43 protein-coding genes are annotated in these 51,084 nt (G+C 74.0%); 19 read left to right on the top strand and 24 right to left on the bottom strand.

The genetic code is table 11. The features are described from left to right. Nucleotides 1–325: 325 nt before the first annotated feature. From QOZ88_RS21355 to dnaA, 10 genes are all read right to left on the bottom strand, one after another. Entirely contained in the window at nucleotides 326–1,015 is a 690-nt protein-coding gene (locus QOZ88_RS21355) for a DUF3566 domain-containing protein (protein WP_306001705.1), read from the bottom strand. A gap of 131 nt (nucleotides 1,016–1,146) precedes the next feature. Continuing rightward, complete coding sequence (gyrA, locus tag QOZ88_RS21350) at nucleotides 1,147–3,615, bottom strand: DNA gyrase subunit A (protein WP_306001704.1); 2,469 nt, start codon at nucleotides 3,613–3,615, stop codon at nucleotides 1,147–1,149. 103 nt (nucleotides 3,616–3,718) lie between these two features. Next, nucleotides 3,719–5,749, bottom strand: a complete 2,031-nt coding sequence (gene gyrB, locus QOZ88_RS21345; RefSeq protein WP_306001703.1) for a DNA topoisomerase (ATP-hydrolyzing) subunit B — start codon at nucleotides 5,747–5,749, stop codon at nucleotides 3,719–3,721. Between the two features lie 408 nt (nucleotides 5,750–6,157). Further along, nucleotides 6,158–7,945 carry an ABC transporter ATP-binding protein gene (locus QOZ88_RS21340; protein WP_306001702.1) on the bottom strand — a complete coding sequence of 596 codons (1,788 nt, stop codon included), beginning with the start codon at nucleotides 7,943–7,945 and terminating at the stop codon, nucleotides 6,158–6,160. A 14-nt stretch (nucleotides 7,946–7,959) separates the two neighbouring features. Then, nucleotides 7,960–9,018: a hypothetical protein gene (locus tag QOZ88_RS21335; RefSeq protein ID WP_306001701.1), complete on the bottom strand. Its 1,059-nt coding sequence runs from the start codon at nucleotides 9,016–9,018 to the stop codon at nucleotides 7,960–7,962. Between the two features lie 43 nt (nucleotides 9,019–9,061). Further along, nucleotides 9,062–9,562 (bottom strand): DUF721 domain-containing protein, encoded by a 501-nt coding sequence (locus QOZ88_RS21330; protein ID WP_091930877.1) that lies wholly within the window; start codon nucleotides 9,560–9,562, stop codon nucleotides 9,062–9,064. Beyond that, nucleotides 9,559–10,737, bottom strand: coding sequence for a DNA replication/repair protein RecF (recF, locus tag QOZ88_RS21325; RefSeq protein WP_306001700.1), 1,179 nt, complete (start codon nucleotides 10,735–10,737; stop codon nucleotides 9,559–9,561). Before recF ends, QOZ88_RS21330 begins: the two co-directional genes overlap by 4 nt. Before the next feature lie 139 nt (nucleotides 10,738–10,876). Next, nucleotides 10,877–11,848: a phosphogluconate dehydrogenase (NAD(+)-dependent, decarboxylating) gene (gnd, locus tag QOZ88_RS21320; protein WP_306001699.1), complete on the bottom strand. Its 972-nt coding sequence runs from the start codon at nucleotides 11,846–11,848 to the stop codon at nucleotides 10,877–10,879. A 103-nt stretch (nucleotides 11,849–11,951) separates the two neighbouring features. Beyond that, nucleotides 11,952–13,112 (bottom strand): DNA polymerase III subunit beta, encoded by a 1,161-nt coding sequence (gene dnaN / locus QOZ88_RS21315; protein ID WP_306001698.1) that lies wholly within the window; start codon nucleotides 13,110–13,112, stop codon nucleotides 11,952–11,954. Nucleotides 13,113–14,169: 1,057 nt separating this feature from the next. Next, nucleotides 14,170–15,942: a chromosomal replication initiator protein DnaA gene (gene dnaA, locus QOZ88_RS21310; protein ID WP_306001697.1), complete on the bottom strand. Its 1,773-nt coding sequence runs from the start codon at nucleotides 15,940–15,942 to the stop codon at nucleotides 14,170–14,172. A gap of 686 nt (nucleotides 15,943–16,628) precedes the next feature. Between dnaA and rpmH the strand changes: the two genes are divergently transcribed. The 8 genes from rpmH to QOZ88_RS21270 all read left to right on the top strand — a co-directional run bounded on the left by rpmH (nucleotide 16,629) and on the right by QOZ88_RS21270 (nucleotide 22,291). Next, nucleotides 16,629–16,766 carry a 50S ribosomal protein L34 gene (rpmH, locus tag QOZ88_RS21305; RefSeq protein ID WP_091930872.1) on the top strand — a complete coding sequence of 46 codons (138 nt, stop codon included), beginning with the start codon at nucleotides 16,629–16,631 and terminating at the stop codon, nucleotides 16,764–16,766. Between the two features lies 1 nt (nucleotide 16,767). Further along, on the top strand, nucleotides 16,768–17,148 hold the full coding sequence (gene rnpA, locus QOZ88_RS21300) for a ribonuclease P protein component (protein ID WP_306001696.1): 381 nt from the start codon (nucleotides 16,768–16,770) through the stop codon (nucleotides 17,146–17,148). Beyond that, entirely contained in the window at nucleotides 17,145–17,531 is a 387-nt protein-coding gene (gene yidD, locus QOZ88_RS21295) for a membrane protein insertion efficiency factor YidD (protein WP_306001695.1), read from the top strand. Before rnpA ends, yidD begins: the two co-directional genes overlap by 4 nt. Then, complete coding sequence (yidC, locus tag QOZ88_RS21290; RefSeq protein ID WP_306001694.1) at nucleotides 17,524–18,684, top strand: membrane protein insertase YidC; 1,161 nt, start codon at nucleotides 17,524–17,526, stop codon at nucleotides 18,682–18,684. The genes yidD and yidC overlap by 8 nt, the downstream gene beginning before the upstream one ends. Nucleotides 18,685–18,772: 88 nt before the next feature. After that, complete coding sequence (locus tag QOZ88_RS21285; RefSeq protein ID WP_319946903.1) at nucleotides 18,773–19,366, top strand: Jag family protein; 594 nt, start codon at nucleotides 18,773–18,775, stop codon at nucleotides 19,364–19,366. Beyond that, a complete protein-coding gene (gene rsmG, locus QOZ88_RS21280) occupies nucleotides 19,363–20,049 on the top strand; it encodes a 16S rRNA (guanine(527)-N(7))-methyltransferase RsmG (protein WP_306001693.1) in 687 nt (228 codons plus the stop codon). Before QOZ88_RS21285 ends, rsmG begins: the two co-directional genes overlap by 4 nt. A 96-nt stretch (nucleotides 20,050–20,145) precedes the next feature. Then, nucleotides 20,146–21,201 (top strand): ParA family protein, encoded by a 1,056-nt coding sequence (locus QOZ88_RS21275; protein WP_091930867.1) that lies wholly within the window; start codon nucleotides 20,146–20,148, stop codon nucleotides 21,199–21,201. Nucleotides 21,202–21,226: 25 nt separating this feature from the next. Further along, entirely contained in the window at nucleotides 21,227–22,291 is a 1,065-nt protein-coding gene (locus QOZ88_RS21270; protein WP_306001692.1) for a ParB/RepB/Spo0J family partition protein, read from the top strand. Nucleotides 22,292–22,483: 192 nt separating this feature from the next. Here QOZ88_RS21270 and QOZ88_RS21265 read toward each other — a convergent pair whose 3' ends face one another. From QOZ88_RS21265 to QOZ88_RS21225, 9 genes are all read right to left on the bottom strand, one after another. Next, on the bottom strand, nucleotides 22,484–23,491 hold the full coding sequence (locus tag QOZ88_RS21265; protein ID WP_306001691.1) for a D-alanine--D-alanine ligase family protein: 1,008 nt from the start codon (nucleotides 23,489–23,491) through the stop codon (nucleotides 22,484–22,486). Next, entirely contained in the window at nucleotides 23,488–24,906 is a 1,419-nt protein-coding gene (locus tag QOZ88_RS21260) for an aminotransferase-like domain-containing protein (protein WP_306001690.1), read from the bottom strand. Before QOZ88_RS21260 ends, QOZ88_RS21265 begins: the two co-directional genes overlap by 4 nt. Nucleotides 24,907–25,005: 99 nt before the next feature. Continuing rightward, complete coding sequence (locus QOZ88_RS21255; protein WP_306001689.1) at nucleotides 25,006–26,157, bottom strand: N-acetylmuramoyl-L-alanine amidase; 1,152 nt, start codon at nucleotides 26,155–26,157, stop codon at nucleotides 25,006–25,008. A gap of 165 nt (nucleotides 26,158–26,322) precedes the next feature. Next, a complete protein-coding gene (gene trxA, locus QOZ88_RS21250; protein ID WP_091930864.1) occupies nucleotides 26,323–26,649 on the bottom strand; it encodes a thioredoxin in 327 nt (108 codons plus the stop codon). A 112-nt stretch (nucleotides 26,650–26,761) separates the two neighbouring features. Beyond that, complete coding sequence (gene trxB / locus QOZ88_RS21245; protein ID WP_454971321.1) at nucleotides 26,762–27,775, bottom strand: thioredoxin-disulfide reductase; 1,014 nt, start codon at nucleotides 27,773–27,775, stop codon at nucleotides 26,762–26,764. 171 nt (nucleotides 27,776–27,946) lie between these two features. Next, complete coding sequence (locus QOZ88_RS21240) at nucleotides 27,947–29,614, bottom strand: hypothetical protein (RefSeq protein ID WP_306001688.1); 1,668 nt, start codon at nucleotides 29,612–29,614, stop codon at nucleotides 27,947–27,949. A gap of 80 nt (nucleotides 29,615–29,694) precedes the next feature. Continuing rightward, nucleotides 29,695–31,752, bottom strand: coding sequence for a murein biosynthesis integral membrane protein MurJ (murJ, locus tag QOZ88_RS21235; RefSeq protein ID WP_306001687.1), 2,058 nt, complete (start codon nucleotides 31,750–31,752; stop codon nucleotides 29,695–29,697). Then, a complete protein-coding gene (locus tag QOZ88_RS21230; protein WP_306001686.1) occupies nucleotides 31,749–34,148 on the bottom strand; it encodes a DUF6049 family protein in 2,400 nt (799 codons plus the stop codon). Before QOZ88_RS21230 ends, murJ begins: the two co-directional genes overlap by 4 nt. After that, a complete protein-coding gene (locus tag QOZ88_RS21225; RefSeq protein ID WP_306001685.1) occupies nucleotides 34,145–34,621 on the bottom strand; it encodes an NUDIX hydrolase in 477 nt (158 codons plus the stop codon). Before QOZ88_RS21225 ends, QOZ88_RS21230 begins: the two co-directional genes overlap by 4 nt. 224 nt (nucleotides 34,622–34,845) lie before the next feature. On the opposite strand from QOZ88_RS21225, the gene QOZ88_RS21220 reads away from it, so the two are divergent. Next, on the top strand, nucleotides 34,846–36,333 hold the full coding sequence (locus QOZ88_RS21220; protein WP_306001684.1) for a CCA tRNA nucleotidyltransferase: 1,488 nt from the start codon (nucleotides 34,846–34,848) through the stop codon (nucleotides 36,331–36,333). Between the two features lie 49 nt (nucleotides 36,334–36,382). After that, entirely contained in the window at nucleotides 36,383–37,348 is a 966-nt protein-coding gene (locus QOZ88_RS21215) for a matrixin family metalloprotease (protein WP_306001683.1), read from the top strand. Between the two features lie 13 nt (nucleotides 37,349–37,361). On the opposite strand, the gene QOZ88_RS21210 is transcribed toward QOZ88_RS21215, so the two are convergent. Then, complete coding sequence (locus QOZ88_RS21210) at nucleotides 37,362–38,633, bottom strand: MFS transporter (protein WP_306001682.1); 1,272 nt, start codon at nucleotides 38,631–38,633, stop codon at nucleotides 37,362–37,364. Between the two features lie 100 nt (nucleotides 38,634–38,733). Here QOZ88_RS21210 and QOZ88_RS21205 point away from each other — a divergent pair, with 100 nt between their 5' ends. Continuing rightward, complete coding sequence (locus tag QOZ88_RS21205) at nucleotides 38,734–39,387, top strand: YqgE/AlgH family protein (RefSeq protein WP_306001681.1); 654 nt, start codon at nucleotides 38,734–38,736, stop codon at nucleotides 39,385–39,387. A 126-nt stretch (nucleotides 39,388–39,513) separates the two neighbouring features. Here the strand turns inward: QOZ88_RS21205 and QOZ88_RS21200 are convergent, their stop codons facing one another. The 3 genes from QOZ88_RS21200 to QOZ88_RS21190 all read right to left on the bottom strand — a co-directional run bounded on the left by QOZ88_RS21200 (nucleotide 39,514) and on the right by QOZ88_RS21190 (nucleotide 42,202). Next, nucleotides 39,514–40,269 carry a hypothetical protein gene (locus tag QOZ88_RS21200; protein WP_306001680.1) on the bottom strand — a complete coding sequence of 252 codons (756 nt, stop codon included), beginning with the start codon at nucleotides 40,267–40,269 and terminating at the stop codon, nucleotides 39,514–39,516. A 121-nt stretch (nucleotides 40,270–40,390) separates the two neighbouring features. Next, nucleotides 40,391–41,470, bottom strand: a complete 1,080-nt coding sequence (locus QOZ88_RS21195; RefSeq protein WP_306001679.1) for an inositol-3-phosphate synthase — start codon at nucleotides 41,468–41,470, stop codon at nucleotides 40,391–40,393. Nucleotides 41,471–41,581: 111 nt separating this feature from the next. After that, entirely contained in the window at nucleotides 41,582–42,202 is a 621-nt protein-coding gene (locus tag QOZ88_RS21190; protein ID WP_306001678.1) for a PadR family transcriptional regulator, read from the bottom strand. A 157-nt stretch (nucleotides 42,203–42,359) separates the two neighbouring features. Here QOZ88_RS21190 and QOZ88_RS21185 point away from each other — a divergent pair, with 157 nt between their 5' ends. The 3 genes from QOZ88_RS21185 (at nucleotide 42,360) to QOZ88_RS21175 (ending at nucleotide 46,953) form a co-directional block, all read left to right on the top strand. Further along, on the top strand, nucleotides 42,360–42,776 hold the full coding sequence (locus QOZ88_RS21185) for a DUF5318 family protein (RefSeq protein ID WP_306001677.1): 417 nt from the start codon (nucleotides 42,360–42,362) through the stop codon (nucleotides 42,774–42,776). A 142-nt stretch (nucleotides 42,777–42,918) separates the two neighbouring features. Beyond that, nucleotides 42,919–45,429 carry a transglycosylase domain-containing protein gene (locus tag QOZ88_RS21180; RefSeq protein ID WP_306001676.1) on the top strand — a complete coding sequence of 837 codons (2,511 nt, stop codon included), beginning with the start codon at nucleotides 42,919–42,921 and terminating at the stop codon, nucleotides 45,427–45,429. 21 nt (nucleotides 45,430–45,450) lie between these two features. After that, nucleotides 45,451–46,953, top strand: coding sequence for a glycosyltransferase family 87 protein (locus QOZ88_RS21175; protein ID WP_306001675.1), 1,503 nt, complete (start codon nucleotides 45,451–45,453; stop codon nucleotides 46,951–46,953). Here QOZ88_RS21175 and QOZ88_RS21170 read toward each other — a convergent pair. Beyond that, entirely contained in the window at nucleotides 46,933–47,745 is an 813-nt protein-coding gene (locus QOZ88_RS21170; protein ID WP_306001674.1) for a deoxyribonuclease IV, read from the bottom strand. The genes QOZ88_RS21175 and QOZ88_RS21170 overlap by 21 nt on opposite strands. Before the next feature lie 124 nt (nucleotides 47,746–47,869). Here QOZ88_RS21170 and QOZ88_RS21165 point away from each other — a divergent pair, with 124 nt between their 5' ends. The 5 genes from QOZ88_RS21165 (at nucleotide 47,870) to rplI (ending at nucleotide 50,666) form a co-directional block, all read left to right on the top strand. Continuing rightward, nucleotides 47,870–48,892, top strand: a complete 1,023-nt coding sequence (locus QOZ88_RS21165) for a hypothetical protein (RefSeq protein WP_306001673.1) — start codon at nucleotides 47,870–47,872, stop codon at nucleotides 48,890–48,892. A gap of 202 nt (nucleotides 48,893–49,094) precedes the next feature. Beyond that, nucleotides 49,095–49,382, top strand: a complete 288-nt coding sequence (gene rpsF, locus QOZ88_RS21160; RefSeq protein WP_091930951.1) for a 30S ribosomal protein S6 — start codon at nucleotides 49,095–49,097, stop codon at nucleotides 49,380–49,382. A gap of 2 nt (nucleotides 49,383–49,384) precedes the next feature. Further along, nucleotides 49,385–49,873: a single-stranded DNA-binding protein gene (locus tag QOZ88_RS21155; RefSeq protein ID WP_306001672.1), complete on the top strand. Its 489-nt coding sequence runs from the start codon at nucleotides 49,385–49,387 to the stop codon at nucleotides 49,871–49,873. A gap of 98 nt (nucleotides 49,874–49,971) precedes the next feature. After that, complete coding sequence (gene rpsR, locus QOZ88_RS21150) at nucleotides 49,972–50,208, top strand: 30S ribosomal protein S18 (RefSeq protein WP_014378671.1); 237 nt, start codon at nucleotides 49,972–49,974, stop codon at nucleotides 50,206–50,208. A gap of 11 nt (nucleotides 50,209–50,219) precedes the next feature. After that, nucleotides 50,220–50,666 (top strand): 50S ribosomal protein L9, encoded by a 447-nt coding sequence (rplI, locus tag QOZ88_RS21145; protein WP_306001671.1) that lies wholly within the window; start codon nucleotides 50,220–50,222, stop codon nucleotides 50,664–50,666. Nucleotides 50,667–51,084 lie beyond the last annotated feature (418 nt).

Below are 51,084 nucleotides of genomic sequence, written 5' to 3'. Positions count from 1 at the left end.
CGAAAGGACGACGGCCACGGTCCGCCCACCTGGGGACGGCACGTGGCCGCGGTGTCGTCCCGAGTGGGGCCCGGAGGGTCCCGCGAAAGGACGACGGCCACGGTCCGCCCACCTGGGGACGGCACGTGGCCGCGGTGTCGTCCCGAGTGGGGCCCGGAGGGTCCCGCGAAAGGACGACGGCCACGGTCCGCCCACCCGGGGACGGCACGTGGCCGCGGTGTCGTCCCGAGTGGGGCCCGGAGGGTCCCGCGAAAGGACGACGGCCACGCTCCGCCCACCCGGGGACGGCACGTGGCCGCGGTGCGATCCGGAGGATCGCAGTGATTCAGTCCCGTTCGGAGAGCGTGACCTCGAGCCCACCGACCAGGTCGGAGCAGAGGTTGTAGATGAACGTGCCGACGGTGCACAGCGCGGTGAGCAGGACGACGTTGATCGCCCCGATGACCGCCGCGCCCCAGAACACCACGCCGAGGGTCACGACGTCGCCCGTGGACTCCGCGCCCGACGCGCTGCCGATCTGCCCGAACAGGTCGTTCACGGCCTCGAAGACGCCCAGCCCGCCGAGGACCATGTACAGCAGGCCGACCGCCACCATCCAGATGAAGAAGAGGGCGATCGACAGCATCAGCGAGATCTTCAGCGCCGACCAGGTGTCGATGTGGCGCACCTGCAGGCGGGCGCGGCGCGGGCCGCGGCCGGCCTTGCCCCGGCCGGTCCGTGCGCTGCCCACGCCGACGCCCACCGGGCCGGCGCCACCCTCGGGGCCACCCGCGGGCGCGTCACCGTCGTCCGAGGGCGCCTGCTGGGGCGCGTCCTGGGACGCCGCCCCCTGCTGGGCCGGCGTGGCGCCGGTTGCCGGGTTCAGCGGCTGGGGGACGACGGGCGCCGTGCCCGTGCCGGGGGCCTGGGCCCGCTGGCTCCCGGTCGCGGGGATGGACTGCGTCGGGGCCGGCTTGCCGTCCGTGGGGGTGCTCTCCGCCGCGCTGCCGTCCCCTGCCCGGGAGTCGGTGCGCACCGAACCGTGCGTCCGGTGGGACAGGCCAGCCCCCCGGCCCCCCGCGGCGCCGCCGCTCCTTCAGTTCCGGGCTCCGCGGCGGCTTCGGGCCGCCGCGGAGCCGCAGTCGCTTGCGTGACTAACTACTCACCCTAGGCCGGAGGCTCGTCGTTGTCCGTCGTACGCGCGATCGCCACGATCGACACGTCCTCCGGCAAGTTCATGAGCTTGACGCCCATGGTGGCCCGGTCCTTGTTGTGCCGCACCCCGTTGACCGGCGTCCGGATGACGCCGCCACCGGAGGTGATGGCGTAGAGCTCGTCGCCGAGGGTCACCGCGAGCGCCCCGACGAGCGCCCCCTTGCGCGCCTTCGGGTCGGCCGTCAGCACGCCCTTGCCGCCGCGGCCCTGGTTCGGGTAGTTCTCGATGCCGGTGCGCTTGGCGAACCCGCGCTCGGTGGCGACGAGGACGTCGACCCCCTCCTGCGCGACGATCATCGACAGCAGGCGGTCGTCCTCGGACAGCGAGATGCCGCGGACGCCCTCGGTCGCGCGGCCCATCGGCCGCAGGGCGGCGTCGTCGGCCTTGAAGCGGATCGACATCGCCTTGCGCGTCACCAGCAGGAGGTCCTGCTCCGGGTCGATCAGCGAGGCGCCGACCAGCTCGTCGCCGTCGCGCAGGTTGATCGCGATGACGCCGCCCTGGCGAGGCGAGTCGAAGTCGGTCAGCCGGGTCTTCTTGACCTGCCCCTTGGCGGTGGCCAGCACCAGGTACGGGGCGACCGTGTAGTCCTTGATCTGCATGACCTGGGCGATCTTCTCGTCGCCCTGGAACGCCAGGATGTTGGCCACGTGCGCGCCGCGGGCCGTGCGGTTGGCCTCCGGCAGCTCGTAGGCCTTGGCCCGGTACACCCGGCCCTTGTTCGTGAAGAACAGGATCCAGTCGTGGGTGGAGCCGACGAAGAAGTGGTCGACGATGTCGTCCTGCTTGAGCTGGGCCCCCATCACGCCCTTGCCGCCGCGGCGCTGCGACCGGTAGAGGTCGCTCTTGGTCCGCTTGGCGTACCCGGTGCGGGTGATGGTGACGACGACCTCCTCCTCCGCGATGAGGTCCTCCATCGAGACGTCGCCCTCGTTGGGGACGAACTTCGTGCGGCGGTCGTCGCCGTACTTCTCGACGATCTCGGCGAGCTCGTCCTTGACGATCTGCCGCTGACGCTCCGGCGAGGCGAGGATGGCCTGCAGGTCGGCGATGCGGGCCTCGATCTCGGCGAGCTCGTCCATGATCCGCTGGCGCTCGAGGGCGGCCAGCCGGCGCAGCTGCAGGTCCAGGATCGCGACGGCCTGGATCTCGTCGATGTCGAGGAGCTCCATCAGGCCCCCGCGCGCCTCCTCGGCCGAGGGGCTGCGCCGGATGAGGGCGATGACCTCGTCGAGGTGGTCCAGGGCCTTGGCGTAGCCGCGCAGGATGTGCGCGCGCTCCTCCGCCTTGCGCAGCCGGTACCGGGTGCGCCGCTGGATGACCTCGATCTGGTGCAGCACCCAGTTGCGGACCAGCTCGTCCAACCGGAGCGTGCGCGGCACGCCGTCGACGATGGAGAGCATGTTGCAGCCGAACGACGTCTGCAGCTGGGTGTGCTTGTAGAGGTTGTTCAGCACGACCTTGGCGACGGCGTCGCGGCGCAGCGTGATGACCAGCCGGCGGCCGACGCGGTCGCTGGACTCGTCGGCGATCTCGCTGATGCCCTGGAGCCGGCCGTCCTTGACCAGGTCGGCGATGTTCTCGGCGAGGTTGTCGGGGTTGACCTGGTAGGGCAGCTCGGTGACGACGAGCTGCACGCGGCCCCGGGCGTCCTCCTCGACGGTGACGACGGCGCGCATGCGCACCGAGCCGCGGCCGGTGCGGTAGGCATCCTCGATGCCCTCTCGGCCGACGATCAGGCCGTGGGTCGGGAAGTCGGGGCCCTTGATCCGCTCCATGCAGGCGGTGAGGGCCTCCTCGGCCTCCGCTTCGGGGTGGTCGAGCATCCAGAAGACGGCCGCGGCCACCTCGCGCAGGTTGTGCGGCGGCATGTTGGTGGCCATGCCGACCGCGATCCCGGCGGAGCCGTTGATCAGCAGGTTCGGGACGCGCGCCGGCAGGACGACGGGCTCCTGGGTGCGGCCGTCGTAGTTGCCCTGGAAGTCGACGGTCTCCTCGTCGATGCCGGCCAGCATCTCCATGGCCAGCGGCGTGAGGCGGCACTCGGTGTACCGCATCGCGGCCGCCGGGTCGTTGCCCGGCGAGCCGAAGTTGCCCTGCCCGTCGATCAGCGGGTAGCGCATGGACCACGGCTGGGCGAGGCGGACGAGGGCGTCGTAGATCGCCGAGTCACCGTGGGGGTGGTAGTTACCCATGACCTCGGCGACCGGGCGGGCGCACTTCACGTAGCCGCGGTCCGGGCGGAAGCCCTGGTCGTACATGGCGAACAGCACGCGGCGGTGCACCGGCTTGAGGCCGTCGCGGACCTCGGGCAGGGCGCGGCCGACGATCACGCTCATCGCGTAGTCGATGTAGCTGCGCTGCATCTCCTGCTGGAGGTCGACCGCTTCGACGCGGTCGCGGGGTGGGGTCTCCGTCACGGTTCAGGTCTCCACAGGTCGGTGCACAGAGGTGGACAAAAGGCCAAGTCGACCGCTAAGGCCCCGTCCCGCCCCTCGGAGTGGGCCGGGACGGGGCCGGGGTTCAGACGTCGAGGAAGCGGACGTCGCGAGCGTTGCGGGTGATGAAGCTGCGCCGGGCCTCGACGTCCTCGCCCATGAGGATGCTGAAGACCTCGTCCGCGGCGGCGGCGTCCTCCAGCGTCACCTGGCGGAGGATTCGGGTCTCGGGGTTCATCGTGGTCTCCCACAGCTCGCTGGCGTTCATCTCCCCGAGCCCCTTGAACCGCTGGATCATCTCGTCCTTGATCTTGCGGCCGCTCTCGACGCCGGCCTTGACGACGGCGTCGCGCTCCTTGTCGCTGTAGGCGTACTCGTCGCCGACCTTGCCGCCCCACTTGATCTTGTACAGCGGAGGCTTGGCCAGGTAGACGTACTGCCCCTCGACCAGCGGGCGCATGAAGCGGAACAGCAGCGTGAGCAGGAGCGTGCTGATGTGCTGGCCGTCCACGTCGGCGTCCGCCATCAGCACGATCTTGTGGTAGCGGAGCTTGGTGATGTCGAACTCGTCGTGGATGCCGGTGCCGAAAGCGGTGATCATCGACTGGACCTCGGTGTTCTTGAGGACCCGGTCGATGCGCGCCTTCTCGACGTTGATGATCTTGCCGCGGATCGGCAGGATCGCCTGGTACATCGAGTCGCGGCCGGACTTCGCCGAACCACCGGCCGAGTCACCTTCGACGATGTAGACCTCCGAGTTGCGCGGGTCCGTCGAGCGGCAGTCGGCCAGCTTGCCGGGCAGGCCGCTGACCGAGAGCAGGCTCTTGCGGGCCAGCTTGCGGGCGTCCTGCGCCGCGCGCCGGGCGCGGGCCGCCGAGGCGGCCTTGGTGATGATCGTCTTGGCCTCGGTCGGGTTGGACTCGAACCAGTGCCCGATCTGCTCGTTGCAGATCTTCTGCACGAAGCCCTTGACCTCGGTGTTGCCGAGCTTGGTCTTGGTCTGCCCCTCGAACTGCGGGTCGCCCAGCTTCACCGAGACGATCGCCGCGAGGCCCTCGCGGATGTCGTCGCCGGTGAGCTTCTCGTCCTTCTCCTTGAGCAGCTTCTTCTCGACGGCGTACCGGTTGACGATCGAGGTGAGCGCCGCGCGGAAGCCCTCCTCGTGGGTGCCGCCCTCGTGGGTGTTGATGACGTTGGCGAAGGTGTGCACCGACTCGGAGTAGGCGTCGGACCACTGCATCGCGATGTCCACCGACATGGCCATGTCGTTCTTGCCGGTGCCCTCGGCGGAGAAGCCGATGACCGACTTGTGGATCGGCGTCCGCCGCTTGTTGATGTGGCCGACGTAGTCGACGAGGCCGCCGTCGTACCGGTAGGTGACCTCGGTGGGCTCGAACGCCTCGTCCTCGGCCTCGGTCGGCGTGGCCGCCTCGGCCAGCGACTCCTCGCCCACCCCCGTCTCGGCCTTGGCGTGGCCCGGGCGCTCGTCGCGCAGCACGATGGTCAGCCCGGCGTTCAGGAAGGCCATCTCCTGGAGCCGGCGGTTGATCGTGTCGAACGAGTAGGTCGTGGTCTCGAAGATGCCGCCGTCGGCCCAGAAGGTGATCTGGCTACCGCGCTTGTCGGTCGGACCGATTTCCTCCAGCGGACCCGGCTTGGCCTCGGTGTACTCCTGGTGCCACTCCTTGCCGCGGGTCCAGACGCGGACGTCGAGCCTGGTCGAGAGCGCGTTGACGACGGTGACGCCGACGCCGTGCAGACCGCCGGACACGCCGTAGCTCTTGCCGTCGAACTTCCCGCCCGCGTGCAGGACGGTCATGATCACCTCGACCGTCGGCCGCTTCTCGACGGGGTGCATGTCCACCGGGATGCCACGGCCGTTGTCCTCGACCCGGACGCCGCCGTCGGCCAGCAGGGTGACCTTCACGGTGTCGCAGTAGCCGGCCAGCGCCTCGTCGACGGCGTTGTCCACGACCTCCCACACCATGTGGTGCAGACCGCGCTCACCGGTCGAGCCGATGTACATACCGGGGCGCTTGCGCACCGCCTCGAGACCCTCGAGGACGGTGATGGAGCTGCCGGAGTAGGTGTTGTCGACCTGGGGTGCTGCGACCACGTGGGGCCTTCCTCTCGAGCAACCGGCGCGCCGGGCCCCGAGCACGCGCGGGGGGCCGGGACGGCGCAGGAGGGCGCTCAGCCGGTTGCTGACGGTTTTCGTCTCCCACGATAGCGCGAGGTACGACAGGAACCGTGCCGTGCACGCCCTGACGTCGTGTCTGCGCCGCTCGCAGGATGACCGCCACCATCCTGCTTGCCCTCCGCCCCGACACGCCGCCAGGGACGGCGCTGGCCGGTTCGAGGTCGCGCGCTCGTCGTCGGCACCGCCGGAGTTCCACGTGGAACACGGTCGCGGCGGCGCGGGACGGCGCTGCGCCCGCCGTCCTCCCGCGCCGTACGGCGTCCTCCCTCAGCGCCCACCGCGAGGGAGGACGCGCGAGGATCAGGTCACCTGATCCCGGCGGGATCACACCAGCAGCTGGGCCGCCGCGAGCTCCCGGTAGAGCGGGCTGTTGCCGACCAGCTCGTCGTGGGTGCCGCGCGCGACCACCCGCCCCTCGTCGAGCACCACGATCTGGTCGCTGTCGAGCACCGTGGACAGCCGGTGGGCGACGACCAGCAGCGCCCGACCCGCCGACGCCGCCGCCAGGGTGGTGCGCAGCAGCCCCTCGTTGCGCGCGTCCAGGCTGGCCGTCGGCTCGTCGAGCAGCAGGAGCTCGGGGCGGGCGAGCAGCGAGCGCGCGATGGCCAGCCGCTGCCGCTCACCTCCGGACAGCAGCACGCCCTCGTCGCCGACCAGCACGTCGAGCCCGCGCGGCGAGCGCCGGACGACGTCGGTGAGTCCGACGTCGGCGAGCACCGCCCAGAGCTCGGGGTCGGTGGCGTCCGGCCGGGTGAGCAGTAGGTTGTCCCGCACGCTGCCGGCGAGGACGGGGGCCTCCTGCTCGACGTAGCCGAGCCGGGCGCGCAGAGCCGCCCGGGGCAGGTCCCGGACGTCGGTGCCCGCCCACCGGATCGCGCCCCCGGAGTGCGGGTAGAAGCCCTCGATCAGCGCCAGCACCGTGGACTTCCCCGCCCCCGAAGGGCCGACGAGCGCGACCCGGCTGCCGGCGGCGACCTGCAGGGACACCCCGTGCAGCACCGGTGTCCCATCCGGATAGGCGAACGAGACGTCGTCCAGCTCGAGCAGCGGCGCGCCGGCCGCCGGCCCGGCCGGCCGCGACCCGGCCCGCTGCGGGCGCTCGTCGTCCTCCGGGGGCAGGGCGAGCACCTCCTGGATGCGGGTGAGGGCCCCCAGCCCGGTCTGCAGCTGGGTCCACGCGCCGATCGCCTGCCCCAGCGGCATGACCAGCAGGAACAGGTAGAGGATGAACGCCACCAGGGACGCCACGGTGATGGAGCCGCTCGTCACGCGGTAGCCACCGACGCCGAGGACGGCCAGGAAGGCGCCCTGCACGGCGATCGACCCGGCCGGCGAGACCAGCGCCTCCAGCCGGGCCACCTGGACCCCGGCCGCGTACGCCCGCCAGGCGCTCGCGCCGACGGCCGCGACCTCCCGCGCCGTGGCACCGCTGGCCCGGATGGTGCGCACCGCCGACAGCGCCCGCTCGACCGCCGCGGTCATCGCGCCGACCTCCTCCTGGGCGCGCTGGGAGAGCCGGCGCACGCCGCGGGAGGCCAGGACGGCGGTGACCGCACCGATGGCGACGGCCAGCACCGTCACGAGCAGCAGCCAGACATCGACCACGGCCATCGCCACCAGCGCGCCGACCCCGACCACCACCGAACCGGCGACGTCGACGACGCCGGAGGTGACCGTGGCGCGCAGCAGGGTGGTGTCCGAGCCGACGCGGGACATCAGGTCGCCGGTGCGCCGGCGGTCGTACTCGGCCACCGGCAGCCGCAGCAGCCGGTCCACCAGGGCGAAGCGGGTGGTGAGCACGAACCCCTCGGCCGTGCGCTGCAGGACGAACTGCTGCAGCGCCGAGAGCGCCGAGGCGGCCAGCAGGACGACCACGAGCAGCCCGACCGCGGGGAGCAGCGGCTCACCGGCCCCCACCACGTCGATGACCCGAGCCACGAGGGCCGGCTGGGCGAGCGCGGCGGCCGCCCCCACCAGGGACAGACCCGCGGCCAGCAGCAGCCGGCGGCGGTGCGGCCGCAGCAGCGGCAGCAGGTCGCGCAGCCGGGCGGCCGGGGGCGGCGCGGTGCCCCCGGCCGGCCCGGCGGAGTCCGTGGGGGTGGGTGCGGTCACGGGTACCGGCGCCGTCAGTACCCGGCGGTGAGCGCAGCGGTGATCGCGGTCAGCAGGCGCGCGTGGTGCTCGAGCAGCTGCGGCCGGTGCCCGTCGGGCCGGATCGCCGCCACGTGGTCACCCGCCCCACCACCCCCGCGGACGGCGGCCGACCAGAACTCGTCGCCGTCGTCGCTGCCGAGCAGCACGCCGTGCACGGCGGGGTCCTGCGCGAGGCGGCGCAGCCGCGGGTCGTCCTCCGCGGCCAGCAGCAGCCAGCGGGCGTCGAAGGTCTGGTCGCCGCTGGGCATGGGGACCAGACCGCCGGTCCGGTGCCGCCAGAAGCGCGCCGGGCTCAGCCGGAAGCCGGGCACGGTGCCCAGCATGGGGACGGCGGTGACCGCGTACTCCGGGACCAGGTAACGCCCCGATGCGTAGACGATGTCGAACGCGACCAGTTCCAGCGAGCCGGCCCGCCCGCGCAGGACGTTCCCGGCGCGGTGGTCCTTGGTGGCCCGCACCGGGGCGCTGGCGATCAGGTCGGCGAGGCCGGCGTCCTGCGGGGCGGTGCCGTCGGAGACGGTCCACCCCTGCTGCAGCGCCCAGCCCTGGGCCCCGACGAGGTCGCCCTCGTAGCGGAACACCTGCTCGACGGCGCCCGGCTTGCGCCGGCGACGGCCGAACAGCCCGCGCTGCGCCGGCTGCTCGGAGGGCGGGAAGCCCTGGGGCGGGGACTGCTCCTGCGGGTGCTGCGGCGGCGGGTACTGCTGCCCAGGCGGCACCGGCTGCGAGGGCGGGGCCTGCTCCGACGGCGGGACCTGGGGCGGCGGGACCTGGGGCGGCGGGACCTGGGGCGGCGGTGGCACGTCCGCGCGGGGGGCCGGCCGGTCGGGCTCCGCGGCGGGCAGGTCCCACCCAGGCGGCTGCCACGGCTGGTTCGCCGGCGGCTCGTCGCGCGGCGTCTTCCGGCGGTCGGCGAAGTTGGGGCGGTCCTCCTCGTCGCCACCACCGCCGCCGAGGTGCGGCGGTTCACGCCAGCCGCGGCCGTCGCCGTCGTCGAAGCCGTCCCGGTCACCGTCGCGGGGGGTGCTCATCCCTGCATCGTCCTCCCCGGCGCCGGCCCGCCGGGCGGGCGCCTCATCCGTAGGTGTCGCGCGGCCCCCGGCCGCGCACCGAACGCGGACCCTTCTTCCAGCTGGGAGCCGTCGGTCCGACAACGCGCAACCGCGTCACGACGTCCCCGCCGACCTGCGCGCGCAGCTTGCCCAGGATGGAGGGCGCCAGCAGCCGCAGCTGGGTGGCCCACGCCGTGGACTCGGCCACGACCAGCAGCTCCCCCTCGGTGAGGGTCTGCGGCCGGCAGTGCGACGCGATGTCCGGGCCTACGATCGCGTCCCACCGGCCGAACACCGACCCGACCTTCGTGCGGGCCGACCAGTCCTGCTGGTCGACGAGCGCGTCGACCAGGTTGCCGAGCGGCTGCGGGTCGTCGGCGCCCGGTCGCGGCCCGGTCCAGGTGCGGCGCGGGCCGGCGATCCGGCGCCGGGTCGGCCGCGGCCGGGACGCCGACGCGGCACGGGCCGCCTCGAGCGCGGCACGCGCGATGTCGCTGGGCCGTGCCGGCCGGTCGTCGCTCACGGATCGCCTCCCTCACCCACCGGGACCGCATCCTTCACCACGAACGCCATGCCGCGCCCCACCTCGACGCGGGTCCCCCGCAGCTCCACGGGCACGTCGTCGACCACGGCGGCGGTGATCAGCGTCTGCTCGGCCGACCGGGCGACGGCGGCCAGCGCCGCGCGCCGCTCGGCGTCCAGGGTGGCGAAGACGTCGTCCAGCACCAGGATCGGATCCTCCCCCTCGCTGCGCAGCAGCGCGAAGGTGGCCAGCTTCAGCGCCAGGGCCAGCGACCAGGACTCGCCGTGGCTGGCGAAACCCTTCGCGGGGGCCGGCCCGAGGTGGATCACCAGGTCGTCGCGGTGCGGGCCGACCAGCGTCATGCCGCGGTCGAGCTCGTCGCCCCGGCGCTCGGCGATGCGGGCGCGCATCGCCTCGGCCAGCTCCTCCACCGAGGGCAGCGCGGCGCCGGCGGGCAGGGCCGCGCCGTCACCGGCCAGCGGCACCGTCGAGCTGTACCCGAGCCCGGCCGCGACGGCGCCCTCCCCGGCGACGCCGGCGTAGGAGTCGGCGACGTGCGGGACCAGGTCGGCGACCAGCCGCAGGCGCGCGGCGAGGACCTGCGCACCGAGGTCGGTGAGGTGGCCGTCCCAGACGTCGAGGGTCTCCACCGCCTTGCCGCGCGCCAGCCGGGCGGTCTTGAGCAGGGCGTTGCGCTGCTTGAGCACCCGGTCGTAGTCGCTGCGCACCCCCGCCAGCCGGGGCGTGCGGGTGGCCAGCAGCTCGTCGAGGAACCGCCGCCGCTCGGTCGGGTCACCCCGGACGAGGGAGAGGTCCTCCGGCGCGAAGAGCACCGTGCGCACCAGCCCGAGCAGCTCGCGCGGCCGGGGCAGCGCCGCCCGGTTCACCCGCACCCGGTTGGCCTTGCCGGGGTTGATCTCGATCTCGACCAGCAGCTCCCGGTCTCCGCGGCGCAGCGCGGCCCGGACCACGGCTTGGCCCGATCCGTGGCGGACCAGCGGCGCGTCACCGGACACCCGGTGGCTGCCCATGGTGGCCAGGTAGCCGACCGCCTCGACGAGGTTGGTCTTGCCCTCCCCGTTGCGGCCGACGAACACCGTTGGCCCCGGGCCCAGGGCCAGGTCGACCCGTTCCCAGCTGCGGAAGTCGCCCACCTGCAGGTGCCTCAGGTACACCTCAGCACCCGAGGTGGGTGACCGGGGCGGCGGCCGTCCAGTGGCCCGCGCCGAGCCGCTGCCGGCCTACCGGCAGGGGCTCCGCCGCGAGCCTGCGAGCGGTGCGGGGCAGGGAGCTCCTTCCCGGGGGTCCTTCCGTTCACGCGGGCCGCTCGGCCTCCTGCGCCTGGACGGCGCGGACCGCGTGCCCGCCGAACTGGTTGCGCAGCGCGGCGACGGCCTTCATGGTCGGCGAGTCCTCCTGGCGGGAGGAGAACCGGGCGAACAGCGAGGCCGCGATCGTCGGCATGGGGACGGCGTTCTCGATCGCCTGCTCCACGGTCCAGCGGCCCTCGCCGGAGTCCTCCGCATAGCCGGAGATGCGCTCCAGCGCCGGGTCCTCCTGCAGCGCACGGACCAGCAGGTCCAGCAGCCAGGAGCGGATGACGGTGCCCTGCGTCCAGGAGGCGATCACGCCGGGGACGTCCTCGATCAGGTCGACCGCGGCGAGCAGTTCGTAGCCCTCCCCGTAGGCCTGCATCAGCGCGTACTCGATGCCGTTGTGGACCATCTTGCTGAAGTGGCCGGCGCCGACCGGGCCCGCGTGCACGTAGCCCGCGCCCGGGATCTCCTGCCCGGACTCGTCCACCGGGGCCGGCGGCTTCAGGGCGTCGAAGATCGGCTGCGCCTTGGCGACGTCCTCCTTCGTGCCCCCGACCATGAGCGCGTAGCCGTTCTCCAGGCCCCACACGCCGCCGGAGACGCCGCAGTCGATGTAGCCGATGCCCTTCTCGCGACACATGACGTCGTGCACCTGGTCGTCGGTGTACTTGGAGTTGCCGCCGTCGATGATCACGTCACCGGGGGCGAGGAGGCCGGCGAGCTCCTTGACGGTGGCCTTCGTCGGCTCGCCCGAGGGCACCATCACCCAGACGACGCGGGGCTCGGCGAGCGCCTCGACGAGTGCCGGCAGGCTCTCGACGTCCCGTTTCCCCGGAGCCCGGTCGTAGCCCACGATCTCGTGACCGGCGCGGCGCAGCCGCTCGGCCATGTTGCCGCCCATCTTGCCCAGCCCGATCAGACCCAGCTGCACGACTCGCCCCTCTTCGACCTCGACTGCGTTGACTGCCATCGTGCTCGCCCGGCACAACCTTGACACCTCGGGCCGCTCGCCGCGGCCCGGTCCAGGGGCTCGCCGCGAGCGTGCGAGCGGTGAGGAGGACCGGGCTCTCGCTTCACCCCGGCAGCCGCACCGGCATGATCAGGTACCGGTAGCTGCCGGCGCGCCCGGCCGGCACCGGCGGCGCGTCGCCGTCGGCCGGCGGCTCGTCGACGCCGGAGAGCACGGCGGGCTTGAGCGGGCTGGTGAAGTCCATGCGCGCCCGCTCGGTGTGCACGGCGGCCAGGCCGTCGAGGAGGAACGTCGGGTTGAACCCGATGGTGAGCGGCTCGCCGTCGAAGTCGACGTCGCAGCGCTCCTCCGCCTGCCCCTCGTCGTCGCTGCCACCCGCCCGCAGGGTCACCTGGCCCGGGCTGAACTCGCAGCGCAGCGGCGTCCCCCGCTCGGCGACCAGCGCCACGCGCTTGGCGGCGTCGGTGAACAGGCCGACCGGGAGCGTGGCGTTGGCGAACGACTCCGACGGCATGATCGCGCGGTACTTCACGAACTCGGCGTCCAGCAGCCGGGTGGTGGTCTGCCGGTCCTTGCCGGAGAGGCCGAGGATGCCCTCGCCGGAGCTGCCCGAGGACAGCGAGAGGGTGATCTCCGGCCCGCTGGTCAGCGTCTTCGCGGCCTCGGCCAGCGTGCGGGCGGGCACCAGCACCGCGGCCGACAGGCCCGAGGTCTGCGGGCGCCAGGCGAACTCCCTCACGGCCAGGCGGTAGCGGTCGGTGGCGGCCAGGGTGATCTGGTCGTCGTCGATCTCCAGCCGGACACCGGTGAGCATCGGCAGCGTGTCGTCCCGCCCGGCGGCTATGGCGACCTGGGCCACGGCCTCGCTGAAGACCTCGCTGTCGACGATGCCGGCCGCCGAGGGCATCGCCGGCAGGGACGGGTAGTCCTCGACCGGCAGCGTGGGCAGGCTGAACCGCGCGTTGCTGCAGGTGATCGCCAGGCGCGGCCCCTCGGCGGTGATCTCGACCGGGTGTGGCGGCAGCGCGCGGGTGATCTCGGCCAGCAGCCGGCCCGGGACCAGCACCCGTCCGCTCTCGCTGGTCTGCACGTCGACCTCGGAGCGCGCGGAGACCTCGTAGTCGAAGCCGGAGACCGACAGCTGGTTCCCGTCGGCCTCGAGCAGGATGCCCGCCAGCACCGGTACCGACGGCCGCGGCGGCAGGCTGCGCGCCGTCCAGGCGACGGCGTCGGCGAGCACCTCACGTGCCACCCGGAACTTCATCTCTCGACCCACCCATGCTCGGTCCGCGTCCGTGGGACCACCGGGGAGGTGGCCGCCACGGGCGCGGAGCTCGTCGTCCGTCCTGCCGCGGGGCAGAGGCTCCGCTGCGGTGCTCATCGTGCCTGTTGCAGCCCCTGGTGGGGAAACCCCGGTCCCTCGATGGGCTGCTGTTCTCCATGAGGCCTCGGTGATCGGCATCCGGGAGCCGGGAACCCTGCCCAACGGAGCGTCCCCACCCAGACTGTGGTTCGAGAATATTCCGGGATAACTCCTTCATCCTCGTCATCACTGGTGTGGAACCTGGGGATCGAGGCCCTTCGCGCAGGTCAGCGCCCGGATCGGGGTGTTGGCCGATTGTGGGCGGTCGGCGTCTCCCTGTTGTCGACACGTGGACAGATCGACGGTTGTGCACGGACACCGCCGGCGGTCCACCTGCTGTCCCCTGCGTCTCCCCGGCCCGTCCCCAGGTGGTGTGCACCGGGCGCGGGCGGTCGGCGGCGCCCCGTGCGGGCCGGATCACCTCGCACGGGCATACCTGCAGGTCAGCCGAGCGCGACCGGGATCCGGGGGGCTCGTCGGCCGGGAGCTGGGGGGTGCCGTGTCGACGGGTCGCGGAACGGTGCCGACCGGACTTTCCCCCAGCTGTGCACATCCCTGGGGACAACTTCTCGACGAGTCGACGCCGGTCGCCGTCCCCACGCCGGTCATCGTGCGCAGAACCAGCGATTCCTCCGTCCCCAGGGATCCACACAGGTGTGGACAACGACTTGTCGACCGCGTCGGGACGGTGGCCGGCAGGCGTCCGGACGGTGACCGTCGCGGGTGCGCACCGTCACCGCGGGCAGCCGTGGACGGGGCGCTGCGAGGGGTGGGCGACGGGCCACCGCAGCCGCCGCACGCACCGGTCCCGGCAGTGGTGATCAGGTGAGCTGATCGTTCCGGGTCCTGGCTCACGACCGGTGGTGAGCCAGGACCCGGAGAGGTGAGCCACGACGGCGGATGCGCTCGACCAGGGCCCGCGCCGAGCGTGCGAAGGGTGGGGAGGAAGGGGGTCCTCTTATTGCCGGGCGCGGCTCTTGATGCGGGCGGTGAGCTCGGTGACCTGCGTGTACGTCGCCCGCCGCTCGCTCATCAGGTTGGTGATCTTCTTGACCGCGTGCATGACCGTGGTGTGGTCCTTGCCGCCGAACGAGGCCCCGATGCGCGGCAGCGACAGCTCGGTCAGCTCACGGCAGAGGTACATCGCAATCTGCCGGGCGTTGACCAGCGTGCGGCTGCGGTTGGTGCCCTGCAGCTCCTCCATCGTCACGGAGAAGTACTCGGCGGTGGCGGCCATGATGATCGCCGCGGTGATCTGCGGCCCCTGCTCGTCGCTGATCAGGTCCTTGAGCACGAGCTCGGCCAGGGGCAGGTCGACCTGCTGCTTGTTGAGCGACGCAAACGCGGTCACCCGGATGAGCGCGCCCTCGAGCTCGCGAATGTTGGTCTGCACCTTCGAGGCGATGAACTCGAGCACCTGGTCGGGCACCTGCAGCCGCTCGCCCCACGCCTTCTTGCGCAGGATCGCGATGCGGGTCTCCAGGTCGGGTGCCTGGACGTCGGTGATCAGCCCCCACTCGAAGCGGGTGCGCAGCCGGTCCTCGAGCGTCGTCAGCTTCTTCGGCGGCCGGTCGGAGGTGATCACGATCTGCTTGCTGGCGTTGTGCAGCGTGTTGAAGGTGTGGAAGAACTCCTCCTGCGTCCGCTCGGCGCGCTCCAGGAACTGGATGTCGTCGATGAGCAGGAAGTCGATGTCGCGGTACCGGCGGCGGAAGTCCTCGGCCCGGCCGGAGTGCACCAGGTTGATGAACTCGTTGGTGAACTCCTCGGTGCTCACGTAGCGCACCTTGACGTTGGGGAACATCCGCGCGGCGTAGTGCCCGATCGCGTGCAGGAGGTGGGTCTTCCCCAGCCCGGACTCGCCGTAGATGAACAGCGGGTTGTAGGCCCGCGCCGGCGCCTCGGCGACCGCGACCGCCGCGGCGTGGGCGAACCGGTTGCTGTTGCCGATGACGAAACTGTCGAAGACGTACTTGGGGTTGAGCCCCGGGTCCAGGCCGGCGGGGCGGCCCGCCTCCGGCCGGCGGCTGCGCGTCCCGGCCGCGGGTCCGGCGCCGGAACGGCGTTGCTCCCCCGCCGACCCGTCGACGTCGAACGGGAGCACGTCGGCGCTCGGTGCCGTCCCGACACCACCCCAGTCCTGGCTCCCGGCCGGCGCCGACGCGTTGCTGCCCCACGTGGTGGTGCTCCAGTCCTCCGGCGCCCCGCGGTCGGCCGGGGGGCGCGGCGGGCCGTCGGCGGGGTGGAGCTCGCGGACCTCGGGGAAGTCGTGGCCGGCCGGTCGCTCGGCCGCCGCGGGCCGGTCCCAGGGTGCGGGGGTGCCCACGACGTCGGTGCGGACGCCGAACGCGCTGCGCCCGTCGTCGGTGCGGTCCCGGGTGGCCTGGTCCTCCTCGGCCCGCTGCGCCTCGACCGCCGACCAGGGCCGGCGGGTCGGCTCGTCGTCCCGGGGGTCGGGCGGCGGCGCCGCCGGCGCGTCCTCGAGCTGGACGGCGACGCGGATGTCGCGGCCGAACTGCTCGGACAGCGCCTCGGCGAGCACCCGGCGCATGCGCGACTCGAGCACCGTCTGGGTGAACTCGTTCGGCGCCGCCAGCACGGCGGTGTCCTCGACCAGGCCCAGCGGCCGGGTCAGGTTGAGCATCGCGTTCTGCTGCGGGGAGAGGCTGGTCGCCAGTCGCTCCCGGATCTGGTCCCAGACCGTCGCCAGGTCCAGCGTGGCATCGGCCATGCCGTCTCGTCCTCCCAGTGCTGTCGACCCCGCGGCCGCTCCCGGTGCGTCCTGCACGGTCGCGCCGCGCCCTCCGCGGGCCGTCCACCGGTGGATGCCCCGGTTGTGGACACACGAACGCGTGCGGTCCACATCGGTTTCCACAGGCTGTGCACGGCCGGCAGAGGTGCTGCGCCGGCTCCGCACGGGACGCTGGCCGGTGCAGCATCTTCGCTGGTCACGGCCTTGTTCGGGCGGCTGGAGGAGTGGCTCGGCGGTCGGTCGACCGACGGGGTCGGCCCGCGCGCCGTGACCCTGACGTCCGACGCGGAGCGACGGCGACGCTAACAGCCCCGTCCACAGCCCGGCAACGCCGCCGCGGTCCGCACCGGGTGGCGCAGGGGTCGCTCCGCGCGTCGGAGGACGTCGTGCCCGCCCGGCGTGCCGCCGTGGTCCGCCCGTCGTGGTGGGCGCACCATGGGCGGTCGGTCACCGGCACCCGTTCGTCCTCGGTTATGCTGGCCGGAGTCTGCGGACGGGTGTGCCCGTCCTCCCGCTGCGCCAGTCCGCGCGGTCGGGCCCGGGTCCGTCGGTCCGCAGTGCCAGCTTCCGGGGTCCCGGGGACGGTCGTCGTGCCGTTCCGGTACCCCGCGCGCTCCCGTCCACCGACGGGGCGCACCGCCGATGCCGTGTAGTGGGAGTACCTCGTGAGCAAGCGCACCTTCCAGCCGAACAACCGCCGCCGGTCCAAGACCCACGGCTTCCGGCTGCGGATGCGGACCCGCGCGGGCCGGGCGATCCTCGCCACCCGTCGGCGCAAGGGCCGCGAGAAGCTCTCCGCCTGACGTGCTGCCTGCGCAGGCACGCCTGCGCCGGCGCCCGGAGTTCACCGCGGTGGTCCGATCCGGCCGGCGCGCCGGGCGGCCGACCATGGTGCTGCACTACCTCCCCGAACGGCCCGAGCAGCCGGCCGGCGACGCATCGTCGCCGGTGGCTGCGCGGGCCGGTTTCGTGGTGGGCAAGAGCGTGGGCAACTCGGTGGTCCGCCACCGGGTGACCCGCCGGCTGCGTGCCGTGGTCCGCACCGAGCTCGACCGGCTCCCGGCGAGCGCGGACCTCGTCGTCCGCGCCCGTCCCGAGGCCGCCGCGGCCGACTCGGCCGCGCTGCACCGCGACCTGGCCGCCGGCCTGGACCGGCTGCTCGGCGACCGGGGGGCGCGGCGGTGAACGCCCCGAACGGGTCGGCCCCGCGCCGCTCCGCCGCCGCGCGGCTGCTGCTGTGCGCCGTCGGCTTCTACTCCCGGGCGATCAGCCCGGCGTTCCCCCCGCGGTGCCGGTTCCACCCGACCTGCAGCGCCTACGCGGCCGAGGCGGTCGGCCGGCACGGCGCGGCCCGCGGCAGCCGGTTGGCGCTGGTTCGGCTGGCCAAGTGCGCGCCGTGGCACCCGGGCGGTGTGGACCCCGTCCCGCCGGCCCGTGGAACCGGGACGGGCGCCCGCTCGTCCAGCTCAGCGGCACGTCCTCAGGTCGCGCCGTCCGATGACCCCGGCCGCGAGGCCACCCCGCCGGCCGCGTGCCGGACCCCGCAGGAGGAGTCCTCCGTTGCTTGACTGGCTGTACACCGCCATCTCCTGGGTCATGGCCCGGTGGCACTCGCTGTGGAACCTCGTCTTCGGTGACCCCGCGCCCGAGACGGCCCTCGGTGGGCTGAGCTGGGTCCTGGCGATCGTCTTCCTGGTCGTGACGATCCGGCTGATCCTCTTCCCGCTGTTCGTCAAGCAGGTCAAGTCGCAGCGGGCGATGCAGGAGCTCCAGCCGGAGATCGCCAAGCTCCGCAAGCAGTACGGCAGCGACCGCCAGGGGATGGCCGTGGCGATGCAGCAGCTCCAGAAGGAGCGCGGCGTCAACCCGCTGGCCGGCTGCCTGCCGATCCTGCCGCAGATCCCGGTCTTCCTGTCGCTGTTCCACGTCCTGCGGCGCCTGGCTCCCGAGAAGCAGGGGCTGTACTCGTGGACGGACCAGCTCACCGACGAGGCCGCACGGGCGCAGCTGTTCGGGGCACCGATCTCCGCGTCGTTCAACATGAGCGGCGCCAAGGAGCAGGCGATCCTCGGGATCGCCGGCGTCAACTACACGAACATCCGCATCGTCGCGTTCGCGCTGATCATCGTCATGTGCTTCACGACGTACTTCACGCAGAAGCAGATCATGTCGCGCTCGGGCCCGGTCGAGGGCCAGGCCGCCATGGTGCAGAAGCTGATGCTCTACGGCGTCCCGATCAGCCTCTTCGTCTCGGGCTTCATCTTCCCGATCGGTGTCCTCATCTACTGGATGACGAACAACCTGTGGACGATGGGCCAGCAGTTCTTCATCCTCCGTAAGATGCCGCCGCCCGGCTCGGACGCCGCCAAGGCGAAGGCCGCCGCGGACAAGCCGGCGGTCGACCCCAGGACGCTGGCCCCGAAGCCCGGCGCCAAGCCGGTGCGGCCCAAGCAGGGGCGCCCGTCGGGCACCACCGTCGCCCCGGCCAGCACCGTGGACGGCGACGGTTCCACGACGGACGGTTCCTCGACGGACGGCTCCACGGCGGACGGTTCCGCGGCGGACGGTTCCGCGGGGAACGGCTCCACGGCGGGCGGCTCGACGGGCAACGGATCCACCGGGTCCACCGGGTCGCGCAACGCCGGCTCCGGCTCCGGCCGCAGCTCCCGGCCCGGGGCGGGCCAAGGGCCGGCCAACCGCGGGAAGCGGAAGCGTCGCTGACCTCCGCCGTACCGCTCCCCCGCCGGCCCGTCCGGCACACAGACCTCCGGGACGACCCGGCCGCCGCACCGAACTGGGAGGAACACCCGTGAGTGCTCCGCAGCAGCCCGTGACAGACAACCCGCCGGCTTTGCCCGACGCGGACGCCGCCAGCGACGACGCCGTCGTGGAGCCCGTCGACGTCGAGACTGATGAGGCAGGTGCGGCCAGAGGGACCGGCGACGACCTGCTGGTCCGCGAGGGTGACGTGGCCGGGGACTACCTGGAACGCCTCCTCGACATCCTGGACGTGGACGGCGACATCGACCTCGACGTGGAGGGCGACCGGGCGTCGGTCGCCATCGTCGGGGGCCGGCTGGGCGACCTCATCGGGCCGGACGGCGCGACGCTGGAGGCGCTGCAGGAGCTCACCCGCCTCGCCGTCGCCCAATCGACCGGCGTGCGCAGCCGGCTCATGCTCGACGTCGGCGGGTACCGGGCCAAGCGCCGGGCCGACCTCACCTCCCTGGCCGCGGAGACCGCGCGCCGGGTCTCCGCCAGCGGGCAGCCCGAGCGGCTGAGCCCGATGAACCCGTTCGAGCGCAAGGTCGTGCACGACGTCATCGCCTCGGTCGCGGACGTGCACAGCGAGTCGGAGGGCGAGGAGCCCCGCCGCCGCGTCGTGGTCCTGCCCGACAGGTGAGCGACGGAGGTCCCTCGGCCGGCGCCGCGGGCGTGCCGGAGGTACCCGCCGCGCCGGCGCAGGCAGCCGAGGTCTTCGGCGCCGCCCTGCCCGCGGCGCAGCGGTACGTGGCCCGGCTCGCCTCCGACGGCGTGACCCGCGGTCTCATCGGCCCGCGCGAGGTCCCCCGGCTGTGGGAGCGGCACGTGCTCAACAGCGCCGCGGTGGCCGAGGCGGTGCCCCGGGACGCCCGGGTGGTCGACGTCGGCAGCGGCGCCGGGCTGCCCGGCATCCCCCTCGGCCTGGCACGGCCGGACATCGCGCTCACGCTCGTCGAGCCGATGGCCCGGCGGGTGGAGTTCCTCGAGGAGGCGGTCGCCGACCTGGCCGAGCCGCCGTCGACGTGGCGGGTGGTGCGGGGTCGGGCCGAGGACCGGTCGGTGGTCGCCGCCGTCGGAGGCGTCGACGTCGTCACCGCCCGGGCGGTGGCACCCCTCCCCCGGCTCGTCGGCTGGTGCCGTGGGCTCCTGCGGCCGGGAGCCCAACTGGTGGCCCTCGTCGGGTCGCGGGCGCTGGCCGAGCTGCCGGCGCTCCGCCCGGAACTGCACGCCGCCGGGATGCGTGACATCGAGGCGCGTGCCGTCGGTGCATCTCTGGGAGACGCTGCCACTACCGTGGTGGTCATGACGCGGGGAGACCGGTGACAGTGCCGGGACGTCGATCCGCGTTCTGTTCCACGTGGAACAGGCGCCGCTACCCGATCCGTTCCACGTGAAACGCCGGCAGAGGAAGGACCAGCGATGACCGACCCGGGCGAGCGGCTGCGCAGCAGTCTCGCCGCTGACCAGTCGTCGACGGCGTCGTCCTCGGGTGGGCTCGCGGACTTCGACAGCCCCATCGCCATGGAGGCCCTGCGCGCGACACGCGTGCTGCACGCCGCCGAGCAGGAGCCCTTCCCTGCTCCCGGGCGCATCCGGGTCATCACCATCGCGAACCAGAAGGGCGGGGTCGGGAAGACCACGTCCACCGTGAATCTCGGGGTGGCCCTCGCCCTGTACGGCCTGCGCACCCTCGTCATCGACCTCGACCCCCAGGGCAACGCGAGCACCGCCCTCGGCGTCGAGCACACCGTGGGCACGCCCTCGATCTACGACGCGCTCGTCGGTGACAGCACGCTCTCCGAGGTGGTGCACCCGACGACGGCCAGCCCCAACCTGCTCTGCGTGCCGGCGACCATCGACCTGGCCGGCGCCGAGATCGAGCTGGTCTCCGTCGTCGCCCGCGAGCACCGGCTGCGGCGGGCGATCGAGGCCTACGTCGCGGCGCTGCCGCGGGAGCGCCGGCCGCACTACGTGCTCATCGACTGCCCGCCCTCGCTGGGACTGCTGACGCTCAACGCGCTGGTGGCCGGCGACGAGGTGCTGATCCCGATCCAGTGCGAGTACTACGCGCTGGAGGGGCTGGGGCAGCTGCTCAACAACATCGACCTGGTCCGCCAGCACCTCAACCCGGGGATCGCCGTGCGGACGATCCTGCTCACCATGTACGACGGGCGCACCAAGCTCGCCGACCAGGTCGCCGACGAGGTGCGCAACCACTTCGGCGAGCTCGTCCTCCAGGCGGTCATCCCCCGCAACGTCCGGGTCTCCGAGGCTCCGGGCTACGGGCAGTCGGTCCTGACCTACGACCCGGGTTCGCGCGGCTCGACCAGCTACGTCGAGGCCGCCCGGGAGCTGGCGCAGCGCGGGGTCGCGCTGGAACCGCTCGACGTGGCGGCGGGCAGCAACGGGGCCACCCCGGTCGGCGCGCTCGCCTTCGGGGAGACGTCGGTGCCGTTCCGCCAGGACTCCCAGTGACCACCCCTGCCAGCGAGGAGCAGCAATGACGAAGCGAGGCGGCCTGGGACGCGGGCTGGCGGCGCTCATCCCGACGGGTCCGGCACCCACGCCGTCCCCGGTCGCCCCGGCTGCGCCAGCGCCGAGCCGGGAGCGGGACGAGCAGACCGGAGAGCAGCCACCGGCGACGCCCGCCGCCGGCGAGCGTGCCGAGGCGGCGCCGACATCCGCCCCGGTCAGCCTGGTGCCCTTCCCCGCGCCGTCGCCGGCCGCGGAGGCGGACACGGTGGGTGTGCCGGGGGCGCAGCTCCGCGAGGTCTCGGTCGAGGACGTCGTGCCGAACCCGAAGCAGCCCCGGCAGGTCTTCGACGACGAGGCCCTGGACGAGCTGACGCACAGCATCAAGGAGTTCGGGCTCCTCCAGCCGATCGTCGTCCGGGAGTCCGAGGGCGGGCGCTACGAGCTCATCATGGGCGAGCGGCGCCTGCGTGCGGCGCGGGCCGCCGGGCTCGGCACCGTGCCCGCGATCGTGCGCGACACGACCGACGACGCGATGCTCCGAGACGCCCTGCTGGAGAACATCCACCGGGTCCAGCTGAACCCGCTGGAGGAGGCCGCCGCCTACCAGCAGCTGCTCGAGGAGTTCGGGGCCACGCACGAGGAGCTCGCCCAGCGGATCGGGCGCAGCCGCTCCCAGGTCACCAACACCATCCGGCTGATGAAGCTGCCGGTGAAGGTGCAGACCCGCGTCGCCGCCGGCGTCATCTCCGCGGGGCACGCTCGCGCGCTGCTCGGCCTGCAGGACCCGGTGGCCCAGGACACGCTGGCCACCCGCATCGTCGCCGAGGGACTGTCGGTGCGGGCCACCGAGGAGGCCGTCGCCCTGGCGGTCGCCGAGGAGCCGGCGGCGAAGCGGCGCACCCGGCGGATCTCCGCGCCCGGCGTCGAGGAGCTCGGCTCCCGGCTGTCGGACATGTTCGAGACCAAGGTGAAGATCCAGATCGGCCGGTCGAAGGGGAAGATCGTCGTCGAGTTCGGCTCGGTGGACGATCTGCAGCGCATCATCGGCGTCATGGCCCCGGACATCACCGGACGCCGTCCGGACGCCTGATCCGACACCGAGCAACTACAGAGGCGGGCGTGCGGGAATGAGGGAACGGCGGGGAGGTGTTCGGGGCCCCCTGAGGGCGCCCGCATGATCCCAACCCCCGAAAATACCGCGCCCGCCTTCCGTCACTGACGGAAGGCGGCCTCTGTGTGCGGGCCACGATCAGGTCGCTGCCCGGCGTGCGGGGGGTCTGCGTCAGCGGCGGCTCTCGGCCCGGCGGGCGAGCAGCCGGCCGAGCACCGTGCCGAGGTCGTACCCGGCCGCTTCCACCGCCATGGGGAACATCGAGGTCTCGGTGAGGCCCGGCGAGACGTTCACCTCGAGGAAGTGGACCTCGCCGGCGGGGGTGATGATCGCATCGGTGCGCGAGAGGTCGGCCAACCCCAGCACCTCGTGCACCCGGACGGCGACGTCGGCGGCGCGGGCGGCGACGTCGTCGGGGATGCGGGCGGGTGCGTGGTACTCGGTGAGCCCCGGCGAGTAGCGGGAGCTGTAGTCGAAGACGCCGGACTCCGGCTCGATCTCGACGGCCGGCAGCGCGACCGGCCCCTCGCCGAGGTCGACGACGGCGAGGGCGACCTCGACCCCCTCGACGTAGCGCTCCACCATCACGGTGTCGCCGTAGGCGAAGCAGCTCACCATCGCGGCCGGGAGGTCCTCGACCCGGCTGATCTTCTGGACGCCGAGCGCCGATCCGCCCGAGGCCGGCTTGACCATCAGCGGCAGACCCAGGCGGGCGACCATCAGGTCCAGCACCGCACCGGCACCCAGTTCGCGGAACGTGCTGTGCGGGAGGGCGACCCAGTCCGGCGTCGTCAGGCCCGCGGTGCGGACGACGGACTTGGCGGCCGGCTTGTCCCAGGCCAGCCGGCACGCCGCCGCCGGCGAGCCGACGTAGGGCACGCCGGCCAGGTCGAGGACCGCACGCAGCGCGCCGTCCTCACCGGTGGCGCCGTGCAGGGCGATGAACACCGCGTCGGCCGGCGCCGCGGCGAGGCCGGGCAGCAGTTCGGCGTCGGCGTCGCGCAGTTCGGCGTCCAGGCCCGCGCGGGTGAGCTCCTCGACCACCTGGGTGCCCGAGGACAGGCTGACCTCCCGCTCGAAGGTCAGCCCGCCGGCGAGGACGACGGCGCGCAGCGGGTGCTGCTCCTGCGCTGCGGCGGGCTCTGCGGTGGGCTCTGCGGTGGGCGCGGTCTCGCTCATCGGCCGTCCTCGTACGTGTCGCTGTTCGCCGGACCGACCATCGACTCGGCGTCGTGGCCGGAGCCCGGGCGGATCGCCCGGAAGGTGCCGGTGTCGACCTTGTCGAAGGTGGAGTGCAGATCCAGTTCCGCCTCCACGACGCGGGAGAGCCGGCGCACGCCTTCCCGGATCTGGTCGGGTTCGGGGTAGCAGTACGACAGGCGCATGTACTCCTGGCCGCTGCCGTCGGCGTAGAAGCCGATGCCCGGGACGTAGGCGACGTGCGCGCCCACGGCGCGCGGCTGCATCAGCTTGGCGTCCAGCCCGGCGGGCAGCTTCAGCCACACGTAGAAGCCGCCGTCGGGGCGGGTCCAGGTGGTGCCCGCGGGCATCAGGGCCGCCAGGGACTCCAGCGTGGCGTCGCGGCGCTCCCGGTACAGCTCGGTGAACAGCTTGATCTGCTCGCGCCAGGGCTGGGTGTCCAGGTACCGGGCGACGGCGTACTGGGTCAGCGACGGCGGGCACAGCACCTGCGCCTCGGTGGCCAGGACGAGCTTCTCGCGAACCGCCAGCGGGGCGAGCACCCACCCCACGCGCAGGCCCGGGGAGAAGGTCTTGGAGAACGAGCCCAGGTAGATGACCCGCTGGGAGTCGCGGGCACGCAGGGCGCGCATCGGCTCGCGGTCGAAGCCGAGCAGGCCGTAGGGGTTGTCCTCGATGATGAGCAGGTCCCAGCGCTCGGCGATCGCCATGATCGCCTCGCGGCGGGGCTCGGACAGGGTGACGCCGGCCGGGTTGTGGAAGTTGGGCACGGTGTAGAGGAACTTCACGCGGTCACCGGCGGCCCGGCAGGCGACGAGCGCCTCCTCCAGGGCCTCGGGGATCAGCCCGTCGTCGTCCATGGCGACATGCCGGACCCGTGCCTCGGCGGACTGGAAGACGCCGAGCGCACCGACGTAGGACGGCGCCTCGGCCAGGATCACGTCACCGGGGTCGACGAAGACGCGGGTGACCAGGTCCAGGCCCTGCTGCGAGCCGACCGTCACCACGACCTCGCTCGGCGAGGCGTCGGTGATGCCCTCCAGCGCCATGACGTCGCAGATCCGTTCGCGGAGCCGCGGGTCGCCCTGGCCGGAGCCGTACTGCAGCGTCTGCGCGCCCATGCCGGAGACCAGGTCGCCGATCATCGAGCCGACGGCGTCCAGCGGGAGGGCGGTCACGGCGGGCATGCCACCGGCCAGCGAGACGACCTCGGGCCGGCTGACGACGGAGAACAGCGCGCGGATCTCCGAGGTCTTCATCCCGTGGGTGCGTGCTGCGTAGCGGTCGGCCAGCGGGTCGAGCCGCGGATGCCGCGGCGCGGGGTGGGGGTGCGCACCCTGGTGCGCCCCCTGCTGTCCGGAACCGGCGGGCGAGCCGGGCGGGGTGGTGGCCACCCCAGGAGTGTAGGCGCGGGTGGGTCGTCGTCCGGTGGGACCACCGGTGCCAGGTGGACCGTTCGGACGCGGCCGGTCGCCGGGGGCGTCCGCGGCCCGCTACGCCTTCTCGGGCAGCACGAAGGTGCCGGTCGCCGGGTCGGCCTCGGCCGGCAGGTAGAGCCGCTGCACGGCGGCCAGGACACCGTGCGCGATGGCGCTGCGGACCCGGGCGTCCAGCAGCAGCAGCCGGTCCACCGGGTGGGAGAGGTAGCCGCAGTCCAGCCGGACGGCCGGCATCCGGCTCATGCGCAGCAGCTCCCACGTCTTGGGGTGCGAGCCGAGGTCCAGCAGCCCGGTGCGGGCGACGATCTCGCGGCGCACCAGGTTCGCGAACTGCTCCCCCACCGTGGAGGAGGCGCCGGAGCCGGTGCCGTAGTAGTAGCTGGCGACCCCCCGGGCGTGCTCGGAGCCGTGGGCGTCCATGTGCAGGGAGAGGAAGAGGTCGCCCCGGGCGTCGTTGGCGAAGGCGGTGCGCTCGGCGAGCGCCGGCCCCTGCCCGCGGCCCCGGGTGAGGTACACGGTGGCGCCTGCGGCCGCCAGCCGCCCCTCGATGCGGGAGGCCAGGTCGAACACCAGGTCCGCCTCGGTGGTCTCGCCCACCGTGAAGCCGGTGTCCGGGCCGCCGTGGCCGGCGTCGACGACGATGCGCCGCCCGATCAGGTGGGGGCCGCTCTCGACGAACGACGCGCTCTGCCGGAGGAGCTGGGGCCGGCCGCCGGTGACCTTGCGGCCCAGCTGGCGCAGCGCCCGCAGCGTCGCCGGGCCGCAGGTGCCGTCGGAGGTCAGCCCGTAGTCGCGCTGGAACGCCCGCAGCCCGAGCTCCGTCTCCGGGCCGAGGATGCCGTCGGCCCGCCCGGCGTCGTAGCCGAGCTCGAGGAGGCGCTCCTGGAGGCTGGTGACGTCGTCACCGCGCATCGGCCGTTCGGGGTCGTAGCGGAGCAGCCGGTCCCCCAGGGACCAGCGGGCCTCGCTGAGCGCCCGGTAGGTCTCCTCCCCCACCCGGCCGTCGACGGAGAGACCGCGGACCTGCTGGAAGTGGCGGACGGCGAGCTCGGTGCCGGCGTCGTACTCCGCCGACTCCAGTGCCGGGTCGGGACCGTCGGGGAATGCGGGGAGGAGGCCGAGGCTGCGGAGGGCGGCGTGCACGTCGGCCACGGCCGGCCCGCGGTCCCCCCGCGCCAAGGGCTGCATGCGGCTGTCGGTTCCCATCGTGCCGCCGATTGTCGTCCCTCCCGTCGTCGTCGGCGCGCCCGGGGCGAGCATCGCGACCCCCGGGAACGGCGAAGGCCCACCCGTCCGGTGGAGGGGTGGGCCTTCGCCGCACGGAGCGTGACCGCGCCGCGCTGGGCGGCGGCGTGGCTCAGGTGCCGTGACTCAGAGGTAGTCGGCCAGGTCGTTCAGGATGGCGCCCTTGGGCTTGGCGCCGATGATGCTCTTCACCGGCTTGCCACCCTGGAAGACCGTCATGGTGGGGATCGACATGACCTGGTAGTCGCGGGCAATCTGGGGGTTCTCGTCGATGTTCAGCTTGGCGATGGTGAGCTTGTCGCCGTGCTCGGCGGCGATCTCCTCCAGCACCGGGGCGACCATCTTGCACGGCCCACACCACTCCGCCCAGAAGTCGACGAGCACGGGCTTGTCGCTGCCCAGCACGTCGGTGGCGAAGCTGGAATCGGTGACGGTCACGGTGTTGCCTGCCATGGTCGTTCTCCCTCTCGGTCGACTGGCTCGTTGCTGGCGCTGACGAGGTTGCCTGCCGGGACAACCGGTCGCGGGAACCGGTTATGCCCGGGTGGGCGAGCCCGATCCGGGCTCAGCGCTCGTCGAAGGTCTCGGCGAGCCACCGCTCGGCGTCGATCGCGGCGGCGGCACCCGTGCCGGCCGACGTGATCGCCTGGCGGTAGATGTGGTCGACGACGTCGCCGCAGGCGAAGACCCCGTCGATCGTGGTCCGGGTGGTCGGGTGGTCGACCTGGATGTAGCCCTCGTCGTCCAGCTTCAGCTGGCCGGCGAACAGCTCGCTGCGCGGGTCGTGGCCGATGGCGACGAACATTCCGCTCACGGGCACGGTCTCGGTGGCCCCGGTGGTGGTGTCGGTCAGCTCGACGGCGGAGACGGTGGTGTCGCCGAGGACGTCGGTGACCTGCTTGCCGAGGGCCCAGCGGATCTTCTCGTTGTCCTGCGCCCGCTTCTGCATGATCTTCGAGGCGCGCAGCTCCTCGCGGCGGTGCACGACGGTGACGCTCTTGGCGAAGCGGGTGAGGAAGGTGGCCTCCTCCATCGCCGAGTCGCCGCCGCCGACGACGACGATGTCCTGGTCGCGGAAGAAGAACCCGTCGCAGGTGGCGCAGGCGGAGACCCCGCGGCCGAGCAGCCGCTGCTCGTTGTCCAGGCCCAGGTAGCGGTACTTGGAGCCGGTGGCCACGATGACCGCGTGCGCTCGGTGGACCTGGTCGCCGACCTTGACGATCTTCGGCTCGGCCGTCAGGTCGACCTCGGTCACGTCCGACGGCACCAGCTCGGCGCCGAAGCGCTCGGCCTGGGTGCGCATGTCGTCCATGAGCTGGGGACCCTGGATGCCCTCGGGGAAGCCGGGGAAGTTCTCGACCTCGGTGGTCGTCATCAGCGCGCCGCCGAACTGCGATCCCTCGAACACCAGCGGGTGCAGGTTGGCCCGGGCGGCGTAGACCGCCGCGGTGTACCCGGCGGGCCCCGAGCCGATGATGACGAGGTCGCGGACGCCGTCGTGCTCCGCGGGCGGGATCGCCGGCTTGGTCACCTCGCCGGTGGTCACGGCGGGGCCGGGGGTCGGCTGGTCTGCAGTCACGGGCGGCACAACCACGATCGTAAGGGCGGCATTCCCCGCGCTCCCGTCCAGCGGTCCGCCGACCGCGCCGCACGCCCCGAGGAAGACCAGCGTGCCGCGAGGTCGAGCGGGCGCGGGCCGGGGGGACGGCGAGGTCCACGGCCCGCCGGGCGAGGGGGAAGGGGTCCTCCCTCAGCCGGCGGTGCTGATCTCCACCTCGGCCAGCTCCGCGGAGAAGCCGTCCGGGCTGTCGACCAGGCCGGTGAGCCAGACGAGGACGTAGCGCGCGGTCACGGGGTCGTCGAACGCGAGCTCGGTGCTCGGCTCGAGCGTGCCGTTCGCGGCAACGGTGAAGTCGTCCAGCCCCCCGACGGCGGTCTCGGCGGTGCGGATCTCGACGGTGGTGCCGGGCTGCGCGGTCTGGACGGTGACCCCGGCGAGGTCCTGGGCGGAGCCGAGGTCGTAGACGACGCCGACGCCGGGCTTGAGGTTCCCGAACGCCGGGGAGCCGCGGTAGGTGAGGGTGGACCAGCCGGTGGCGGGGTCGCCGTCGTAGGAGAGCGGGACGTCGCCGTCGTTCTCCGGCTCGCCGTCGCCGAAGGGGTCGAACACCTCGGCACCGGCGATGGCGGCCGCCGGACCGGGCGCGCCCTCCGTCTCCCCGCCCGCACCGCCCTCGGCGACCGGGGCGCTGCTCGCCGGCGGGGTGGAGCCGTCGATGTCCTCGTCCACCGAGTCGGTCACCGACAGGACGCTCGACCCGATCCACCACGCCAGCGCGATCACCACGAGCAGGGCCAGCAGCGGCAGAGCCAGGACGACCAGCCGGTGCTTCCGGGCGTCGTCCTCGTCGTCAGCGTCCAGGTCCGCCGGGTCGGCGTACCGGTCGGCGGCCGTCGAGCCGCCGTGCAGGACGCCGAAGGGCTCCTCGTCCTCGCCGGCGGACGGGGCCGGGGGCAGCGCCGTGCCGGCGGCGACGGTGTCGCGGGACGTGCGGGCGTGCGGTGCCGGTTCCTCGTCGGACCCGGGGCGCACCGGCGGCACCGGGGGGAGCGCGCCGGGCCCGAGCCGCACCGGTGCCGCGCCTTCGGGACGGCGGTCCCGCCCGCGACGGCGCCGTCCTCCGTCGACCTCCTCGCCGCGGTGCGGCGTGGAGGGGTTGGGCCCGGTCCGCGGGCGCTCGGCGAGCAGCGCGGCCATGGCCGCGACGCTGGACAGGCCCTGGCCCGGCTCGGTGGACCGGGCCCGTCGGGCGAGGGCCACGAGGTCGGAGGGCCCGGTGGCCGGCCGGGCGCCGGGCCCGACGCCGGTCAGGCAGGCCTCCAGGAGCTCGCCCAGCGCGGTGATGTCGCCGTGCACGGTGCCGGACGCCGCCGGCACCGCCCGCAGGCCGACCAGCCCGTTGGGCCGGAGGACGACGTTCTCCAGCGTCAGGCCGCCGACGGCCAGGCCCACGCGGTGCGCCTCGGCCACACCCTCGGCGAGCCGGCGGAGGACCAGCCGCACGTCGCGCTCGGGCATGGGGCCCGAGCGCAGCCGCTCGGCCAGGGTCTCGCCGTCGATCCACTCGTTGACGACGTAGGCCGCGCCTCCGGGTGCCTGCGGGTCGCCGCTGCCCTCGGAGGCGTCGTAGACCATCGCCAGCGCCGGGGTGGCCAGCCCGCCCGCGGTGAGCGCGCGGGTGATCCAGGCGTGCGCGGCCGGCCCGGCCGGCACGTGCACCCGGATGGCGACGTCGCGGTTCAGGACCCGGTCCTTCGCCCGCCAGCTCTGGATGACGCCGGTGGGGGTGGTCTCGTCGGGGCCGATCTGGTCGAGGGGGCGGTAGCGGTCGGGCAGTCCGGTGGTGGTGGACGCCATCGACACTGTCGACTCCCTGTGCTGCTCCGGCCGCCGAGGCGGACGCTCCGGCACGGTCGGCCCTCCTGGCCGGCCCTCGGTCACCTGCGCTCCAGCCGGGCCCGCAGCGCAGCGACGGGTTCCCGGACCTCCGGAACGCGGGCCACCACCAGACCGGTCAGTGCGACGCCGCCGACGACCACGGTACCGATGACGACTTCGGCGAGCGAGCCTGCCGTCGAGCGTCCGCCCAGGTCGCCGGTCACGATCCGGACAAGACCGCCGGCCAGACCCGCGACCAGGGCCACGGCGGCAATCCGGGCCAGGGGCCCGAAGGTCTCGCGGGTGCGGAGCCCACCGAGCCGGCGGCGCAGCGCCAGGTCGCCGATGACCCACCCGGCCACGTAGGTGAGGCTGGTGGCGAGCATCAGCCCGGCCACCACCAGCTCGGGCTCGACGACCACGGGGACGAGCAGGAGCAGCGGTACCCGGACGGCGACCATGCCGAGCTGGATGAGTGTCGGGGTGCGGGCGTCCTTCATCGCGTAGAAGACCCGCAGCTGCAGCAGCGTCACCGCCATCGGAAGCAGTCCGAACGCCCCGACGGCCAGCGCCGTGCCGATGGCCTGCGCCTCGTCGGCCGACGTGTTGCCCCAGGCGAGGAGCAGGACGCCCAGGGGCGGGCCGAGGACGGTCAGCGCGGCGGTGACCGGCAGCAGCCCGAGCGCCGAGAGGCGGGTGCCCAGGGACAGGTCCTGGACCACGCCCGGCACGTCGGACCGGGCGGCGGCGCGGCTCATCCGCGGGACGAGGGCGGTCAGCAGCGCGACGCCGATGACCCCGTAGGGCATCTGGAAGAGCAGGCTGGCAGATTGGAACGCCGTCGACCCCAGACCGCCGCTCCGCTGCGCCTCGTTGGCGATCCGCAACGCGAACAGGACGCCGACCTGGCTCACGGCCACGTAGCCGATCACCCAGAGCCCGAGGCCGCCGGCCTCGCGCAGCCCGGTGTCGCGGATCCCCCAGCGGGGCCGCAGCGGGACGCCCGCGCGGCGCAGGTACGGAACCAGGACCATCGCCTGCACCGCGATGCCCAGCACCGTGCCCACACCGAGGAGCCAGACGAGGCCCGGCTCGAGAGTGGCCGGCTGGAGCGGACCGGGTCCGCTCGCGGCGAAGAACACCAGGCCGGTGGCGATGACCACGACGTTGTTGAGCACCGGGGCCCAGGCGGGCGGGCCGAACACCCCACGGGAGTTGAGCACCGCTTGCGCGAAGGCGCCGAACCCGTAGAACACGATCTCCACGAGCAGGATGCGGGCCAGCCAGTTCGCCAGGCGGTACTGCTCCGGGTCCTCGGCCAGGCCGTAGAGGGCGGTCAGCGCGGGGGCGGCGAGCACCGCCAGCACCGTCATGACGGCCAGCCCGGCCATCGCGAAGGTGGCCAGCCGCTGCGCGTAGCCGACGCCGTCGTCCCGGTCCCGCTCCTGCGCGTGCACCAGCAGCGGCACGATCACCGAGGTCAGGACGCCCCCGAGCAGCAACTCGTAGACGATGTTCGGCAGCGTGTTGGCGGTGTTGTAGGCGTCGGCGACCAGCCCGACGCCGAGCGCGGCGAGCAGCACCATCGTGCGGAGCAGCCCGGTGATCCGGGAGACCAGCGTCGCGACCGCCATGGTGCCGGCGGCGCGCAGGATGCCCCCGCTGGCGCCCGGTGCCCCCTCGCGGAGCTCGACGTCCTCCTCGGTCTCCTGCTCGGCGCGAGGCACCGGCGGCAGGAGCGGCATGGGGAAGACCTGGGTGTCGTCCGCGGCCGGCACCCAGCGGTGCCGCAACGGCGGCAGCGGCGGCACGGGGGCGGCCGGACGCGCCGGCCGGGCGGGCCGGACGGGTGGCACCCGGGGTGCCGACGGCGGGGGCAGGGCGCCGTCGACGGTGGCCTCGGCGGGCCCGCCCTCGGCGGTGGGGGGCGCGGCGAAGACCGCGTCGCTCGGCGGGGTCGCCAGGTAGGGGGCCGGCGGCAGCGGCGTGGGCGAGCCCCAGCTGCGGCGGCCCGGTGCCGGCCGGGCGGGCGGCGGGGGCGGGGGCAGCGGGCGGGGACGCTCGCCGTCCGCCGCGACGTCGGGACGGTCGCCGGTGGTGCCGGGCCGGTCGCTCACACCGGGCTCCGGGTGGGCGCGGGGGAGAGGCCCGGGGACGACGGGCCGGCGCCGGCGTCGCCCGCCGCGGTGCCCCGGCGCCGCCGGATCAGGAAGTGCACGAGGCGGCGCAGGAACAGCAGCGCGAGCAGCGAGGCGGCGCCGATGGTGATGGACAGGGAGATCGGCCCGTAGGCGGTGCTCTTCACCTGCATCTCGACGCGGTCGCCCAGCGCGGTGCCCGAGGGGGTCGTCACCTGCGCGGTCACGGTGAAGCCACCGGAACGGCGCAGCTCGGTGGGCACCTGGAGGGTGGTGCGCTGCTCGGGCGCGAGCGTCTGCACCCCGATGTCGCCGACGGCGAGCCCGCCGTTGGCCGGGGGGTCGACCTGCAGCCGGACGTCCACGGGGAACGGCAGCGGGTTGTCCACCGTCAGCACCAGCGGGGCGTCGCTGGAGGCGAGGCTGTACGTGCCGTCGGCCGGCGCGACGACGGTGACCCGTTCCTGCAGCCGGTCCAGCGTGGCCCGCGCGTCCAGGGCGGCGGCCACGAACTCCTCGGGGTCGTCGCGGCGGAGCACGGAGGAGGCGCGGGCGATGCCGGCGTCGTAGGGCTGGAGCGCCAGGTCGGCGTCCGCGGGGATCGCGTCGGCGAGCTCCTCCCGGGCGGCGACTGCTTCGCCGAGGACCGCCAGCCCGGCCGGGTCGAGCGCGGTCTCCTCGCCGGGGGCGGCGAGCGTCCCGGCGTCGGCCGGCGGTGCGGCGCCGAGGTCGGTCACGCTGCCGGGCTGGAGCCAGGGCAGGCCGGCCGTGTCGGCGATCATCGCGCCGGCCCCCTCCAGCTCCGCCTCGAGGTCGCGGGGTGGAGCCACCAGCACCGTCTGCTCGCTCCCCGGCGGGGCCTGCAGGGTCAGGGCGGCCAGTTCCGCGAGGTAGCGCTGCTCGGCGATGCGCGGGCCGCCCTGCACGACCTCGGCGGCGCCGACGACGGCGCTCAGCGTCGGGTCGGCCACGAGGACGTCCAGCGCCCCGTCGCCGACCGGGACCGAGCTGCGGGCGACGGCGTCGGAGCCGTCCAGCCCCACGGCCGAGTCGCCGTCGGTGAGCGCACCGCTGCCCAGGACGACCTGGTCGATGCCCCCGGCGCGCAGCGTGTCGAGGGTCGCGGCGTCGTAGGACCCGTCCGGGGACCAGGCCAGGTCGGTGACGGGGGTGACGTCCAGGACGTCGGCGATGATCTCCGCCCCGGCGCCGGTGCCGGTGGCGGCCGCCGGCTCGGGTGGCGGGGCCGCCCCGTCGACGGCCGGGGCCTCGGTGACCGGCGGCGGACCGGGCGGGTCCTGCGCCGTGCCCTCCGGGGTCCCGGGCAGGCTGCGGGTGAGAACGGCGGGCATCCCGGCGGCCTGCAGCCCGTCGGCGTCGACGTCGCCGTAGGGCAGCGCCACGACCGGGCGGGTGGCCACGACCGCGCGCAGCCGGTCGAGGTACGCCCGCGCCGCCTCGGTGCCCGTCCCGGCGCCGGCGACCCCGTCGACGGCGTAGGGCCCGGCGGCCATGCGGGCCAGCTCCTCCACGAGGGCGGGGTCGATGGCCAGCGTGACCGGCAGCGGTGCGGCGGGCGGCGCGCCCGGCTCGGCCCCGGGCTGGCCACCGGGCAGCCGCTCCACCACGGCCAGCGCGCGGTCGAGCCGGCCGCCCTCGCTCACGGCCTCGGCGAGCCCGTCGTCGACGAAGTCGCCGGAGGCGTCGCGGTGGCTGGGCTCGGACAGCGGCCACAGCCAGGCCACCGTCGTCCGCGAGGAGGGCACGACCGGCTGCTGGACCAGGAAGGTGGCCAGTTCGCCGACCCGGCGCTCCTGGTCGCCGTCGACGGTGCCGTTGACGTTGAACAGCACCGGGTACACGCCGTCCTGCTCCAGGCGCAGCTCGGCGGAGTCGATCGTGTAGCTGAACTCCACGCTGCCGCCGGGGGCGAGCACGCCGGGCAGGGGGGCGAAGGGCGGCTGCACGGTGGTCGCGGGGTCGGGGTCGCTGACGGCGTCGGCCAGATCGGGCCGCCCGGTGAGGACGTCGCCGCGCTGCAGCCGGGCGGTCAGGCCGGTGATGGGGTCCGGCCCGGTGTTGGTCAGCGTGCCGGTGACCGTGATCAGCGCGCCCGGGGTGACCGTGCGGGGTTCGAAGCGGGCCACGTCGATGCGCACCGGCCGGTCGGCCGAGGTGGTGGTCCCGTCCGGTGCGGTCGGCGCGGGTGCCGCGGCCGCCGGGGCGAGGACGGCCGCCGGCGCGAGGAGCGGCCCGCCGAGCACGAGGGCGCCCGACAGCAGCGGGACGAGCGCGACCGCGCGCCGGACGGTGCCCTGCCGGGCGGGAGCGGCGGCGGGGCGGCCACCGGCTCGGGTGGCAGCCGGCCGGGTCACGCGCTGTCGGCCAGGAGTCCGGCGGCGCGCTCGACCAGGGCACGCTCGTCGGCGTACGCCAGCCGGGTGCTGAGCTCCTCCAGCGGCACCCAGGCGACCTCGGTGACCTCGACGTCGGCGTCGGAGAGCGCACCGCCGACCGCGCGCAGGAGGAAGTGGTGCACGGTCTTGTGCACGCGGCGGCCCTCGGCGACGAACCAGAAGTCGATGATCCCCAGCGGTGCGATGACCTCGCCGATGATGCCGGTCTCCTCCGCGACCTCACGGACGGCGGTGTCCTCGGGCGTCTCCCCCGCCTCGATGTGCCCCTTGGGCAGCGACCAGAGGAGGCGACCGCGGCGATCGGTGCGGCCGATCAGGGCGGCACGGGGCCCGGTCACGCCGTCGTCGGCCACCACCAGGCCCCCGGCGGAGGTCTCGTCGACCCGGCGCAGCCGGCGGCCCGGGCGCCCTCGCCCGCCCGTCCCAGCCATGCCAGGAGGGTAGCGCGCGTCCGGCGACAGCTCCGGGAGCATCGCAGCGAGGAACGGACCGGGGCGCGGAGATGATGATCAGGTCACCTGGTCGTCAAGGGTCCTGGCTCACTGTCGATCCTGAGCCAGGACCCCGTGCGGTGAGCCAGGACGCGGGCAGCCGGCCGGACCGGGACGCGGAGCCGGACCGGAGCGGTTCCGCGCCCGCACTACGCTGGCTCGTCGTGTCCGCCACCCCGCCGAGCCGACCCGAGCCGGAGCCGGTGCCCCCGGCCGTCCAGGAGACCGTCCGCAAGCTGGTGGACGTCTCCCCCGTGCTCATCGAGCTCGGGCAGCGGTTCGCCGCCGCCGGCTTCGAGGCCCACCTGGTCGGGGGCTCGGTGCGCGACGCCCTGCTCGCCGCGGCCGCCGGGGGTCCGGGCGTTCCCGGAGACCTCGACGTCACCACGGACGCCCGTCCGGAGCAGGTGCTGGAGGTGCTGCGCGGCCGGGCCCGTTCCACGTGGAACACCGGCATCGCCTTCGGCACCGTGGGCGCCGACCTCGGCGGGATGCGCGTCGAGATCACCACCTTCCGGGCCGACCGGTACGACCGCACCTCCCGCAACCCCGAGGTCGCGTGGGGGAACTCGCTCACCGATGACCTGGCCCGGCGGGACTTCACCGTGAACGCGATGGCCGTGTCCCTCGGGCCGGACCGCGCGGTGACCGATCCCTTCGGCGGGCTGGGCGACCTGCTGGCGAAGCGGTTGCGCACCCCCGGCCCCGCCGTCGAGTCCTTCGCCGACGACCCGCTGCGCATGCTCCGCGCCGTCCGGTTCGTCGCCCAGATCGGCCTGGCGCCGGACGAGGAGGTCCTCGCCGCGATGTCCTCCCTCGCCGGCGAGCTGGCCCGGATCACCCCCGAGCGCGTCCAGGCGGAGCTGTCCAAGACGCTGCTGCAGGACGCCCCGCGCGCGGCGCTGGAGCTGTTCACCTCGACCGGCCTGGCCGACGTGGTGCTCCCGGAGCTGTCGGCGCTCCGGATGGAGATCGACGAGCACCACCAGCACAAGGACGTCTACGCCCACTCGCTGACGGTCCTCGACCAGGCCATCGCCCTGGAGCAGGCGGACCCGGAGGCGGGATCGCCGGACCTCGTGCTGCGGCTGGCCGCGCTGCTGCACGACATCGGCAAGCCCGCGACCCGCCGCCACGAGCCGCGCGGCCGGGTGTCGTTCCACCACCACGAGGTCGTCGGCGCCAAGCTGGTGCGCAAGCGCCTGACCGCGCTCCGCTACCCGAAGGACGTGATCGAGGCCGTCGCCCGGCTGACCTTCCTGCACCTGCGCTTCCACGGCTACGGCGACGGGCAGTGGACCGACTCCGCCGTCCGCCGGTACGTCACCGACGCCGGCGACCTGCTCCCCCGGCTGCACAAGCTCGTACGGTCGGACTCGACCACCCGCAACAAGCGGCGGGCCGCGGCGCTGTCGGCGACCTACGACTCGCTCGAGCAGCGGATCGCCGAGCTGGCCGCGCAGGAGGACCTGGCGCGGGTCCGCCCCGACCTCGACGGCAACGCCATCATGGAGCTCCTGGGTCTGGGTCCCGGCCCCGAGGTCGGTGCCGCCTGGCGGTTCCTCAAGGACCTGCGGCTCGAGCGTGGGCCGCTGGAGCGCGACGAGGCCGAGGCCGCGCTGCGGGCGTGGTGGGCCGCCCGGCAGGGCTGACCACCCGGACGGAGCGGGCCGGCTCCAGGAGGGGGAGGACGGTGCCGACATGACAGGTGTGCACCCGGAGCGCCCCGACGACACCGTCCGGCTGCCGGCGTCCGCCTCCGGCCGGACCCCGCAGTGGCTGCTCGACGAGCTCGCCGGCACCCCCGGCCTCGCGTCGTCCGCACCCCCGCCCGCCTCCCGGCGCCGGCGCCGCGGCCGGTGGGGGGTCCCGCTCGTCGTCGCGGCCGTGGTGGCCGGGGCCGTGCTCGTCGACCCCCCGGTGTGGCCGTGGGTGGAGGCGCCGGCCGCGCCGGGCGCGGCCGCCCCGTTCGCCCCCGCCGTCCCCGCCCGGCCGACGGACCGGCCGACCCCCTCGGGCGCGGCGACGCCCCTGGGCCGTCCCCCGCTGCCCCCGGCGGTCGCCGGGTCGTACGCCTACGCGGCGCTGCAGGAGGACGGCGTGACCCCGGTCGCCTACGACCCCTGCCGCGAGATCCGCTACGTGCTCCGCCCCGACGCCGCGCCCCCGGGCACCGAGGCGCTGGTGCACGAGGCCGTGGCGCGGATCGGTGCGGAAACCGGCCTCCGGTTCGTCTACGACGGCCCTACCGACGAGCCCATGGGCGGGGAGCGCGCCCCGTTCCAGCCCGACCGCTACGGGGACCGCTGGGCACCCGTGCTCATCGGCTGGCAGACCGAGGCCGAGGATCCCACGCTCGCCGGCGACGTCGTCGGGGCGGCGGGGAGCACCGCGGTCTCCCTCGGCGACGGGCCGCGCGTCTACGTGACCGGCACGGTCACCCTGGACGCCGGGCAGGCGCCGGACCTCCTGGCCGAGCCCGGAGGCGCGACCGCGCTCCGGTCGGTGGTCCTGCACGAGCTCGGGCACCTGGTCGGGCTCTCGCACGTGGACGACGACCGGGAGCTCATGTACCCGGAGGCCCGGCGCACCGTTCCCGACTTCGCCGACGGCGACCGGACGGGCCTCACCGCGCTCGGGCAGGGGCCCTGCGTGCCCGAGCTCTGAGCCCCCGGTCGGCTCAGCGACGCACCATGCGCGCGTGCAGCAGTGCGGTGGCGACGTACCCCGCTCCCACGACGGCGAGCGCCGGCCGCGAGATCCCCGACTCCGGGAGCGCGAACGCCCCGACGACCAGCGCGGCGACGAAGCCGACGTTGACGAGGGTGTCGTACACGGAGAAGACCCGGCCCCGGTGGTCGTCGTCGATCGACTCCTGCAGGGTGGCGTCGACGCAGATCTTGACGCCCTGGCCCAGCAGGCCGAGGACGAAGCCGGCCAGCACGGCGGCCGGGGGCTGCAGCAGCAGGCCGAGCGCGGCCTGGAGCAGCCCGCCGGCGGTCAGCAGGAGGCCGATCCAGCGGACCGTGCCGATGCGGCGCACGACCGGCGGCGTCACGGCGGCGGCGGTGAGCGTGCCCGCGGCGATCGCCGCGATGACCTGCCCGAGCCCCACCAGCCCGCCGGGGAACGCACCCGTCCCGTCGACGAACGTGTTCCGGTAGAGCAGCAGCGTCATCAGCGTGAGCAGGCCGAACCAGATGCGGTGCAGCCCGATGGCGGTGAGCGCGGCGGCGACCGGCGGGTGCGCCCAGGCGTGGCGGGCCCCGGCGGCCATCCCGGCCAGCACCTCCCGTGCCGGCAACCGCGCGGTGCGGGCGACGTGGTCGGGCCCCAGGTATGCGCGCGGAAACCCGGCGACGACCGCCGCGGCCGCGAGGTAGGGCAGGGCGGAGGACAGGGCCACCGCGCCGTACCCGGCGTCGTCGGACCCGGTGAGCTGCAGCAGCGCCAGCGCGGCACCGCCCCCCACCACCGCGGCGACGGCGCCCGCCGTCGTCGACAGGGCGTTCGCCGTCACCAGCGAGGACTCCTCGGTGGTGTGCGGCAGCCCGGCGGACAGCGCGGCCAGGACGAACCGGTTGACCGAGAAGACGGCGAGCCCGGCGAGGTAGAAGCCCGGCCCCTGCACGCCCGCGACCACCAGGGCGGCCACCACGGCCACGAGCCCGGCGCGCAGCACGTTGGCCCGCAGCAGCACCTGGCGCCGGCTCCAGCGGTCCAGCCAGACGCCCGCGAAGGGCCCGACGACGGAGTAGGGCAGCAGGAGGACGGCGAAGCCCGCGGCGACGTCGACCGGGTCGGCGGCGCGCTGCGGGTTGAACAGCACCGTGCCGGCCAGCGCGGCCTGGAAGACGCCGTCGCCGAACTGCGACAGCAGCCGGGTGCCGAGCAGCCGGCAGAAGTCCCGGCGCCGCAGGAGGCCGCGCACCGTCGTCCCCGCCCCGGCCACGCGCGTCACCCTACGAGCAGCAGCCGCCGTCCCTTACCCGCGCGCACCGGGGGCCCTGCCCCGGGCGCCGAGGTGGGGCACACTGGGGAGGATGTCGTCGGTGCCTCCCCCGCCCGAGCCCGAGTCCGGTCCCCCCGCGCGGCCCGCGACCGGCCGCCGTCGCGCCGGTGCGGTCCCCCCGCTGTCGGTCGGCTCCCTCGACGACGTGCGGGCCGGTGCCCTCCTCGTCGCGATGCCGGCGCTGACCGAGCCCACGTTCGCCGGCGCGGTGGTCTACGTCCTCGACCACTCCGACACCGGCACGCTGGGAGTGGTGCTGGGGCAGCCCAGCCAGGTCGAGATCCGCGACGTGCTGCCCGGGTGGTGCGACCTGGCGGTGGAGCCGGGGGTCTTCCACGTCGGCGGGCCGTGCGAGACCGACACGGCGCTCTGCCTGGCGACGGCGTCGGCCGAGGCGGCGGTCCCCGGTCTGCGCCCCGTGGCCGGCGACGTGCACCTGGTCGACCTCGACGGGGACCCGGATGCGCTCGCCGGTCGGCTGTCGGGTCTGCGGGTCTTCGCCGGCTACGCGGGCTGGTCACCCGGGCAGCTGGCCGGGGAGCTCGCCGAGGGCGCGTGGGCCTGCGTGCCGAGCCGCCCCGGCGACGTGCTCAGCGCCCTCTCCGGTCCCGAGCTCTGGCGCCGGGTGATGGGCCGGCAGCGCGGTCGCCTGGCGGTCCTCTCGAGCGCGACAGCGGACCCCACCGCCAACTGACGTCCCTCGCGGCACGTGTCGGGCAGCGCGATCCGGCGTCGTCTGGTAGGAATTGACGCGGGAAGGGGCGGTCTGGGGAAGAGGCCGCCCCTTCCCGCTTCTCCGCCGGCGGTGACGTCCCCCGCCCTAGATGCCGAACGCCTCCGCGATCTCCGGGTGGTCCGCGGCTTCGGCCGTCTCCTCCGCCGTCGGCAGCGCGAGCCGGCGGGTCCCGTGCTCGGCCAGCGTCACCGTCACCTCCACGCCGCCCAGCGGGGTCCGGTACTGCACCAGCGTGCGGTCGGAGTCGTCGACCGCGACCGTGCGCTCGTCGCGGAGCCGGTAGACCGTGGCCGGGCGGCCGTCGACGGCCTGCTCCCCCTGCCAGCGGTACGGGCCGTCCAGGAACGCCGCGGGCCGGTCGGGTCGCTCCGCGGCGAGGTTCTGCAGCACCTGCACCACCACGTCGAGCAGCGGCGGCTCCCCCTCCCCGGCCGACAGCGTCCGGCGCAGGTACGCCGCCTCCGGCGCCCCGTCGGCGGCGAGCGCCTCGGCCAACCCCGGCACGTCACCGGCCCAGAGGTCGTCGCGGTCGAAGAAGAGGGTGCGGGTGTCCCGGTCCTCGCCGCCGACCACGGTGACCGCCTGGGCCTGGCCCACCTGGCGGCGGAAGTCGATCTGACCGGTGAGCGTGAGCACCGCGTCGTCGGCGAAGGGGACGGTGACGACGAAGTCCGCGCCGCCCTCCTCGTGGTTGAGGTGCAGCAGCTCGGCGAGGACGGCGGCGTCGTCCTCCGTGACCGGTTCACCGGGCTGCCGCTGATCGTCGGTGCACCCGGCCAGCAGCAGCAGGCCCAGCCCGGCCGCGCCCACCCGGAGTACGAGTTGGCGGCGGGCACGCATGGCGTGCAGCGTATGCAGCCGGTCGCCCCGGACCGGCGACGACGCGGCGGGGGCATAGGAGGCTTTACCTACGTCTCCGGGGGCCAGTACGTAGGTAAAGCCTCCTATGCCCGGTGAGGCCTCAGCGCTCGAGGTCGCCGCGGATGAAGGCCTCGACGGCGTCGCGCGCCTCGCTGTCGCTGTACTGCACCGGCGGGCTCTTCATGAAGTACGAGGACGCCGACAGGATCGGACCGCCGATGCCGCGATCCTTGGCGATCTTCGCGGCGCGGACGGCGTCGATGATGATGCCGGCCGAGTTCGGGGAGTCCCAGACCTCGAGCTTGTACTCCAGGTTCAGCGGGACGTCGCCGAACGCGCGGCCCTCCAGCCGGACGTAGGCCCACTTGCGGTCGCTCAGCCACGGCACGTGGTCAGAGGGGCCGATGTGCACGTTGCCCGCGCCCATGTCGCGCTCGACCTGGCTGGTGACGGCCTGGGTCTTCGAGATCTTCTTGGACTCCAGGCGCTCGCGCTCGAGCATGTTCTTGAAGTCCATGTTCCCGCCGACGTTCAGCTGCATCGTGCGGTCGAGCTGGACGCCGCGGTCCTCGAACAGCTTGGCGAGCACCCGGTGGGTGATCGTGGCGCCGACCTGGCTCTTGATGTCGTCACCGATGATCGGCACGCCTGCGGCGGTGAACTTGTCCGCCCATTCCTTGGTGCCGGCGATGAAGACCGGGAGCGCGTTGACGAAGGCGACACCGGCGTCGAGGGCGGCCTGCGCGTAGAACTCGGCGGCCTGCTGCGAGCCGACCGGCAGGTAGCAGACGAGGACGTCGGCACCCGACTGGCGCAGAGCGGCGACGACGTCGACCGGCTGCTCATCGGACTCCTCGACCATCTCGCGGTAGTACTTGCCCAGGCCGTCGAGGGTGGTCCCGCGCTGCACGGTCACGCCCAGCGGCGGGACGTCGCAGATGGAGATCGTGTTGTTCTCGCTGGCGACGATGGCCTCGGAGAGGTCGCGGCCGACCTTCTTGGCGTCCACGTCGAACGCGGCGACGAACTCGATGTCGGACACGTGGTACTCGCCGAAGCGGACGTGCATCAGGCCCGGGACGGACGTGGTCTCGTCGGCGTCGCGGTAGTAGTGCACGCCCTGCACGAGCGACGCGGCGCAGTTACCGACGCCGACGATGGCGACCTTGACTGACCCCATGACTCTCCTTACTCCTGGACCGTGGTGGTCCGCTGGGCCCGGACCGGTGGTGGTCCGTTGCTGTCTCGGGCGGGCTGCCCCGCCGATCGGTGCTGGTGGTGCGTACCGTTGCTAGGTCGGTACGTGCCGCGCGGCGGCCGGCCCGTCGTCCTCGCCCGCGCGGGGTGCCGGCCGGTCGCCGGACTCCGCCCGTTCGCTGTCGATGAGCTCGGAGAGCCAGCGGACCTCCCGGTCCACCGACTCCAGGCCGTGACGCTGCAGTTCGAGCGTGTAGCGATCGAGCCGTTCGCGGGTCCGCGCCAGTGAGGACCGCAACCCTTCGCGCTGCCGTTCCACGGTGCGCCGGCGACCCTCGAGGATCCGCAGCCGCACATCGCGCGCCGTGTGCCGGAAGAAGGCCAGGCGGACCCCGAAGAGCCCGCCGTCGTCGTAGGCCTCCGGGCCGGTCTGGCTGACCAGCTCGTGGAAGCGCTCCTTGCCCTCCGCGGTGATCGTGTAGACCACCTTCCCGCGCCGGCCGGTCAGCGGCGGTGCATCGGCCGGCAGCAGGGCACGCGGTGCGGGCTCATCGGTGGAGATGAACCCGGCCGCCTGCATCCGCCGCAGCGCGGGGTACAGCGATCCGTAGGAGATGCTGCGCAGCCCGCCGAGCACCGCGGCGAGCTGCTTGCGCAGCTCGTACCCGTGCATCGGCGCCTGGTGCAGCAGGCCGAGGATGGCGAACTCGAGCACGTCGCCCTCCTCGGTCGCACCTGCAGTCGATGTATCGGCACGATACATCGACCGTTCTGCAGGCTCCACCCGGAGGCGTGGGGCGGGTGGGTCTCCCGGGGCGGGTACCGTGCTCGGTCACCCCACGGACCAGGGCCTGGTGCGTACATTGGCCGCCGTGCCCGGACGTCGTTCCGTCGTGGACTACTCGCTGCAGCGGCGAGCCGTCCTCGCGGGAGTACATGCGGGCCGCACCGGGTTGTTCGAGGTGTGCGACGCCAGCCCGTACCTCTCGCGGGCGGCGAAGTACCACGGAGAGCCGACCGACGCCGCCTGCCCGGTCTGCCGACGTGAGCACCTCACCCTGGTGAACTACGTGTACGGCGAGCACCTCGGGCCGGTGGCCGGCCAGGCCAAGACCGAGGCCGAGCTCGCCCGCATGGACGCCGCCCAGGACGAGTTCTCGGTGTACCGGGTCGAGGTGTGCCGCGGCTGCGGCTGGAACCACCTGGACTGCTCGTACGTCCTCGGTGCCGAGCCCGAGCCGGGGCGCAAGCCCCGCCGCAGCCGGCACCGGGCCGCTCCCGAGCGGTGACGGACCGGCCGGTCACCGGCCCCCACCGTGCCACCGGGCCCGCGACGGAGCGGGCCCTCTCCGCTGCCACAGCTGAAGACGAACCGCTGCGTCCGGGCAGGTGCCCGGCGTCGACCATGACAGTCCAGGAAGGGGTGTGCTCGTGCCCAGCCACGACGAGACCTCGCCCGTCGCTCCGCGTGCCGGCTCGGTGCGCCGCCCGCCGGCCGCCCGTACCCGCAGCACCGGTGGCGGAGGCGGCACCGGGCGTCCGCCGTCGGGCGGGCGCCCGTCGGGCGGCGCGCGGCCGCCCGCCCGCGGCGGCACCACGGCCTCGCGCGGCGGGACCACGGCCTCCCGCGGCGGCTCCGGCCGCCCGTCGGGCCGACCGGCATCCGCGAAGGGCAAGACCGGGCGCAGCGGGAAGCAGCGCCGCGCACGGCGGCTGAAGATCACCGCCGCGATCATGGGCGGGCTGCTCGCGCTGATGTGCGTCTTCGTCGGCGTCGTCTACGCCAGCACCGAGGTGCCGAGCCCGGACTCGGTCTCGACCAAGCAGACCACGGTCATCTACTACTCCGACGGCGTGACGGAGATGGCGCGGCTCGGTGACGAGAACCGCACCAACGTGCCGCTGGCGGAGATCAGCGAGCCGGCGCAGCGGGCCGTGCTCGCCGCGGAGAACCGCAGTTTCTACTCCGACCCGGGCATCTCCTTCACCGGCATCGTGCGCGCTGCGTGGAACAACCTCACCGGTGGTTCCACGCAGGGTGGCTCGACCATCACGCAGCAGTACGTGAAGAACGCCTTCCTGACGCACGACCAGACGTTCAGCCGCAAGTTCCAGGAGCTGTTCCTGGCGATCAAGCTGGACAACAACTTCTCGAAGGAGCAGATCCTCGAGAACTACCTGAACACCATCTACTACGGCCGCGGTGCCTACGGCATCGAGGCCGCGGCGAACACCTACTTCGGCATCCCGGCCGCGGAGCTCACCGCGCAGCAGGCCGCCGTCCTCGCCGTCCTCATCCGGAGCCCCTCCAACTACGACCCGGAGACCAACCCCGAGGGCGCGCAGGACCGCTGGGGCCTGGTGCTCGACGCGATGGTCGAGGAGGGCTGGCTGACGACGGAGGAGCGGGCCGCCTCGGCGTACCCGCCGGTGCTGCCCAAGACCGACTCCACGCTCGGCATGCCCCAGGGCCCCGAGGGCCACATCGTCCGGCAGGTCAGCCAGGAGCTGCAGGAGCGGTACCGGTACGACGAGCAGCAGATCAACGCCGGTGGCCTGCAGGTCACGACCACCATCAGCAAGCCGGCGCAGGACGCCGCCGTCGCCGCCGTCCAGGAGGTCACGGCACCGCCCGAGCCGCAGGAGCTGCGGGAGGCCCTGGTCGCCGTCGACCCGCGCACCGGCGGGGTCGTCGCCTACTACGGCGGCGAGAACGGGGTCGGCACCGACTACGCGCAGGCCAAGCGCCAGCCCGGGTCGTCGGTCAAGCCCTACGTCCTGGCCACGGCCCTGGAGCAGGGCATCGGCATCCAGGCCCGCCGCGACGGCAGCGACGATCAGGAGTTCCCCGACCGGCCCGGCCTGCCGGTGACCAACTCCGGGGGCGCGAGCTGCCCGGCCTGCACGCTGACCGAGGCCATCACGCGCTCGCTCAACACCACGTTCTACGGCCTGGCCTACGAGGTCGGCCCCGAGAACGTGCGCGACACGATCCTCGCGGCCACGGGCCTGCCGGACACGTGGGGCGGCAGCGACTTCTTCGCGGGGAAGACGGTGCTGGCCAACTCCGACGGCCTCACCGGCTCGTCGATCGGCATCGGCGAGTACGAGCTGCGCCCGTTCGACCAGGCGCAGGGCTTCGCCACGCTCGCCGCCGGCGGGGTCTTCCGCGACGCCCACTTCATCGGGAAGGTGACCGACGGCGAGGGCGCGGTGCTGGTGGACCAGACCGCCGCCGCAGGGGGTGAGCAGGTCCTCCCCGCCGACGTCGTCAACGACGTCACCGTCGCGCTCAAGGACGTCGCCTCCTACTCCCGCCGGGCGCTCGACGGCGGCCGCGAGGTCGCGAGCAAGACCGGCACCCAGGGGCAGGGCGAGAACAACTCCGACGCGTGGATGGTCGGGTACACGCCCTCCATCGCCACCGCCGTGTGGATCGGCAACGACTCCCCCAGCGACCCGATCGTCGACTCCCGCGGGCGGATCATCTACGGCTCGGGGCTGCCCGGTGCCATCTGGCAGCGCTTCATGGACACGGTGCTCGCCGGCACCCCGGAGGAGGACCTGCCCGACAAGGCGCTCATCAAGGGCGACACCGGTGAGGGCGTGCCCGCGCCGACGACGGAGGCACCCCCGCCGGTGGAGACCCCGGCCGCGCCGTCGTCGCCCCCGAGTCCGTCCCGGCCGAGCTTCCCGGACCGGAACGGCAACGGCGTGGACGACCGCACCGAGCCGCAGTTCCCGGACGAGAACAACGACGGCATCGACGACCGCACCCAGCGGCCGCCGTTCCCGGACGAGAACAACGACGGCATCGACGACCGCACCCAGCGGCCGCCGTTCCCGGACGAGAACAACAACGGCATCGACGACCGCACCGAGCCGCAGCCAGACACGGAGCCGGGCACGCCCGGCCCCGTCGTCCCGCCACCGCTCGACTGACACGTCCCGCACACTGCTCGCATGAGCAGCTCGCCCACGGGCCCGTCCGCCACCGCGGACGGGCCCGTGCGCGTTCCACGTGGAACGCAGCCGCCGTCCGCCCCGGACCGCGTGGTGCCCTCCTGGACCGATCCGGTGGTCCGCCAGGCCAGCGAGGCCGTCGGCGGACCGTGGGGCCGCTTCGCCGTCACCGGCCGCGCCCTGTTCTGGACGCCGCTGCGGGTGTGCCTGCTCTTCGCCACGCTGGCGCTGGCGGTGGCGTGGGTGAAGCAGGCGCCGTGCGCCGACGGCGACTGGGCGGGTTTCGTCCAGTACACGCACTTCTGCTACTCGGATACGGTGCCGCTGTTCGGCCTGCACGGCCTGGACGACGGCGCCCTCCCCTACCTGGACTCCGCCGTCGAGTACCCGGTGCTCACCGGGGCCTTCATGGCCCTGGCCGCCACGGTCTCCGCCGGCTACGACCGGGTGGCGACGGCCTCGGGCCTGCTCCCCGAGGTCGCCCCGGTGCTCAGCTACTACGTGGTGACCTGCCTGCTGCTGACGGTCTGCGTGCTGCTCGTGGTCCGGGCCATCCTGGCCCTGGCCGGACGCCGCCCCTGGGACGCGGCGATGATCGGGCTGTCCCCGCTGCTGGTGGTGCACGCCTTCACGAACTGGGACCTCCTCGCCGTCGCCCTGGCCACCCTGGGCATGTGGGCGTGGGCGCGCCACCGCCCGGTGCTCGCGGGCGTGCTGCTGGGTCTCGGCGTCGCCGCCAAGCTCTACCCGGCGTTCCTGCTCGCCGCGCTCCTGCTGCTGTGCCTGCGGGCCGGGCGGCTCCGCCTCTGGGCCCGGACCGCGGCGGCGGCGGCGCTCGCCTGGGCCGCGGTCGACGTGCCCGTCGCGGTGCTGGCGCCGGAGAACTGGTCCCGCTTCTTCACGCTCAACAGCACGCGGCCGGCCGACCCCGACTCGCTCTGGAACCTCGCGCAGCACGTGGCCGGGAACGGGTGGCTGGACGGGCCGCTGGCCGAGGGGCAGACGCCCACGGTGCTCAACGCCGCCGTCGCCGTCGTGCTGCTGACGGGGCTCGCCGCGGTGGCCTGGCTGACGCTGGCCGCACCCGTGCGGCCGCGCCTCGCCCAGGTCGCCTTCCTGCTGGTCGCCGTCTTCCTGCTCACCAACAAGGTGTGGAGCCCGCAGTACTCGCTGTGGCTGCTCCCGCTGGCGGTGCTCGCCCGGCCGCGGTGGCGCTCGTTGCTGGCCTGGCAGGCCACCGAGGCGCTGCTGTGGGTGCCCCGCCTGCTCTGGTACCTGGGCACCGAGAACCGCGGCGTCGACGTCGAGTGGTTCTTCTTGGCCGTGACGCTCCGCGACGCCGCTGTCCTCGTCCTGATGGCCCTGGTGGTGCGGGACGTGCTGGACCCCGACCGCGACGTGGTGCGCACCAGCTGGCGGGGCGTGGACGACCCGGCCGGCGGGCCCCTGGAGCACGCCCCCGACCGGTGGGCGCTCCGCCGGTCAGCCGATCGCGTCGCGTAGCAGCGCGATCTCCGCCGCGTGGCTCGCGGCGTCTCCCGGCGTCTCCAGGACGACGGGGCAGCCGGCGGCCCGCGCCACCTCCACCAGCAGCTCGGCGGGCATCTCGCCACCGGCCAGGGGTGCGTGCCGGTCGCGCCCCGAGCCCGCGGGGTCGCGGCTGTTGTTGAGGTGCACCAGGTCGATCCGGCCGGTGATGGCCCGGACGGCGTCGACGACGGTGCCCAGGTCCCAGCCGGCGGCCCAGCCGTGGCAGGTGTCCAGCACGAAGCCGGCGCCGAACTCGCCGATCGCGTCCCACAGCCGGCCGAGCGCGTCGAGGTCGCGGGCCATCGCGTTGCCGCCGCCCGCCGTGTTCTCGACGAGGACGGGCACGGGGAAGCCGCCCCGCTCGGCCTGGCGGGCGAAGGTCTTGCGCCAGTTGTCCACGCCGACCGCCGGGTCGTCGCCGGCCAGGACGTGCCCGCCGTGCACCACCAGGCCCCGGGCCCCCACGTCCGCCGCGGCCCCGGCGTGCGCGCCCAGCAGCTTGCGGCTGGGGATGCGGATGCGGTTGTTCGTCGTCGCCACGTTCAGGACGTAAGGGGCGTGGACGTAGACGGCGACGTCGGAGCCGCGCAGCTCCGCGGCGTCGGGCCGGGGTCGGGGGGCCTTCCAGCCCTGGGGGTCGGCGAGGAAGACCTGCACGGCGTCGGCGTCCACCTCGGCCGCCCGGGCCAGCGGGCCGCCGCGGTCGAGCTCGCCGTCGTCGGTGAGGCCGGCACCCACGTGTACGCCGATCGGGTGACTGCCCATGCTGATCTCCGGTTCGTCGACGATTTCCAGGTGTGCCCGTATCGCCGAGGTCACATCATCGTTGAGGCTGTGACGGGGGTTACTCGCCGGTACAGCTGTGACGTCGACGTGGAGGTAGCAGAACATGGCAACGGGTCGCATCCGACGCTCGGCCCGCCGGGGCGTCGCCGTCGCCCTCCTGGGCTGGCTCGGCATCACCGCGGCGTCGGTGACGGCGACCCCTGCCGCGAGCGCCGCCCCGACGGCGACCGTGCCGATCCGCGACCTCACCCAGCTGGTCGTGTCGATCGACGAGGGCGGCGCGGTCACCTTCGTCAACGAGCTCCAGGACAGGACGCTCCAGGTCGGGGGTGGCGGGCTGCTGCCCTCGCTGGTCAGCGTCACGGCCAGCACCGAGGTCACCCTCACCGTCCCGTCGGGGCAGCGGAAGCTGGCCCCCGGCGCGAGCGTCACCGAGCGGTTCGACCGCAGCTGCGTCACCGGCTGCTGGCTGACCTTCACCTATTCGATGACGTCCGGTGCGGCGCTCACCCAGCCGCTGATCGACGCCACCACCGCGCTCCTGCCACCCCTCCCCCGGCCGCAGCCCCTCGTGGTGAACACGCTCCTGCCGCTGCCGAGCGTGCCCGGGGTCAACCTGCCCCAGCTGCCACCGGTGACGCTGCCGGCCGCCCCGCCCTCGGCCACCCCGCCGCCCGCACCGGCGCCGGAGGCCCCGCAGCCGCCGACGACCGCGCAGCCCCCGGCCACGGACGCCGGCCCGGCGCCGCAGGACGTGCCGGGTGACCAGTACACCTACGAGACCGGGTCCGGTGGGGCCGCGCAGCTCCTCCCCGGGGCGCGGGCCGCGGCGGCGGCGTTCGACCCGTCCCGCTTCGTGCTCCCCGGCCTGACGGGCAGCAGTGCCGACGGCGGCGGCTCGGGTGGCGTGACGGGGACCTACGACGGCGCCGCCGTCCCCGAGTTCGGCCAGCTCGCCGGCCTGAGCACGCCGGCTCCGGGCGGGGAGGACGCCGGCCAGGTCGTCTCCGCCACCGGGGCGCGGCCGGTCACCCTGCCCGTCGCGGCGCTGGCCGCCGTCGTCGCGCTGGCCGCGGTCACCGCAGCCCTGGTCCGCACCGCGCAGGCGGCCCGCGGGTCCCGCTGAGCGCGGCCCCGGCCCAGGGTCCCGTCCCGGGCCTGCGGAGGGTGGGTCCTTCCCTCGTCCGGGCAGCGCCTGGCCCGCCGGTCCCGGCCGCTGGTAGCCTGGACCCGCGCGTTCCGGCTCCTGCCGGGGCGCGCGACGCGTGTACGACCCTCCTGCTGCAGATTCCCTGCAGCCGCGAAGACCAGAGGAGGTGGGGTTCTCCGTGCGTCACTACGAACTGATGGTCATTCTCGACCCCGACCTGGAGGAGCGCACGATCGCGCCCTCGCTCGAGCGGTTCCTGACCGTCGTCACCAACTCCGGTGGCACCGTCAAGACCGAGATCTGGGGCCGTCGCCGCATGGCCTACGAGATCAAGAAGCACGTCGAGGGCATCTACGCCGTCGTCGACATCCAGGCCGAGCCCGCCGCGGTGGCCGAGCTCGACCGGCAGCTGAACCTCAACGAGTCGGTGCTGCGCACGAAGCTCATGCGGCCCGAGGTCCACTGACCATGGCCGGCGAGACCGTCATCACCGTCATCGGCAACCTGACCGCCGATCCGGAGCTGCGCTTCACGCCGTCGGGCGCTGCCGTCGCGAACTTCACCGTGGCCTCCACGCCGCGGACCTTCGACCGCCAGTCGCAGGAGTGGAAGGACGGCGAGGCGCTGTTCCTCCGCTGCAACGTCTGGCGGCAGGCCGCGGAGAACGTGGCCGAGTCGCTGACGCGTGGCTCGCGGGTGATCGTCAGCGGTCGCCTGAAGCAGCGCTCCTTCGAGACGAAGGAGGGCGAGAAGCGCACCGTCGTCGAGCTCGAGGTCGACGAGATCGGCCCCTCGCTGCGCTACGCCACGGCCAAGGTCACCCGCGCCTCGCGCGGTGAGGGTGGCGGCGGCTTCGGTGGTGGCGGCGGTGGCGGCGGTTTCGGCGGCGGCGGTGGCGGTGGCGCGAGCGACCCGTGGTCGACTCCCGCCGGCCCGTCGGACGAGCCGCCCTTCTGAGAAAGGACCCCGTCCCTCTCATCCCTCGCAAGCTCGGGACGAGCCTCCGGACGGGGCCTTCCGATTCCTGAACCTCTCGCGACTACTGGAGAACTCCGGTGCCCAAGCCCCCTGTTCGCAAGCCCAAGAAGAAGGTCTGCCAGTTCTGCAAGGACAAGGCGACCTACGTCGACTACAAGGACACGACCCTGCTGCGGAAGTTCATCTCCGATCGCGGCAAGATCCGTGCCCGCCGCGTCAGCGGCAACTGCAGCCAGCACCAGCGGGACGTCGCCACGGCCGTGAAGAACAGCCGTGAGATGGCCCTGCTGCCCTACACCTCGACGGCGCGCTGATCATGAGCACGATGAAGCTGATCCTGACGCAGGAGGTCACCGGTCTCGGGACCTCCGGCGACACCGTGGAGGTCAAGGGCGGCTACGGCCGCAACTACCTCCTGCCGCGCGGGCTGGCGATCGTCGCCACCCGGGGCGCGCAGAAGCAGGTCGAGTCGCTGCGCCGGGCGCGTGCCGCCCGCGAGGTGGCCACGCACGAGGAGGCGCAGACCCTCGCCGGCCGCGTGTCCGGGCTGACCGTCCAGGTGCCGGCCCGCGCCGGCGACGGCGGTCGTCTGTTCGGCCGGGTCACCACCGCCGACGTCGCCGCGGCCGTCACGGCTGCCGGCGGCCCGGAGCTCGACCGTCGCCGGATCGAGCTGCCCAGCAGCATCAAGACCACGGGCCAGCACACCGTCACCGTGCGGGTGCACCCGGAGGTCACCGCCCAGCTGACCATCGAGGTCGTCGCAGGCTGATCCACCCCCGTCCCGCACGGGACGGGACTGCTCACGAGGGGCGTCGGACGCGAGTCCGGCGCCCCTCGTGGCGTCTCCGGGCCGGCCGCCGGCCGCTGTCCCGGCCCTCCGGTCCCCGGGCCGGCCGCTGGGCCCTGTCGCTCCCCCTGCCCCAGGTCGGCCGCTGCGCCTCGTGGTTCCTCCTGCCGCCGTGCGGGCGGTGCCGGGCCCCCGGGAGATGGTGCAGCACTCCCCGCGTCGCCCAGGCCCGCTCAGGGGCCGTGCCGCGCCCCGCGGTCTCCATGCGCGACCGCGTGACGCCGACCCGTCGGGCTGCCCGATCGCGGCCTCCACTCCGCCGACGCACCACCGTCGGCCCGAGTTGGCTCACTTGCTTAGTGCGTGACCTTCCCGGCCTTGGAGTGCGTCGAGGATCGCT

The sequence above is a fragment of the Blastococcus carthaginiensis genome (genome assembly GCF_030731085.1).
In the GTDB taxonomy this organism is placed as follows: domain Bacteria; phylum Actinomycetota; class Actinomycetes; order Mycobacteriales; family Geodermatophilaceae; genus Blastococcus; species Blastococcus carthaginiensis.
Note: the sequence above shows the minus strand (reverse complement) of the source record. Positions and strands in the feature narration are given on the sequence as shown.

Excerpts from the sequence above, each read along its gene's own strand:
- QOZ88_RS21255 (WP_306001689.1), bottom strand. The coding sequence starts at position 26,157 with ATGGGAACCGACAGCCGCATGCAGCCCTTGGCGCGGGGGGACCGCGGG.
- QOZ88_RS21270 (WP_306001692.1), top strand. The coding sequence starts at position 21,227 with ATGACGAAGCGAGGCGGCCTGGGACGCGGGCTGGCGGCGCTCATCCCG.
- QOZ88_RS21275 (WP_091930867.1), top strand. The coding sequence starts at position 20,146 with ATGACCGACCCGGGCGAGCGGCTGCGCAGCAGTCTCGCCGCTGACCAG.
- trxA (WP_091930864.1), bottom strand. The coding sequence starts at position 26,649 with ATGGCAGGCAACACCGTGACCGTCACCGATTCCAGCTTCGCCACCGAC.
- dnaN (WP_306001698.1), bottom strand. The coding sequence starts at position 13,112 with ATGAAGTTCCGGGTGGCACGTGAGGTGCTCGCCGACGCCGTCGCCTGG.
- rplI (WP_306001671.1), top strand. The coding sequence starts at position 50,220 with ATGAAGCTGATCCTGACGCAGGAGGTCACCGGTCTCGGGACCTCCGGC.
- QOZ88_RS21170 (WP_306001674.1), bottom strand. The coding sequence starts at position 47,745 with ATGGGCAGTCACCCGATCGGCGTACACGTGGGTGCCGGCCTCACCGAC.
- gnd (WP_306001699.1), bottom strand. The coding sequence starts at position 11,848 with ATGGCAGTCAACGCAGTCGAGGTCGAAGAGGGGCGAGTCGTGCAGCTG.
- dnaA (WP_306001697.1), bottom strand. The coding sequence starts at position 15,942 with ATGGCCGATGCCACGCTGGACCTGGCGACGGTCTGGGACCAGATCCGG.
- QOZ88_RS21165 (WP_306001673.1), top strand. The coding sequence starts at position 47,870 with ATGGCAACGGGTCGCATCCGACGCTCGGCCCGCCGGGGCGTCGCCGTC.
- QOZ88_RS21335 (WP_306001701.1), bottom strand. The coding sequence starts at position 9,018 with ATGAGCACCCCCCGCGACGGTGACCGGGACGGCTTCGACGACGGCGAC.
- QOZ88_RS21195 (WP_306001679.1), bottom strand. The coding sequence starts at position 41,470 with ATGGGGTCAGTCAAGGTCGCCATCGTCGGCGTCGGTAACTGCGCCGCG.
- QOZ88_RS21265 (WP_306001691.1), bottom strand. The coding sequence starts at position 23,491 with ATGAGCGAGACCGCGCCCACCGCAGAGCCCACCGCAGAGCCCGCCGCA.
- QOZ88_RS21175 (WP_306001675.1), top strand. The coding sequence starts at position 45,451 with ATGAGCAGCTCGCCCACGGGCCCGTCCGCCACCGCGGACGGGCCCGTG.
- QOZ88_RS21155 (WP_306001672.1), top strand. The coding sequence starts at position 49,385 with ATGGCCGGCGAGACCGTCATCACCGTCATCGGCAACCTGACCGCCGAT.
- QOZ88_RS21215 (WP_306001683.1), top strand. The coding sequence starts at position 36,383 with ATGACAGGTGTGCACCCGGAGCGCCCCGACGACACCGTCCGGCTGCCG.
- QOZ88_RS21200 (WP_306001680.1), bottom strand. The coding sequence starts at position 40,269 with ATGCGTGCCCGCCGCCAACTCGTACTCCGGGTGGGCGCGGCCGGGCTG.
- QOZ88_RS21225 (WP_306001685.1), bottom strand. The coding sequence starts at position 34,621 with ATGGCTGGGACGGGCGGGCGAGGGCGCCCGGGCCGCCGGCTGCGCCGG.
- QOZ88_RS21240 (WP_306001688.1), bottom strand. The coding sequence starts at position 29,614 with ATGGCGTCCACCACCACCGGACTGCCCGACCGCTACCGCCCCCTCGAC.